48 protein-coding genes (1 of these 48 running past the window's edge) are annotated in these 57671 nt (G+C 46.7%); 24 read left to right on the top strand and 24 right to left on the bottom strand.

The genetic code is table 11. The annotated features are described in order from the left end of the window. Positions 1-2259: Ig-like domain-containing protein (locus QUA47_RS13920; RefSeq protein ID WP_333431170.1), on the top strand; the 2259-nt coding region annotated here is incomplete at its 5' end. A gap of 125 nt (positions 2260-2384) precedes the next feature. On the opposite strand, the gene QUA47_RS13925 is transcribed toward QUA47_RS13920, so the two are convergent. Then, positions 2385-3344 carry a GNAT family N-acetyltransferase gene (locus QUA47_RS13925; protein ID WP_333431171.1) on the bottom strand — a complete coding sequence of 320 codons (960 nt, stop codon included), beginning with the start codon at positions 3342-3344 and terminating at the stop codon, positions 2385-2387. Positions 3345-4049: 705 nt separating this feature from the next. Between QUA47_RS13925 and pap the strand changes: the two genes are divergently transcribed. Together pap and QUA47_RS13935 are read left to right on the top strand one after the other, a co-directional pair. After that, positions 4050-5537 (top strand): polyphosphate:AMP phosphotransferase, encoded by a 1488-nt coding sequence (pap, locus tag QUA47_RS13930; protein WP_333431172.1) that lies wholly within the window; start codon positions 4050-4052, stop codon positions 5535-5537. A 247-nt stretch (positions 5538-5784) separates the two neighbouring features. Then, positions 5785-6885 carry a YdcF family protein gene (locus QUA47_RS13935; protein WP_333431173.1) on the top strand — a complete coding sequence of 367 codons (1101 nt, stop codon included), beginning with the start codon at positions 5785-5787 and terminating at the stop codon, positions 6883-6885. Here QUA47_RS13935 and QUA47_RS13940 read toward each other — a convergent pair. Then, positions 6882-7223 (bottom strand): hypothetical protein, encoded by a 342-nt coding sequence (locus QUA47_RS13940; protein WP_333403798.1) that lies wholly within the window; start codon positions 7221-7223, stop codon positions 6882-6884. The two genes, QUA47_RS13935 and QUA47_RS13940, sit on opposite strands and share 4 nt — an antisense overlap. A 462-nt stretch (positions 7224-7685) precedes the next feature. On the opposite strand from QUA47_RS13940, the gene glsA reads away from it, so the two are divergent. Beyond that, on the top strand, positions 7686-8612 hold the full coding sequence (glsA, locus tag QUA47_RS13945; RefSeq protein ID WP_333431174.1) for a glutaminase A: 927 nt from the start codon (positions 7686-7688) through the stop codon (positions 8610-8612). 155 nt (positions 8613-8767) lie between these two features. Here the strand turns inward: glsA and QUA47_RS13950 are convergent, their stop codons facing one another. Together QUA47_RS13950 and QUA47_RS13955 are read right to left on the bottom strand one after the other, a co-directional pair. Then, on the bottom strand, positions 8768-10582 hold the full coding sequence (locus QUA47_RS13950; protein WP_333431175.1) for an adenylate/guanylate cyclase domain-containing protein: 1815 nt from the start codon (positions 10580-10582) through the stop codon (positions 8768-8770). Positions 10583-10817: 235 nt separating this feature from the next. Further along, complete coding sequence (locus QUA47_RS13955) at positions 10818-11924, bottom strand: FecR domain-containing protein (RefSeq protein ID WP_333431176.1); 1107 nt, start codon at positions 11922-11924, stop codon at positions 10818-10820. Between the two features lie 669 nt (positions 11925-12593). On the opposite strand from QUA47_RS13955, the gene petP reads away from it, so the two are divergent. The 9 genes from petP to QUA47_RS14000 all read left to right on the top strand — a co-directional run bounded on the left by petP (position 12594) and on the right by QUA47_RS14000 (position 21531). Next, positions 12594-12794, top strand: a complete 201-nt coding sequence (gene petP, locus QUA47_RS13960; RefSeq protein ID WP_190735912.1) for a cytochrome b6f subunit PetP — start codon at positions 12594-12596, stop codon at positions 12792-12794. A 185-nt stretch (positions 12795-12979) separates the two neighbouring features. After that, on the top strand, positions 12980-14074 hold the full coding sequence (locus QUA47_RS13965; RefSeq protein WP_333431177.1) for a Get3/ArsA fold putative tail anchor-mediating ATPase NosAFP: 1095 nt from the start codon (positions 12980-12982) through the stop codon (positions 14072-14074). Positions 14075-14411: 337 nt separating this feature from the next. After that, positions 14412-15128: a Uma2 family endonuclease gene (locus tag QUA47_RS13970; RefSeq protein ID WP_333431178.1), complete on the top strand. Its 717-nt coding sequence runs from the start codon at positions 14412-14414 to the stop codon at positions 15126-15128. A gap of 339 nt (positions 15129-15467) precedes the next feature. Next, complete coding sequence (locus tag QUA47_RS13975) at positions 15468-15899, top strand: hypothetical protein (protein ID WP_333431179.1); 432 nt, start codon at positions 15468-15470, stop codon at positions 15897-15899. Between the two features lie 11 nt (positions 15900-15910). After that, positions 15911-18241 (top strand): CHAT domain-containing tetratricopeptide repeat protein, encoded by a 2331-nt coding sequence (locus QUA47_RS13980; RefSeq protein WP_333431180.1) that lies wholly within the window; start codon positions 15911-15913, stop codon positions 18239-18241. A gap of 6 nt (positions 18242-18247) precedes the next feature. Beyond that, complete coding sequence (locus QUA47_RS13985; RefSeq protein ID WP_333431181.1) at positions 18248-18673, top strand: hypothetical protein; 426 nt, start codon at positions 18248-18250, stop codon at positions 18671-18673. 160 nt (positions 18674-18833) lie between these two features. Next, positions 18834-20162, top strand: coding sequence for a hypothetical protein (locus QUA47_RS13990; protein ID WP_333431182.1), 1329 nt, complete (start codon positions 18834-18836; stop codon positions 20160-20162). Positions 20163-20459: 297 nt separating this feature from the next. Then, the gene (locus QUA47_RS13995; RefSeq protein ID WP_333431183.1) at positions 20460-21125 is read left to right on the top strand and encodes a hypothetical protein; all 666 of its coding nucleotides are present in this window, start codon (positions 20460-20462) and stop codon (positions 21123-21125) included. 1 nt (position 21126) lies between these two features. After that, positions 21127-21531: a HEPN domain-containing protein gene (locus tag QUA47_RS14000; RefSeq protein WP_190658808.1), complete on the top strand. Its 405-nt coding sequence runs from the start codon at positions 21127-21129 to the stop codon at positions 21529-21531. A gap of 93 nt (positions 21532-21624) precedes the next feature. On the opposite strand, the gene QUA47_RS14005 is transcribed toward QUA47_RS14000, so the two are convergent. Both QUA47_RS14005 and QUA47_RS14010 read right to left on the bottom strand, forming a co-directional pair. Further along, positions 21625-23685 (bottom strand): elongation factor G, encoded by a 2061-nt coding sequence (locus QUA47_RS14005; protein WP_333431184.1) that lies wholly within the window; start codon positions 23683-23685, stop codon positions 21625-21627. 490 nt (positions 23686-24175) lie between these two features. Continuing rightward, positions 24176-26095: a heavy metal translocating P-type ATPase gene (locus tag QUA47_RS14010; RefSeq protein WP_333431185.1), complete on the bottom strand. Its 1920-nt coding sequence runs from the start codon at positions 26093-26095 to the stop codon at positions 24176-24178. A gap of 399 nt (positions 26096-26494) precedes the next feature. Between QUA47_RS14010 and QUA47_RS14015 the strand changes: the two genes are divergently transcribed. Continuing rightward, positions 26495-27640 (top strand): precorrin-8X methylmutase, encoded by a 1146-nt coding sequence (locus QUA47_RS14015; protein WP_333431186.1) that lies wholly within the window; start codon positions 26495-26497, stop codon positions 27638-27640. 330 nt (positions 27641-27970) lie between these two features. On the opposite strand, the gene QUA47_RS14020 is transcribed toward QUA47_RS14015, so the two are convergent. The 7 genes from QUA47_RS14020 to QUA47_RS14050 all read right to left on the bottom strand — a co-directional run bounded on the left by QUA47_RS14020 (position 27971) and on the right by QUA47_RS14050 (position 36916). Continuing rightward, positions 27971-28510 (bottom strand): MgtC/SapB family protein, encoded by a 540-nt coding sequence (locus QUA47_RS14020; protein WP_333431187.1) that lies wholly within the window; start codon positions 28508-28510, stop codon positions 27971-27973. Between the two features lie 269 nt (positions 28511-28779). Next, positions 28780-30897 carry a DNA-binding protein gene (locus QUA47_RS14025; RefSeq protein ID WP_333431188.1) on the bottom strand — a complete coding sequence of 706 codons (2118 nt, stop codon included), beginning with the start codon at positions 30895-30897 and terminating at the stop codon, positions 28780-28782. 732 nt (positions 30898-31629) lie between these two features. Continuing rightward, complete coding sequence (locus tag QUA47_RS14030) at positions 31630-33396, bottom strand: NACHT C-terminal helical domain 2-containing protein (RefSeq protein ID WP_333431189.1); 1767 nt, start codon at positions 33394-33396, stop codon at positions 31630-31632. Positions 33397-33749: 353 nt separating this feature from the next. Next, the gene (locus QUA47_RS14035; protein ID WP_333431190.1) at positions 33750-34442 is read right to left on the bottom strand and encodes a hypothetical protein; all 693 of its coding nucleotides are present in this window, start codon (positions 34440-34442) and stop codon (positions 33750-33752) included. 151 nt (positions 34443-34593) lie between these two features. After that, on the bottom strand, positions 34594-35265 hold the full coding sequence (locus tag QUA47_RS14040) for a hypothetical protein (protein WP_333431191.1): 672 nt from the start codon (positions 35263-35265) through the stop codon (positions 34594-34596). Between the two features lie 38 nt (positions 35266-35303). Then, a complete protein-coding gene (locus tag QUA47_RS14045) occupies positions 35304-36077 on the bottom strand; it encodes a PP2C family serine/threonine-protein phosphatase (protein ID WP_333403773.1) in 774 nt (257 codons plus the stop codon). A 176-nt stretch (positions 36078-36253) separates the two neighbouring features. Continuing rightward, the gene (locus QUA47_RS14050; RefSeq protein ID WP_190737639.1) at positions 36254-36916 is read right to left on the bottom strand and encodes a VWA domain-containing protein; all 663 of its coding nucleotides are present in this window, start codon (positions 36914-36916) and stop codon (positions 36254-36256) included. A gap of 244 nt (positions 36917-37160) precedes the next feature. Between QUA47_RS14050 and QUA47_RS14055 the strand changes: the two genes are divergently transcribed. Next, on the top strand, positions 37161-37763 hold the full coding sequence (locus QUA47_RS14055) for a Uma2 family endonuclease (protein ID WP_333431192.1): 603 nt from the start codon (positions 37161-37163) through the stop codon (positions 37761-37763). 52 nt (positions 37764-37815) lie between these two features. Beyond that, on the top strand, positions 37816-38070 hold the full coding sequence (locus QUA47_RS14060; protein ID WP_333403769.1) for a DUF6737 family protein: 255 nt from the start codon (positions 37816-37818) through the stop codon (positions 38068-38070). A 286-nt stretch (positions 38071-38356) separates the two neighbouring features. On the opposite strand, the gene carB is transcribed toward QUA47_RS14060, so the two are convergent. The 3 genes from carB to QUA47_RS14075 form a co-directional block, all read right to left on the bottom strand. Beyond that, positions 38357-41668: a carbamoyl-phosphate synthase large subunit gene (gene carB / locus QUA47_RS14065; protein WP_333431211.1), complete on the bottom strand. Its 3312-nt coding sequence runs from the start codon at positions 41666-41668 to the stop codon at positions 38357-38359. A gap of 513 nt (positions 41669-42181) precedes the next feature. Further along, complete coding sequence (locus QUA47_RS14070; RefSeq protein ID WP_333431193.1) at positions 42182-42421, bottom strand: hypothetical protein; 240 nt, start codon at positions 42419-42421, stop codon at positions 42182-42184. A gap of 120 nt (positions 42422-42541) precedes the next feature. Beyond that, positions 42542-42748 (bottom strand): hypothetical protein, encoded by a 207-nt coding sequence (locus tag QUA47_RS14075; RefSeq protein WP_333282472.1) that lies wholly within the window; start codon positions 42746-42748, stop codon positions 42542-42544. Between the two features lie 241 nt (positions 42749-42989). Between QUA47_RS14075 and QUA47_RS14080 the strand changes: the two genes are divergently transcribed. The 4 genes from QUA47_RS14080 to QUA47_RS14095 all read left to right on the top strand — a co-directional run bounded on the left by QUA47_RS14080 (position 42990) and on the right by QUA47_RS14095 (position 46420). Continuing rightward, positions 42990-43244 (top strand): hypothetical protein, encoded by a 255-nt coding sequence (locus QUA47_RS14080; RefSeq protein ID WP_006635668.1) that lies wholly within the window; start codon positions 42990-42992, stop codon positions 43242-43244. A 13-nt stretch (positions 43245-43257) separates the two neighbouring features. After that, positions 43258-44460: a murein transglycosylase A gene (gene mltA, locus QUA47_RS14085; protein WP_445302513.1), complete on the top strand. Its 1203-nt coding sequence runs from the start codon at positions 43258-43260 to the stop codon at positions 44458-44460. Positions 44461-44600: 140 nt separating this feature from the next. Continuing rightward, the gene (locus QUA47_RS14090; RefSeq protein ID WP_333431195.1) at positions 44601-45308 is read left to right on the top strand and encodes a tetratricopeptide repeat protein; all 708 of its coding nucleotides are present in this window, start codon (positions 44601-44603) and stop codon (positions 45306-45308) included. Between the two features lie 224 nt (positions 45309-45532). Next, entirely contained in the window at positions 45533-46420 is an 888-nt protein-coding gene (locus QUA47_RS14095; protein ID WP_333431196.1) for an ROK family protein, read from the top strand. A gap of 170 nt (positions 46421-46590) precedes the next feature. Here the strand turns inward: QUA47_RS14095 and QUA47_RS14100 are convergent, their stop codons facing one another. The 5 genes from QUA47_RS14100 to QUA47_RS14120 form a co-directional block, all read right to left on the bottom strand. Then, positions 46591-47013, bottom strand: a complete 423-nt coding sequence (locus QUA47_RS14100) for a hypothetical protein (protein WP_190658841.1) — start codon at positions 47011-47013, stop codon at positions 46591-46593. A 479-nt stretch (positions 47014-47492) separates the two neighbouring features. After that, positions 47493-49151, bottom strand: a complete 1659-nt coding sequence (locus QUA47_RS14105) for a CTP synthase (RefSeq protein WP_333218613.1) — start codon at positions 49149-49151, stop codon at positions 47493-47495. Positions 49152-49213: 62 nt separating this feature from the next. Further along, a complete protein-coding gene (locus tag QUA47_RS14110) occupies positions 49214-49402 on the bottom strand; it encodes a hypothetical protein (protein ID WP_333431197.1) in 189 nt (62 codons plus the stop codon). Positions 49403-49428: 26 nt separating this feature from the next. Then, positions 49429-50364, bottom strand: a complete 936-nt coding sequence (locus tag QUA47_RS14115) for an Rpn family recombination-promoting nuclease/putative transposase (protein WP_333431198.1) — start codon at positions 50362-50364, stop codon at positions 49429-49431. Positions 50365-50414: 50 nt separating this feature from the next. After that, positions 50415-50570: a hypothetical protein gene (locus QUA47_RS14120; RefSeq protein WP_333431199.1), complete on the bottom strand. Its 156-nt coding sequence runs from the start codon at positions 50568-50570 to the stop codon at positions 50415-50417. 143 nt (positions 50571-50713) lie between these two features. Here QUA47_RS14120 and QUA47_RS14125 point away from each other — a divergent pair, with 143 nt between their 5' ends. The 3 genes from QUA47_RS14125 (at position 50714) to cutA (ending at position 54962) form a co-directional block, all read left to right on the top strand. Continuing rightward, positions 50714-53215, top strand: a complete 2502-nt coding sequence (locus QUA47_RS14125; RefSeq protein WP_333431200.1) for a VIT domain-containing protein — start codon at positions 50714-50716, stop codon at positions 53213-53215. Positions 53216-53468: 253 nt separating this feature from the next. After that, a complete protein-coding gene (locus tag QUA47_RS14130) occupies positions 53469-54368 on the top strand; it encodes a pentapeptide repeat-containing protein (protein ID WP_333431201.1) in 900 nt (299 codons plus the stop codon). Between the two features lie 273 nt (positions 54369-54641). After that, positions 54642-54962, top strand: coding sequence for a divalent-cation tolerance protein CutA (gene cutA / locus QUA47_RS14135; protein ID WP_333431202.1), 321 nt, complete (start codon positions 54642-54644; stop codon positions 54960-54962). A gap of 67 nt (positions 54963-55029) precedes the next feature. Here cutA and QUA47_RS14140 read toward each other — a convergent pair whose 3' ends face one another. Further along, entirely contained in the window at positions 55030-55569 is a 540-nt protein-coding gene (locus QUA47_RS14140) for a DUF2231 domain-containing protein (RefSeq protein WP_333282501.1), read from the bottom strand. A gap of 50 nt (positions 55570-55619) precedes the next feature. Further along, positions 55620-55898: a hypothetical protein gene (locus QUA47_RS14145; protein WP_006635678.1), complete on the bottom strand. Its 279-nt coding sequence runs from the start codon at positions 55896-55898 to the stop codon at positions 55620-55622. A 211-nt stretch (positions 55899-56109) separates the two neighbouring features. Here QUA47_RS14145 and QUA47_RS14150 point away from each other — a divergent pair, with 211 nt between their 5' ends. Next, positions 56110-57342: an FAD-binding oxidoreductase gene (locus QUA47_RS14150; protein ID WP_333431203.1), complete on the top strand. Its 1233-nt coding sequence runs from the start codon at positions 56110-56112 to the stop codon at positions 57340-57342. Between the two features lie 24 nt (positions 57343-57366). On the opposite strand, the gene QUA47_RS14155 is transcribed toward QUA47_RS14150, so the two are convergent. Next, positions 57367-57671: the 3' end of an ATP-binding protein gene (locus QUA47_RS14155; protein WP_333431204.1), read on the bottom strand. 814 nt of this gene lie beyond the right edge of the window; only the last 305 of its 1119 coding nucleotides appear in the window; the start codon falls outside the window, past its right edge; the stop codon is at positions 57367-57369.

Below are 57671 nucleotides of genomic sequence, written 5' to 3' on the forward strand. Positions count from 1 at the left end.
TTTAGCGTCACCGCTACCTTTAATGAAGATGTCACCAGCTTTGATAATACTGATATCACCGTAGCCAATGCGACTGTTAATAACTTTGTTAAAGTTGATGACAAAACTTACACCTTTGATGTCACTCCCGCTGCGAGTGGTAATGTCACAGTTGATGTACTTGCTGCCAAAGCAACGGATACAGCGGGTAATAACAATACCGCAGCAACTCAACTCGTTCGCACTGCTGATATCACCACCCCTGACATCACCGCACCAAATGTTACCTTAACATCAACTTCAACACCAACAGTAACTGGTTTATTTAGCGTCACCGCTACCTTTAATGAAGATGTCACCAGCTTTGATAATACTGATATCACCGTAGCCAATGCGACTGTCAATAACTTTGTTAAAGTTGATGCCAAAACTTACACCTTTGATGTCACTCCCGCTGCTAGTGGTAATGTCACAGTTGATGTACTTGCTGCCAAAGCAACTGATACAGCGGGTAATAACAATACCGCAGCAACTCAACTCGTTCGCACTGCTAATGTCACCACACCTGACATCACCCCACCAAATGTTACCTTAACATCAACTTCAACATCAACAGTAACTGGTTTATTTAGCGTCACTGCTAGCTTTAATGAAGATGTCAACGGCTTTGATAATACTGATATCACAGTAGCCAATGCGACTGTCGATAACTTTGTTAAAGTTGATGCCAAAACTTACACCTTTGATGTCACTCCTGCTGCTAGTGGTAATGTCACAGTTGATGTACTTGTTGCCAAAGCAACTGATACAGCGGGTAATAACAATACCGCAGCAACTCAACTGACTCGTACTGCTAATGTCACCACACCTACTGTTGATATCACCCCACCTACTGCTAACTTGAGTGCAATTTCTAACATTACTACAGCGAGTGGTACCAGTCAGATATTGACAGTTACTTTCAGCGATAGTAGTGGAGTTGATGTTAGCAGTTTAGATAATTCTGACGTTGTTGTAAATTGGTCAGGTGGTGCTATTCCTGCTACCTTTATTAGTGCCACACCCACTGGAAATGGCACGCCCCGCACAGCAACATATTCGTTGACGCCGCCTGGGGGAACTTGGGATAGTGTTGATAATGGTACTTACACAGTTAATTTGCAAGCATCGCAGGTGAAGGATGTTGTGGGCAATTTGTCTGCTGCTAGCAATTTAGGTACTTTTAGCGTGAATGTTGCCGCCTCAGCGCCCCCGCCCATACTAATACCAATACCCACACCCACACCAACAATAGCGGAAACAGCGACACCGACGCCCGCATCAACACCGACGCCAACGCCATCGGTAACGCCAATACCAACAACTAACAACATCCCCAATGACGACTGCATCTGCGATGACATTGACTATCCCAACTTAAACCAACCGAATTCAGTTGAAAACACCATACTCTGTGTATCGACAATTCAAATAGGCACTGCCAAAAACGATGAATTACTGGGTAGCAACTTTGGCAATATATTCGATGCCAAATCCGGGGATGACAACTTATATGGTGGTGACAGCGGCGACATCCTCAACGGCAACACAGGCAATGACTTTATCAGTGGTGGTAGTGGCGCGGACATCCTATTTGGAGATGAAAATAATGACATTATTCTTGGCGACTTGGGCAATGATTTAATCTTTGGAGGCAAAGGCAATGACTCCATAAATAGTCGCGAAGGTAATGACATCGTTTATGCTAATAGAAATGATGACTTCATCGATGGTGGCAAGGATAATGACACCTTATTTGGAGGCAAAGGGAATGACATAGTGTTTGGTAGTCAAGGTGATGACTACCTGTTTGGAAACGAGGGCTCGGATACCATCTGTGGCGGTGAAAGTAATGATTTCATCAGCGGTGACAAAGGAGCAGATATCCTGGGAGGGTGTGAAGGAAATGATACTCTTTACGGAGGCGAAGACAACGATACTCTCACTGGTTGTCAAGGTGATGATATTCTTTACGGAGACTTGGGTAATGATAGTTTAATTGGCGGTAGTGGTAACGATATCTTTGCCTTAAAAGCTGGTCAAGGATTTGATATTATTGCTGATTTTACAATCGGTCAAGACTTGATTGGATTAACCGGAGGTTTGAGTTTTGGTCAGTTAGCAATCACTCAAAATACTCAGGGAACTCTCATCAAAAATGTCTTGACAGGAGAGGAGTTAGGTGTGATGATTGGAGTGAGTGCCAATGCAATAACATCGGCTAATTTCCGGTTGATTTAGGAAATCAAAAAAAGTGCGAGATCCCATTCGATCCAAAAGGGATCTCGCACTTGACCCAAAATCGCACTTGAGAACCCCGGCTTCTTTAAGCAGTCGGGATTCTCGCCTTCAGTACCAACCTTTTTCTACACAGTCTTAGCCCACTCGATCCAAGTTTCCATCGGGCGGAAACCCACTGATTTATAAAGCTTTGTCGCCCCCGTCAAACTATCAGCATCGACGCTGAGTTTAGCTGTGTTTGCACCCGCTGCTTTCAACTTATGCAAACCAGCTAATAGCATCGCTTTTCCTAAACCCATTTTCCGAAAATCGCGCCGCGTACCCAACAATTCAATCCAGCCGTCTTTTGTGCCGCTGCGGGCGTTTTTTTGGGGTTTGATTTGACAGTCGCAGAAAGCAGCAAATTTACGATCGCCCGAAACAGCAATTAAATCTAATTCCGGCTGATAATTGGCGTCTTGCATCCAGTAGCGCACGGTTTCCGCAGTTAAATCGTGGTGATTCCAGTGATCGATAAATGACTGGTTGAACATCTCTACCCAGGGTTGGATGTCTTGTTCTCCCGATACGTGTGTCAGTGCAAAATCTGCGGGGAATTCCGGCGCGGGAATCGGTTCGGCGAGGGATCGGGCCATTGTCCAAAAATAGCGATCGACCTCAAAGCCCTGTTTTTCTAACAGCCCCATCTCATTGGTTTGGTCCTCGCGGCTGTAGGTACGCAATTTTGCCGGCAAATTGCGTTCTTTTCCTACTTCGCGCAGCCGCTTTTCGCCCCACTTAATTATGTCTTTTTCCAAACCTGCGCCGCGCACGTTTGGATGCACGTAAAACCAGAGACAAGCGTCTATTTCCTCTGGCGAATCGGGCATATCTAGGAGTGCTAAACCGATTAGTTTGTAATTACCATCTTCCCACAACTGTACGTCGCGGGCTTGGTCGAGTTTGGGGGCATCAAGTATTAGCTTAAGTTCAGTTGCTGAGACTTCTTCGCCGAGTCTATCTACGGCTTCGCAAGCATCGATCAAATTTGCGATCGCGCACCAGTCAGTTTCGCCCTTGTAGGAGCGTGTTGTTAAGATATTCATAGAAAACTTGCAATCCGTAACTTCGGACTGTTCCTCTTAAGTAGTATTGGCAAACAAGTACAGTGAATTTCTTGCAAAACTCCGAGTTTTTGATGATTAACCGCAGATGAACGCGGATAAACGCGGATGTAATGCAGATTTATTGTGGTGTCGATAAAACTCAGAAACCTGTTTATATCACCCAGGCTTTCAGGTTTTATCTAATTAGGCAATCATAAAAATTGTTTGGCCCTTTGGGGCTAATTTTGTAGGTGAGTTTATCGCTAGATGTCGATGAGTCGCGCTCTCTTTCGTTACCAAGCTTGGTGCTTAAGTAACTATTGTTTGAATAAAGTTTCTACAGCTAAGTAAAGAAGTTGTCACCCCCAGTGGGTAGTTGATTTTTACTTTTGCTCTCTTTTACAATAAATCCTTTTTCAGGGATTTCTTGCTCCTCCTGTTAACTCGCCCGATCGGGGGAGGGGAGAAGTTGAACTTATTTAAAAGTTCCCTATCTCAAATATAACCTGAGCTGTTTTTTTTTGCAAGTTTGAGGTGAGGAGAGTTTTGTTAGTATGGACGGGAGCAGGTTTTTGAGGGCAGAAGCATCGCAGTTTTAACCGACCGTAACAGTAGTTTTCATCACTTTTTTACCTGATTTTAGGTGGGATTTATCCAAACGTTAAACTAACATTAAACTAGATTTCGGATTGGTAGAAGGTAAATATGCTTGACAACCTGGATTTAAACATTTCCCTAGATAAAGAAACCTACGATGCCAAGATAGAAGTTTTAATGCAGCAGTTGCGATCGCTCCAACTGGCCTGCAGGGAAAAAAAATTGCCCGCAATTATCGTCCTCGAAGGTTGGGCCGCTGCCGGCAAAGGTGCTTTAGTCAAAAAAATGGTGGGGTATATGGACCCGCGGGGGTTTGCCGTCCACCCGATTTGGCCGCCGTCAGATGCAGAAATGGGCTATCCTTTCCTATGGCGGTTTTGGCAGAAACTCCCCGCCCGCGGCAAAATTGGCTTTTTCTACCACAGTTGGTACACTCATGTTTTAGAAGACCGATTGTTCGATCGAGTCTCCGAGACAGAAGTACCGACAGCCATCCGGCAAATCAACGCCTTCGAGCGGCAGATGGTAGATGACGGCGCAGCAATTGCCAAATTTTGGATTCACCTCAGCAAAAAAGAGCTCAAGCACCGGCTCAAAAAACTAGAAGACGACACCTTACAAGCTTGGCGAGTGCGGCCCGAAGATTGGAAACAAGCCAAAAAATACGAAGAATACACAACTTTTGCCGAAGAAATGGTAGCCCAAACCGGCACGGGCCCGGTACCTTGGACGCTAGTAGAAGGCGATTGTCAGCGGTGGGCCAGAGTCAAAGTTTTAACGCAAATGGCAGCGACAATTACAGAAGCCTTAGACAGACTGCCGATGCAATCTGCACCCGTAAAATTGCCACCTCAAGAAAGCTTGCAACCCAGCGAACCCGACTTGCTGGCCCAAGTAGATTTAACTCAATCGCTGTCGCCCGACGAATACAAACAGCAACTTCGCGAACAACAAACCCGTTTTGGCAAACTGCAACAAAGCATCTACGAAGAGGAAATCCCCGTATTAGTGCTGTTTGAAGGTTGGGACGCCGCCGGTAAAGGAGGAGCAATCAAACGCTTGACGGACGTATTAGACCCCCGCAGTTACACCGTTAATGCCTTTGCGGCTCCGACAGACGAAGAAAAAGCACATCACTACCTCTGGCGGTTCTGGCGACGGCTGCCAACGGCTGGTAAAATCAGCATTTGCGATCGCAGTTGGTATGGTAGAGTGCTGGTCGAGCGAGTCGAAGGATTTGCCACCGAACCCGAATGGCGCCGAGCTTATCAGGAAATCAACGAATTTGAGGAGCAACTCACCAGTTTCGGTTGTGTCTTAGTTAAATTCTGGCTGCACATCAGTCCTGACGAGCAACTAAAGCGGTTTACAGAGCGGCAAAACAATCCCTTTAAACAATACAAACTCACCGAGGAAGATTGGCGAAATCGGGAAAAGTGGAATTATTATGAAGTGGCGGTGAATCAAATGATTCACCGCACCAGCACGCCGCTTGCTCCCTGGACGCTAATTGCGGCCGATAACAAGTATTATGCTCGTGTTAAAGTAATTCAAACGGTAACGCAGGCAATTCGGAATCAACTGAAGCGCCGATAAATTGGGATTGGTGAATGGGTAACAGGTAATGGGGACAAAAAGCAGGCAGCAGAAAGCAGAGTTGAATTGCCAATTTCACCTGCGGCGTGCTCGATTCATTACCAATTATCAATCAACCATTACCAGTTATCAATTACCAATTAACTGTCAGCAATCTGTGACTGGAAGTAGCGGGCTTCACCCTGCAGCCAATAGTTGATAGCTGACCGGAAGCGAGCATTAGGATAAATGCGATCGGGCTGCGTTATTGGCGAAAGTTAAAAACTCACCGATTCTCGTATTTCCTCCCGCAGCTAAATTCGCGATCGTTTCCAAAACTTCTGTACTAATTTATGAAGACACAGAATATTGCAAGATGCCAGAACTGTTAGCTCGCATTCTATTTCTATTCCTCCTGTTCTCACTGCTCAAATCGTGGTGGGATCAATCAGGAGGCAAAGACAATCCATTATTAGATCGGCTGCGCGTTTTGCTGCTGATCAGCCTTTTGATCCTAGCTTTTTTTGCGCCAGACACCCCGGTCGGAGCAGCGATTTTCGGCTTAATAGCCTTCTTCTTTAAGCCGCTGGGTTTTTCAATCACGCTGCTGGTGATTGCATCCGCGCTGATCACGAACGGGGGCATCCGCAACCCGGCGCCGAGAATGATCTTGGCAGCCCTGCTAGTTTTGATCCTTTCGAGTATGCCAGTTGTCGCTTACTGGTTCGCCGAGCAAGCAGAACGGGACGCCGCCGCAGCCGTCCGCACAGTTTGCTGCGACGAAACCGCAGCGGCGATCGTCCTGCTGGGCAAAGGAACCACTCAGCCTCACATCCCCAACCGAGTAGCGATTCAACTGACAGATACAGGCAATCGCCTGCCCTATGCTGCCGTTTTGTACAGAAAACAACTCGCACCTATGGTCATCGTTACCGCTGGCCCGAGACGCGAGTTGGAGGGTTATGTTGGCGAAGCTAAGGATATCGAGACTTTGCTGGCAAACAACATGGGCGTGCCGCGCAGCAGTATTGTTCTAGACGATAACGGCAGCAACATACGCACCAGCGCTGAAGAAGTGAGAAAGATACTCGACAGCCGTGGCGCCCCGCGCAAAGTCATCCTGGTAACATCTGCGATTCAGATGCGGCGTGCTAGCCTCGCTTTTGCAAATATGGGAATCCAGGTGGTTCCTAGAGCTACCGACTTCTACACTTTTCAACCCACCTCAGGAGGGAGTTCGAGACTGCGCTTAGACGCGGGAGATTTTTTGCCTAGTGCAGAAGCTTTGGTAACTACGACGCGAGTATTCGATGAATATTTCGGGTCTTTTTATTACTATTTGCGCGGCTGGCAGGCTCCCAGGGCCTAAAGTGGCAAGTTGCTGGTGTTTTTCTTAGGCAACAGCGACTGCTCCCCAGATTGGTTTAACATCTGATGAGAATGAGACCTTTGTGGGGAGCTGTTTTTTCTCATTTCGGCGGGGTTGCCGACGACCATGCTTGCCATTAATAAAAACAGCGCCCAAAAGAAAGCTGTCTCCGACGCAGGGGGTGCTTTTTTCGTTGGTTCTGGACTTTTGACAGATTCGACGTTAACTTTGATGTCTAGTTTCCCTTCAATTTCTTTGCCTTTGAGAACTCCGTCGCTGCATACACCCTTAAAAGTCATTGGAGCGGGCTTTGGTGCTTCTGCTTTAGCTTCTGCCATTTTTTTATCCTGGTTTTTGTAGATTCGGTTGGATAGTACATTCTCAGAGGTTCGGGGGTTTTCCGGACAGGATTTGGCGAACTCTGAAAGAATTAAGTTAAATATGCACGCCGCCCCTTGCTGGGGCTTAAACATCAGAATCTGAAGGCATTTCAAGCTAGTGCTTGTTTGTTTTAGATAGCAGCGTTGCCTTGAAGCTGCTACTTATCTATCTGGGTGAAGGGGAGAGTTTTATGCAAAGTACAGGTTTTTTTATGAAAAATTTGTCAATAACTTTATTGGCTCCCGGCGGGCCGAAACGTCAACAGCCTGAAGATCGAGCTTGGTTGAGATCCCCGAAGAAACCCAGTTTCTTGCCGCAGCGTTCCCAAGTGACGCAATTCTGTTAATAAACTGGGTTTATGGCACAATATCGCGCCAGGAATGCCAATCTAAAATTTAAAATAATCGAAATAATCGAGAGTGCAAATATCCACCAGCAAACTATCGTCCTTGCAACCCGAACAACTGGAAGCTTGGGCAAAAGAGGCAATTAATCGCAGTAAATCCGGTCAAATCGCCGCGTACATACCCCTCCTGGCGCGAGCCGACCGACAAGGGTTTGCCGTGCAAATTCGGGCAATTGACGGTCAATTTTTGAGCTGGGGTAGCATTGCTCAAACATTCTCGCTGATGAGCGCAGTCAAGCCCTTTGTGCTGCTTTATTTGCTGTGCGAATTGGGCGAAAAAACGGTATTTGACTGCGTTGGCTGCGAGCCTTCGGAACTGCCTTTCAATTCCTTAACTCAACTCGAAATAGACCAAGGGAAGCCGAGAAACCCCATGATTAATAGCGGGGCGATCGCCCTAGCGTCTTTGATTCCCGGTCAAAATGCTGTGGCGCGCTGTCAAAACTTGCTCGATTGGCTGAATCAACAGGCAAACAGTCAGTTATTTGTTGACGAGTTAATGCTCTCTTCAGTGAATTCAATGCCGAATGAAAATAATTGGAATCTCGCCTTGAAAATGGTAGAATCGGGTTATATTCAAAACTCGAAAATTGCTTTAGAAACTTACAATCGCCTCTGCTGTTTGTCGGGAACTGTGGAGGATTTAGCTAAGCTGGGGATGGTTTTGGTAAATAGTGGCGATCGACAAATCGGGGAAAACTGCCGCACTGTCAAAGCACTAATGGCAACTTGCGGTTTGTATGAAGCATCCGCCCGCTTTGCGCTGCGGGTGGGACTGCCTGCTAAGTCGGGAGTTAGCGGGGCAATGCTTTCGGTAATTCCGGGTCAAGGTGCGATCGGCTTTTACAGTCCGCCCTTGGATAAAGAGGGAAACTCTGTCGGTGGCTTATTTCTGTTAGAACAAATAGCTAAAACTCTGCGGCTGAGCGTGTTTGATTAGATTAGGAATTACGCACGGGTGGTCAGGGTTTCGACTTCGCTCAACCACCGGGGTTTTTTGCGAGAATATTTCGTGAATGCTGGCATAAACTGCCAAAAACCCGGTTTCTTTGGTTTTGATACGTAAGTCCTGAACCAATGCCCAATGCCCAATAACTAATGCTTTTCACCCAAAATAGCATAAACCACAGTCTCTTCTTTTTTGCCGCGCAATTGAATCGAGCCTACTTTTTGGCCTTCGTAGCGATCGCGCACGTAAGCAAAAGTCCTCCCCGTCACCAACAAATTAAAAGGACTGTCAGAAACAATTTCCTTATTCATCGCCTCCAATCTAGCAGCAACGTTGACAGCATCGCCGATCACAGAATAATTCAAACGCCGGGAACCGCCCACGCTACCAGCAACTAACTGTCCGGTATGCAAACCGATGCCAAATTTAATTAAAGGTTTGCGTTCAATTCTAAGCTGCTGATTAAGTTGGTGCAGCCGTTCGTGCATCGCAATGCAAGCCGCAACTGCATTCAAAGCATCTTGTTGGATTTGTCGATATTCGGTATGGCAAAAAGGCACCCCAAAAACTGCCATAATTGCATCACCGATGTATTTATCTACAACCCCGCCGTGATCCATAATACAGTTGGTCATCGCTTCCAAATAATTGTTCAGCCAGGTGAGCAAATCCCGCGGCGGCATTTTTTCTGAAATCGAAGTAAAACTACGAATATCCATAAACAGCACCGTTGCTGTAAGTTCTTGAGGTTCGAGTTCTCCTTGTTCAAATATCTCAGCTTTGCGTTCCCAAATAAGCTGAGCTGTCTCCGGAGCGACGTGCTTTTCAAATAACCTCATCAACTGCTGCTTTTCGTACTGTTCCCGCAGTTGCAAAGCAGTGCTAGATAAAATGAGGGTGCCGATAGGTGCAGCAATCGGCACCCACCAAAAAAAGAAGCCAAATAACAAAGCAGCAGCCGCAATCCAAATTATAGGCAAACCGAGAGCGATCGCAATTCTCTCCTTAACACCTCGGTGGCCCAGAACCAAAGCGGTAAGCGAACCAATCCCCAACAATAACAAAATTTCTACGAGTACCGGCAGCCGCTGCAGCAAGCGTTGATTGAGCAAATTGTCAACCAACGCTGCATATAAATAAACCCCACCCGTAGTCTTGTTGAGAGGTGAAGATATCGGGTCGAAACCGGTAGCAACTATGCCCACTAAAACTAACTTATTGGTCAGAGCATCTGCGGGAATTCTACCTTCTACGACATCAACAAAAGCATAGGTAGATAGATTTTCTGTTTTCCCCGGCCAGTTAACCCAGACTTTTTTTTCCTGCTTATTTTTTGACTTTGGGAGCAATACTGGATCTTGGGGATTAGCAGCATTGTACCTGTGAGTCAATGCTAAACCGAAATTAGGAATCCCGTTGAGAAAGATTTTTGACTCGCGGGTAATACCGTCGCTATCGGCTTCTTGGCTGATGTGGCCGACACCTGCCGCGACTGCTTTTAAAGATGCTACGGGTTCTTCTTTGGGGGTTCTAGGGAGTACAACTTTGCCGTTGGCGGCAATTGCCGCGGCTAAAATATCATCTTTCGGACTTGGATCGAGGAAAAGAATGTCAAAACCAACTGCTGTAGGGGGAGATTTTTTCAGTGATTCTAGCAGTTCGGCATAGCGGTTGCGGGGCCAAGGAAATTGACCGTATTCTTGCAAGGAATGCGGTTCGATCGCAATTACTGCAATTCTCTTATCCCATCCGGGATTTGGTAATATACCCGATTCTCGAATTTGAAATAGCGTTTTGTATCCCAAATATTCAAGGGGTTTCCACATTCCCACTTGCAGCATGGCTACAGACATTAGCCCTGCTAGGGTGCCTGTCATCCAGGGAGGATTTGAAATTATATATTGCCGCAGGCCGATCAGTTGATTGTGTTTGAGATGATCCATCCATTGTTTGAACTTCATGCAATTAATTTGACGAAATAATTGACATTCGAGTCCGACTTTCGACAGGAGTGCGAGTCATGAAGTTTTACAATACCGTAAGGGCGAAGGGTTGACGCAAAATTTATTTATTTTGACTACCGAGATTCACCGCGAAATGCTTCGCACCTACACAAAATAATCCACCCAGATACGACTTAGGCTCTAACTCACGTCTTCAGAGACTGCCCGCGCACTTTACTCTTAGATAGGTTGTTTAGGGAACGACGAGGCTGTAATGCCGTTCTGTGACTGACGGCCCTCGCACTACGATTTGGAGGCGGCGGCTTGGAGGTAAAATTCCTTGGATTTTGAAGTTGCCATTTCGATCGCTCTTAATCTCTTCGTTGTTGACATAAAGTGTGTCGATCGGGTTAATTTGACCGCTGAGGCGATAGATATTGCCGCTGAATCTCAACAACCTGCGGACTTTGAGTTGAGCTAGGCGAGGGCTCGCTGAGGGCGCCACGGGCGAGGTTTGAGGGAAAATTGTCGTGGCGTTGCCGCCGTTGACAACTACTTCTGAGTCGGCGCTGCCGGATACTACGACTGCACCTTCAATAGTTTCGACTGCGGTTTTGCCCCCACCGACGCTGACGCCAAAGGAGGTGCCGCGGACTCCGGCAACCCCTTCTGGGGTTTCAACCCTGACTGGGGCAGTTTTGGCAGACTTTTTTTGTTGGGCAATTTGACTGGATTTGCCAACTCCGCTGAGGCTATTGAGGGCGGCTATTTGGTTCGGCGGGATAATTGTTGAGGTGTTGGCTGCGGGAGTTGTCGCAGCAGTTTTGCCGATCGACAACCTGACTCGCCCCCTGCTGACAAAAATGGCTGTGTCTTTTTCCCCGCCTGCACTGCTTGACAAATTGGATATTCTGACTGCGGTTTTTTCGGAAACTTCCACGATGCCGGCGTTGTTGTCGATGGCTAAACGGGCTGTGGAATCGGGGCCGGTGATGATTTCGTCTCCGGGGGCCAGAAGCCGATCGCCCACGACTGCTGGTCGCCCTTTAAAGCTTACTTTACCGCGAATTTCTTGTATTTCGAGCGATCGTCCGACCGCGGTTCCCTGAGCGTTTATCGTCTCTGCTGGGGATGAATTCGCCGCCACTGTTGCCGGATTTTTGGGAGATTTTGAGTCGGTTGGCAATGCTGGCGGTTGATCGACCGAGACAATTTTAGTAGGGTTCGACGGCTGCTTGGGGGATGGAGAGAGCGGACTGGCGATCGTCCCACGACCAAGCTGCAGACAGGCGAACACAGCTAACGACAAACTTAGGAGCGGAATTTTGGTCGATCGCCAGCACGTAAAAATTTTATTCATTATTTCAATTTTGTGATGTTGAAGTTCCTTGACTTCATTTCCTCTATTAGACTCCCTAAATCCGGCAATCATTCCACTTTTTATGCCGTAAGACCGCACCCAAAATCAACTTTTTCAGCATTTAATTTTAGCATTAAATCTTCTTTTTATTGTCATATTTTAGTAAACTGTTACAACAGGGCAATTTACTAAAATATGACCTTCGGAAAATTTTGCCAACCAGACTCAAACTGCTTTGCAGCAGTAATTTCGCCGATCTCAACCTTAGAGAGCGCCGAGTTATATATAGCAAACATAAAATTAATTACAACTTCTGAATGCCTTTTGGCTTCTGCCGGAAGGATGACTAACTGGGGAGAAATCCTGTAGTTGTGGCAATTAATAAAAAGATTCTTTTTGCGAAGCGATAAAAAATAATTATCTAAGTGGTGCGCCCAGATCAGGGAGTGGAACTTGCCCATGTGGAACCTGATGAAGCAAACCCAAGCGAATCAGGGTACACGATCGACCAACTCTGACTAGAATAGCGTTTTTTAGGGAAAGTTGGTCGAAATTTCGATGGAAAATCATAGGGTGCGATCGCCTGCTGGTGTTGCTGTTCCGAAGTAGACGCCAAACTGTAAAATAAACGGTTGTATATAGGTTATATAGAGCAGGAGAACAATTTCCGTGGCAATAGAAGTAGGTCAGAGAGTTAAGGTGCGCCGTCTCAGAGATCGGATACCTCCGAATATGGTGGGCAGGATAAAAGAGAATCCAGTAGGCACTGTTGACGGATTCAGAATGGTTGACGGTAGCGGAGTAGGCGTGGTTGTCAAGTTTGACGGTTTTTCGACTTGGTTCTTTGAAGATGAGCTAGAACCCGTTTAACAGATGTAGAAGGAAGAAGGAAGAAGGAAGAAGGAAGAAGGAAGAGGAAAAATTTTCCCCATTCTTCCCCTCTCCCACTCTCCCACTCGCCGACTCTCCTCTTCCTCCACTCTCCCCCCTCCCCCACTCTGGCTGAAGGTTGCGCTTAAATGTTAAAGAGTAAGCTTTGGCAGTGAGAACAGAAAATGGCTTTGATTTTGACATTTTTGGGCAAAGGCGGCACTGGCCGCAGTACGATCGCGATCGCAACAGCTAAAAAATATGCCGCTCAAGGCAAGCGAGTTCTGCTGCTCGGCCAAGATCCGGGCCCTGCATTGGGTATTCTGCTAGGGGCTCCCCTGACTCTCAGCCCCCAAGAAATCGCCCCCAACCTCAAAGCAGTTCAGGTGCAAAGCGCGCCGCTGCTAGAACGCAGGTGGGACGAAGTTAAACAACTAGAAGCTCAATATGTCCGTACTCCGTTTTTCAAGGAGATTTACGGTCAAGAATTAGGGGTGTTGCCGGGAATGGACAGCGCGCTGGGGTTGAACGAACTTCGGGAATACGAGGACAGCAAACAATACGATGTAATTGTTTATGACGGCAATGGCGGCATGGATACGCTGCGGATGCTGGGAATGCCGGAAATTCTGAGTTGGTACATCCGCAGGTTCCGTCAAGTTTTGGTAGATTCGGATTTGGTGAAAGCGGTTTCACCTTTTATTCAACCGGTTGTCAGTACCGTGTTGACTGTGGATTTGTCGGGAGACAATGCTTTTCAATCGACTAAGCAAGTCGATAATCTTTTGGATAAGGGTAAGGCAGCGCTGGCTGATCCGAACCGCACGGCGGCTTTTTTGGTGACGACTGGGGATGCAAGTGCGATCGCAACTGCTCGCTATCTTTGGGGAAGTTCTCAACAAGTTGGCTTGACTGTGGGCGGTGTCATTGTTAATCAAGGATCGGTTACAGAAGCTATTAGTGCCGAGTTTGATCCTTTGACGGCTGTTTCGGTTCCGCCGCACAGTGACAATAACTGGCAGCCGCTAATTGATGCTTTGCCAGATTTTTCTGAGGGGGCAAAAGCTCCTAAACCCATTAACATAAACATTGCACAGCGTCAAGTTAGTTTGTTTTTGCCTGGGTTTGACAAGAAAGAAATTAAATTGATTCAATCCGGGCCGGAAGTGACGATCGAAGCGGGCGATCAGCGGCGCAATATTTTGCTGCCTCCGGCGCTAACTGGGAAGTCTGTTACTGGTGCTAAGTTCCAAAACGGTTACTTGATTATTTCTTTTTAGGGTAAGGAAGAAGGCACTCTAAGAGATTTTGACACGGATACACTGATGAATTATCGAGTTCTCTAATATCATGTCTCGTTGATTCGCGATCGTATAATTTGTGCGATCGTAAGGGCGGGTTTCACAAACCATAATCGCCTGAAACAAACAATCTCGAAAACCCGCCCCCACCCAACGAACAATCGAAATGTACATTCAGATTGGCCGTGGGGCGGGGGCGGGTTTATTTATCGTTGGAATAATTGCCAATATTTCGGGTGAACGCGGCCCCTACGAAGGACGGAATTGATATCATTTACAATACAATATTACTAGCAGCCAATTTGGGGAAACAGCAATGGTTACACAACTGCAATCTCCCGACAAATCAAATATTATCTATCCCGATGACAATGGAGAACCAATGTCAGACAATACTGAGCAATTCCGATTAATCGTTTGGATTAAGGAAAATTCCGAACTATTATTTGCGAATGACCCGAATGTTTTCGTGGCAGGCGACTTGCTTTGGTATCCCGTGGAAGGAAATAATAAACTTGGCCAAGCACCAGATGTGATGGTAGTTTTTGGTAGACCAAAAGGTTATCGTGGTTCCTATCAACAGTGGAATGAAGATAATATTGGGCCACAAGTTGTGTTTGAAATTTGGTCGCCGGGAAATCGGCCAGCTCCAATGATTCAAAAGTTCAAATTTTACGAACGTTACGGTGTGGAAGAATACTATTTGTACGACCCCCAAACATTAGAATTGACAGGATGGCAGCGGGTTGAGGAAGAGTTAGAGGCGATCGAACAAATAGACGGTTGGATTAGTCCCAGACTGGGCGTGCGCTTTGGATTGTCTGAAACCGGACTCGAAATGTTCGGGCCGTCGGGAGAACCGTTTGTGAGTTTTGTGGAACTCGCTCAACTGCGACAGCAGGCGGAAGCACGGGCACAGGAAGCAGAGGAACGTGCCACTGAGGCACAAACTTTGCTGGAACAAGAACGATCGCGATCGCAAGCTTTAGAATTAAGACTCCGAGAAATGGGAATCGACCCCAATCAATTGTAATAGGAGAAGGAAGCACTCTCAGAGATTTTGACACGGATACACCAATTAATTATTGAGTTGCCTAATATCATGTCTCGTGGATTCGCTATCGTATAATTTGCGATATCGTAGGGGCGGGTTTCACCAACCATAATCGCCCCAAATAAACAATCTCGAAAACCCGCCCTCTCCCCACGGTAAATCGAAATGTACATTCAGATTTACCGTGGGGTGGGGGCGGGTTTATATAGATTGTTGGTCATCGTTATATATTGTTGGTGAACCCGCCCCTACGAACCAAATGTACATTCAACCGCCAACTCTGCTACAATCTCCAACAACACATCACTAACCCAGCCAATGCTCGGACAAATTTGGCAAAGAATCCTCAACCTGTGGCGGCTTCTTCAGCGACATTTCCGCAAACGAGCACCCCCACCGCCAAAGCCAACTCCGATTCGCACTTTTGGGGAATACGAACAGAAATTTTTGCAACTGTTAGAAGGAGTTGAACAAGGCTGGAGTGGAGGCGATATTAAAGGCTTTTTAATCGCCTGCAACATCAAAGATGCTGAGTGGGAAAACTGGCTGCAAGAATTTGGAGAAAGGTTGCTGGTATCCCCGGAAACTAATTTAGAATTGGGTGGGCAAATGGTGCGGCTGGGTGAGATGAATTGCGGGATAATTAGTGAACTTGCTTGGAATATTGGTAGGCAATTGTTGGGTGGGAAGATTTTGAATCCGAATTTCGTGGATGATTCATTGGTTGCAAATATTGTTACTCATTTTTAGGAGGCTAAAATTTGAGTTATTCAGCAGACAATCAAAAAAGAGAAAAATATTGGTACAATCGAGGATTGGAACTAGCAAAATTAGAGCAGTATGAAGAGGCGATAGCAGCCTACGATAAAGCCTTAGAAATTGACCCAAAATTCCACTGCGCCTGGAACCGGAAGGGCATTACCCTAAATTATTGGGGGCGATACAGTGAGGCGCTCGCAGCCTTCAATAAATGCTTAGAAATTAAACCAAAATTCCACTGGGCTTGGAACGGGAAGGGCATTGCCCTAAATTATTTGGAGCGCTACAGTGAGGCGCTCGCAGCCTTCAATAAATGCTTAGAAATTAAACCAAAATTCCACTGGGCTTGGAACGGGAAGGGCATTGCCCTAAATTATTTGGAGCGCTACAGTGAGGCGCTGGCAGCCTTCAAGAACTGCTTAGAAATTGAACCAAAATTCCACGGGGCTTGGGTCGGGAAGGGCATGGCCCTAAATCATTTGAGGCGCTACAGTGAGGCGATCGCAGCCTACAAGAAAGCCTTAGAAATTACAGGCGATCAATTCTGGCAAGCTTGGGGCAATCGAGGTTTGGCATTTTTCTACTCAGGGCGCTACATTGAAGCCATTCAAAACTGGGATGAAGGCTTGCAGAAATATCTCCCCAGCAATCGCGACTATCGCCTCGCTTGTGGCACATTGCACCAGAGAAAAGGTCAGGTACACTACCAACACGGCAAACAAACAGCGACTTATTTTGAATCTTTCCACAAAGCCAAAGCCAGCTACGAACAAGCCCGCGAATTCTTGAAATCTCCCCTGATCCCAGAAACTTATTTACAAGTAATGCAAGGCTTAATTACCGTCTGCCGCAGCTTGGGAGATCCCAAAACCAGCGAGTACCTTACTGAAGCTACTAGCGTCTTAGAAAATTTACTTTTAGACAATGAAACTCACCCCGAAATAAAACAGCGACTCCAGCGCAAGTTTGCCGGACTTTACCAGTTAGAAGTCGATACCCTCGTCGAGTCTGGCGACAAAGTAAATGCCCTGGAAAAAGCCGAAGTCAGGAAAAACTTTTGCCTGCAATGGATGCGCGCAGGTTGGCAAAACCGCACCGCCAGCCCGACTTATCCCCAAATCCGAGACTTACTGGCAAACAACACCGAAACGGCGATTATTTACTGGCATCTCAGCCCAGTTTCCCTGACTGCTTTTATCATTAGTCTAGAAAAGTTTGAAGTTATTTCCACACCTCTGTGCGACTTATTCCCAAAGAACAACAGTCAGAGTTTAGAAAAATGGCTGAAAAACTGGAAAACCAGCTATCAAAATTACGGCAAAACTACCAGCAAACAGCAAAGCAAAGAATCCCATCCCTGGCGCGAGTCAATGACAGCGCAATTGCAACAACTCGCTGACATCCTCAAAATTTCCGAAATTTGTACGCACCTCACCAATATCCAACACTTAATCTTAATTCCCCACCGCGACTTGCACCTCCTCCCCCTAGATTCTCTGTTTTTTCCTCCCTTTTTCGCAGAGTCTTTTACAGATACTCGGCAAATCAAAAGCCGCAGGATTACCCGCCTCCCCAGCGCACAAATTGCCATCCAACAGCAACACCAAAACCCCACCGCAACTGCGCCAAATTCACTGCTGATGGTAGAGCACTCACAAGGCAAAAGCGCCTTAAAATTCACCCAAATAGAAGCAGCGGCAATCTGTCAAATTAACCAGACTGAGCGCGCCTCCAATGCAACCACTAAAAGCGCAATTATTGAAGCACTAAAAGCCAATAGCGGCATCTTTCATTATACAGGTCACGCCTACCACAACACCGAAAAATCCGAGGCTTCGGCGTTAATGTTAGCCAAAGACGAAGAATTGACATTGACCGACATTTTACAGTTAAAACTTGTCAATTATTACCTAGTCTGCCTCAGCGCTTGCGAAACCGGCATTACCAAGAAAGGCGAGTTAATCGATGAATTCGTGGGCATAGCCAGCGGCTTTTTGCCGGAGACTAATTATATTATCAGCACACTGTGGCGAGTGGACGAACGTTCTAGCGCTTTGTTAATGATTTATTTCTACCAGTTATGGAAGCAGGGAATCCAGCCGCCGTTCGCCCTGCAACAAGCAAAAGATTGGCTCAGAGAACTCACGAATGGTAAGCTAGGCGAGTGGTACGCCGGAGAGTTGCTGCCTTTGCTGAGAGAGGCTAATTTTAAAAGCATATTCTTCTTTGAAATGGAAGCTTCGCGCCTGCAAGAAAATTTAGCTAAAATAGAAGAGAAACCTTATAACCATCCCTACCACTGGGCTGCTTTCACCATCACCGGCAACGGCTAAACTAACATGACTTATCAAGAATCTACTTTATCAGGATTTGATCTGTTTGCGCCCAAAGCTTTTTTAATCTCCCTTGCCAGATTTGAAGAACCTCTTTCACCTGAGTTGATAGCAGAAGTGAATGAAGTTGGCGAGGCTTTGGCTAGTGGCGAGTTAGAAAAAGCGTCTGCACTTATTAGTATAGCTCAAAAAAATGCTGTTTTTTATGAAGATTTTAAGAAGGCTTACAAGGAATTGCAGGAACTTGATGAATCGGAGGAAAAGAATAAGTTTCTTCCTGAGTTAGATGAAAATACTCCTTCGCGGCAGACTGATGATTATAATAATTTTTTGGCTCCTCCTTTGACTAATTCTAATCCGCAGAGTATGGCGAAGAGGTTGTTGGGAAAGGCTAGTGATTTGGTTGAACGGGTTTATCGATTGAGGTTTTAGTCCTCTCGATCCCCCCTAACCCCCCTTAAGAAGGGGGGGACAAGAGTGTTCCAAGTCATGATTTGTAAGAGGGATATAAAAGTGTTCTCAAAGTCCCCATTCTTAAGGGGGATTTAGGGGGATCGAGACTCGACAACAAGCGACATTTATCACATATTTTATGCTCAAATTAGTTGACCCTACCCTGAATTTATTTAGCTACACTCTCAAACAAGGGTTGGGTGTCGGCGAATCGGAAACTCGGAAAGTTTACCGCAGATTTTTAGCGAGTTTGTCTGCACAATTGCACAAAAAGCTGAATGTTTCCTTTACCCCTGAACAAAAACAAAAGTTTCTGGCGCTACATGAGGAAGCAGTAGCCGATTTACCTTTTACAGGGAACCTGAATAACCATCAAGTCAAGGGCCGCTACCGCCGCTGGAATGTTAGCGATAATTATCAACTTTTATTTGACGGCTACGTTGATGATAAGTATCAACCTGACCAAGTTATTAAACTGATTGAAAGTTTGCAATATTTAATTCCCCAACCACCGAAGTTGGAAAATATCGGCAAAACTTGGATGCTTTCGGGTTGGCTGGAATCGGGGACTGACTTGGAAGCGGCAGAACTTGCAAAACAGGTTTACAAGTGTTTGTTTGAAAAAGATGGTGTTTCTCAAGGAAGCGGTCGGTTTTTAGGTGGGAAAGTAGCTGAGTTTTGGGGCGATAAGATTGAGGATAATTGTCAACTGCTGGTAATTTTGTATCCCGATGAAGCGGCTTGTCAGGAATGGGCTAGGGATTTTTATGTTAGTTGGCTGGATTTGCTGTGCTTCCGCCATAAAATTATCTGGGCTTATGAAAACAGTCTACTGCTAAAAGAACGGTTGATGCGTAATTACAACCAAATTGTGGGGATGAGAAATACTTCTCGACTCAATCTCAAGAAACTGCTGGAGGCGATGGGAAAATTATCTGAGTTTGCGATCGACCTTAATTATTTGGAGTTGCAATACAGTACGATTGAAGTTAATATTGAGAAGTATGAGGCTAAGCTGGCAGAAATTAAAGCCAAGGCTAGACCTACTGACGATTTGAAGTTTTTGCAGGATTTTTGCGATCGCGCCAAACAACACTATCCCAAGCAGATTAAAAAAGATATTGACAATTTTCGTCCTTGTTTGGAAATTTTGCAGAGTCTGACTGATACAATTAGAGGTACGGTTGAAATTAGAAAGGCTGAGAGCGATCGCACTTTTCAAGAAGTAGTCGGCATTGTCGGAGTCGGGCTGTCAACTGCCGGGACTGTAGCTTCTGCAGCCGCCGGTTTTAAAACGGAAATAGAAGCAAACCCTAATATCAATTATGCCATAAATACGCTCATGCCCATTTTTGATCCGGGTTCGGGACTGAGGGTGATTATGGGATTTAGCATTCTATCAGGGATAGCTGCTAGCCTCCTGACATGGGCAATTATAGGTGTGTGCTCGCGCATTTTTCGGCGTTAGACATCGGCGATTAAAAATTGACATAATGCCCGTAAGGGCGGGTTTCACCAACCATAATCGCCTCAAACAAACAATCTCGAAAACCCGCCCTCTCCCCACGGTAAATCGAAATGTACATTCAGATTTACCGTGGGGTGGGGGCGGGTTTATATAGATTGTTGGTCATCGTTATAGATTGTTGGTGAACCCGCCACTACGAACCCAATGTGCATTCAACCGCCAAATCTGCTACAATGTCCAGACAGGTTTCACGATTACTGGTAAAGTTAATCCCTAACTTCCAAACCATCGACCATTATGAAAGCAAGAGATATTATTAGTCTGCAAGCCCTTGGTGCTGCTTTAGCTAAACTAGATTCATCTGTCCAGCTTGGCGAGTTGGAAGAGAATATAAGTCGTGAGATATTGGCTTTAGAAAAATTAGCAGAACAAAACAACACTCTGAACGAAATTTACAGAAAAGAACGCCTCGACTTACAATATCAGTACGAAGTAAAATCAAAAGACAAACGCTACAACGAGACAAGTGACATCATTTACAGCACCGACGCTATAAATTTAAGACCTTCCTTTCCTCAGCCGCCTGAAGAAATGGAAAATCCCCCAGAAATAGCTAAAGCCTTTGAAAATTTAATTGCATCTTTTAATAAAATCCAAAGCCTGTACGCGGTTGAAAATCCTATAGAAAGTTTTCAAATCATCATGGAGCAAGAAGCGATCGCACCTTTGATTTTGGAAGCTTGCGATCGCATTCTAGCGATATTTCCTACGGCAAGATTAGGCTTGGAAGTGAAAACAGATCCAGAAATTGCCAACTGGCGATCGGTGTGGATTACCATTTACACCAAACTCGAAGTCGAGGAAGCTTTTGCAAAGTTAAACATCCTTGATGATAGTTGGTGGCTCGAAGCTAAAAGAGCTGCCCCCAAAAATGATTTACATATTAGGCTTGAATGGGAATAAAATGAGATTTGATTGGTCTGAATATTTGAATTTAGCTCAAGAATTAGCTGCCACAAATAGTGACTGTTCAGGTAACAGGGAAGCCAAGTTGCGATCGGCGATAAGTAGAGCATACTATTCGACATTTTGCCTAGCGCGAAATTACTTACGCGACATTGAAAAAGACCCAAGACTTTTTCGTAAGAATCGCGATATCAACGAACATCAATATGTAGCAAAAGAATTTATATACCACCCAACTCAACTGAAAAATATGGTCAAAATAGGTGAAAATTTAAGCAGATTGAGAGAACTTAGGAATAAAGCTGATTATGAAGATACTATGTTTAACTTACAAAGAGAAGCGAGAACTGCGTTAATGCTAGCTGAGAATATTATTTCAGCTTTAAGTAAGTTAACTCAATAATCCCAGAAATGGGAAGTGGGCCCAATAAACTTTAATAGCAACTCGTGCAAAAACCCGGTTTCTTCAAGAAACCGGGTTTTTTAAGACAATTATCTAACTTTTACCGTTACCATTTCCATTGCCGCCAGTTGTTAGCAAAACCCGCTTAGCTAAAGGTTCCGGCACTTCTTGCAATCGATCGAACTCCCAATTAAAAAATCCTACTCCCATTGTCTGCGATCGCAATTCTACGATCAAATTCTGCATTTCTGCGATCGGCAAATAAGCAGAAACTGCATCCCATCCCTTCCAGCCTTTTTTACCTTCGTAGCCCAGAATTTGGCCGCGGTGTCCGCTGACCAACTGCAACACCTTTGATGTACACTCGTTCGGAGCGCAGATTTCAACTTTGGCGATCGGCTCCAGCAATGCCGGTTCGCACTTCGCCATTCCCTCCTGCATCGCCAAACGCGCCGCTTGCTTGAAAGCTTGTTCGGAACTGTCCACAGAATGGTAGGAACCGTTCGTCAGCGTCACCGCTACGTCTACCACCGGGAAACCCAGCGGGCCGCGGTCCAAATACTCGCGCACTCCCACTTCCACGCCGGGAATGTACTGTTTGGGGACGACGCCACCGACTATTTTGTCGCTAAAGGTGAAACCTTCTCCGCGAGGCTGCGGTTGAAGGTCGAGGTACACGTCGCCAAACTGTCCGTGTCCGCCGCTTTGGTGTTTGTAGCGCCCGTGGATGGAAGATGCAGGTTTGCGGATGGTTTCTTTGTACGGCACTTGCGGTAAGTGAGTTACCATCGGCAAGTTATACTTGCGGCGCAACCTGTCTAAGGCTACTTTCAGGTGGATTTCGCCTTGACCCCAAAGTATAATTTCGTGAGTGTCGCCGTGCTGTTCCCAGACTAAAGATGGGTCTTCTTCTAGCAATTTAGCTAAAGCGGAGCTCAGCTTAACTTCATCGTTGCGCTTTTCTGGGACGATCGCCAGTGCGTAGACAGGCGGGATGATTTCGGCTTTTGGCAATTCTTCCTCCGAACCCAGCGTATCGCCTGTTTTCAAGCCTTCTAGCCTTCCCACAGCCACAATTTCCCCGGCGCTGGCGGCATTCAAACTTTGCGTTTGCTGGCCGGTCAAGCGGTACAAACCGTTAACTCGAACGCCGTTCAAATTTGCTCCGTCTGCCAGCGTCCCCCGCCACATTCTCACTAACGATAGTTTGCCTCCCTGCGGCGTGTAATAGGTTTTGAGGATTTGAGCCAGAACTTTGTTTTCACTTTGTATAATACCGCGGCGATCGGCTGTAGTTTCCGGTGTCGGCGCTTCCCTCAGCAAAGCTTCCAGCAGAGGTCGCACGCCGAAATCTTGTTCGGCGATGCCGATGAATACTGGCACAATTAAATCTGCGCCTAATTCCATCTTTAAATCGCGGGTAATTTCTTCGGCGTCGGGATTGATTTCTTCGAGCAATTCTTCGAGTAAATGGTCGTCAAAATTCGCCAATTCTTCGAGCATTTGCTGCCGCGCTGCGCTTTCTTGTGCTTTGAGGTGTTCTGGAAGCGGGACGGGATCTGCGGCGGCGCCCGGATGGTAGTGGTAAGCTTGTTCGGTTACTAAGTCGATAAAACCGATGATTTGTTCGTTTTTGCCGATCGGATATTGGTGAGGTACGATCGGTCTGCTGGAAACGGATTTGAGCGCGTCGATCACCTGGGTGAAGTTGGTGCCGCAAGTAGTTTCGTCTGTGTAAGCTCGATCGATCTTGTTGATGAAAACTAAGTGGGGAATTTCCCAATCGTCGAGGAATTTAAACAGGGGTGCGAGGGTTAAAGTGCGATCGGCAACTGGTTCGCAAACAATTATCGCCGCATCCACACCAATCAGCGCATTGTAAGTTTCTTGGGCAAATTCTACTGAGCCCGGACAGTCGAGAAATGTGAAGCGGACGCCTTCATATTCAGCGGTGGCAGCGTTTACTTCTACGCTCATTTGGCGATCGCGCGCTTCCGGCGAACTATCACCTATTGTGTTGCTATCTTTGACATTTCCTTTGCGGGTAATTGTCCCTGTCACCGACAGCAAACTTTCCAGCAGTGCGGTTTTACCGCTTAAATAAGGGCCAACAATTGCAACGTTCCGCGTGGCCCCAATGACATTTTCGTTCATATTGCCTCCAACAGAAAACTTGTTTTCCATTGCTCTTGGTGCAATCAGTTCAATACCATTTTCTAGACTTGTTCTAGGTTAATTTTTATTGCAGTGTCGAGCAATTTCTGATTTGGGTATGATTCTATACTTTTGACCCTAGCGTGTTTTGAGTGACAAAAACCCAATTGTATTTTTTCTTAATATTTTGAATTTTTAACCGCAGATGAACGCGGATCGGATTCTCGTTCCCAGGCTCTGCCAATTGGTAACAGCTTAAGACTGGAACTCATAATAAATGTCGCTTGTTGTTGAGTCTCGATCCCCCTAAATCCCCCTTAAGAAGGGGGACTTTGAGAAGAATCTTGTCCCCCCCTTGTTAAGGGGGGTTAGGGGGGATCTAGGCTTCGATATAAACAAGAGAGACGGTTAGTTTAACGTTAAAGTGTCACCAATGGACTCTGCCTGAGAACGCATTTTACTCTTGCTCAGCCTCGACTTTAGCGGTTTTTCATGTATAATTCCTCAGCAGTCGCAAACCGCTTAAGGTTACTATTACTGTAGAGCCTTCGTGACCGATGACGCCTAAAGGCAGGGTGATATTTCCGAAAAAATTAGCCGCCAACAACAGCACAATGCAACTGAGTGCAAAAACAATGTTTTGTTTGACAACATTTTGAGCGCGGCGGCCCAAACTAATTGCTTTAGCTAGTTGCTCTAATTTATCTGCCATTAATACGATATCAGCAGTTTCTAAAGCAACATCACTCCCGGAAATACCCATCGCAATTCCCACGGAAGCTTGAGCGAGGGCGGGGGCGTCGTTGATGCCGTCTCCTACCATTGCTACAGTTTGATACTGGGTTTGCAGTTGTTTAATTGCCTGCACTTTGTCTTCTGGCAAAAGTTCGGCGTACACTTCATTGATGCCTAGTTGACGGGCGATGTGTTGAGCTGTTTGCTCGTTGTCGCCGGTTAGCATAATTATATGTTCTACGCCTAATTTTTGCAAGCGTTTTACCGTTGCTGCTGCTTCGGGCCGGAGGGTATCTGCTACTGCAATGATTCCTAAAAGTTGAGCGCCCTTTGCCACCCAAACAACGGTTTTCCCTTCGGCTTGCAACTGGTGGCTGATGTGACCTAATTCGGAAGTTGCTTCGACAAACTCGGCTTTACCAATGGCAATGATTTGATTGTTGACTTTGCCGACAATTCCTTGACCGATTTTTGCTTGTACATCCGTAGCGGTTGACAATTGTAACTGTTGCTGCTGGGCGGCGCAGACAATTGAAGAGGCGATCGCGTGTTCGGAATGAGCTTCTAGGGCTGCTGCCAATTGCAGAACTTCTGTTTCAGTATATCCGGCTGCTGGTACAATTTGGATAACTTCAGGTTTTCCCGTGGTGAGTGTTCCGGTTTTGTCAAAGGCGATCGCCCTGACTTTACCAATCATCTCTAATTGCGCGCCACTTTTAAACAAAATCCCCTGTCTCGCCCCATTAGCAATTCCCGAAAGCAGCGCCGGCATAATCGAAGCCATCAGCGCGCAGGGGGATGCGACTACTAGGAAAATCAGCGCCCGATAGATTGTCTCTTCCCAATTCCAGCCCAACACAAAGGGCGGCAAAGTTGCCAGCAGCACGCCTAAACCGACAATTAATTTGGCATAACCGCGCTCGAATTTTTCTACAAACATTTGAGAAGGCGGCGCTGCTGTTTGCGCTTCTTGAACCAGCCGAATCACTCGCTGAATCAAGCTGCTTTCTGGAGTTTTATGAACTTCTAGTTTCAGCGCGCCGACACCGTTAATTGTACCTGCATAGACTTCATCGCCCCTGGTTTTTTCCACGGGCATCGATTCGCCGGTAATCGAGGCTTGATCGATCGCACTGTAGCCTTCAATAATTATCGCATCTGTGGGGATGATTTCTCCGGGCTTGACTAAAATGTAATCGCCAATTTCCAATTTGTCGATCGCAACGAACCGTTCCCCGCCGTACATTTCCACCCTAGCAGTATCCGCAGTCAAACTCATCAAACTGCGGATGCTGCGTTCAGTCCGCTGCATAGCATAACCTTCAAGCGCGCCGCTAATTGCAAAGATTAAAATCAACACCGCACCGTCAACAATTAAATGATATTCTTGCCGCCACAGCCCCAAACCCGCCGCGCCCAAAGCAGCAACAATCATTAACAAATCTACATCTAATTCGCGTTCTTGAAAAAGCGTAGTTAAGCCTTCGCGGGTACTGGAATAGCCGCCGATAACATAAGCTGCGGGTAAGATTAACACGGCTACACCCAGCCAGCCGAATTGCAGGGCTAGCGAACCCAAGATTACTAGAATTCCGCACAGGGCGGCAGTCACAGCATCTGGATGTTCTTCGGCGACGCGCCAGAGGCGAGAGATTGGGAGGGAATTGGGAGTCATTGGGAAAATTTGATTTGGTAGAATGACTCCTTTACCCTAAACCTTGACATTAATGTCAATGTCAAGAGTGAAACCCAAATAAATCCAGCATCAACTCGCCCCTCGTTGAGTCCCAGAGTCCGACAGTCCGACAGGGAATGAATTCCCTGTCTCATAGCGCAAGTCCTCTGAAAGAGGACTGAAGATAGCTGAGAATTGAATTTAATCTTTCAGTCGGTTTTAACTGAGATGTTGCACGATTCTCAAGAACAGGCAAGATGCCTGTTCCACAATAAAATTGATCTCTTGTGGGACAGGCATCTTGCCTGTTCCTAAACAAGTAATTGATATTGGTACAAAATGTGAGTTTTAACCGACTTCTGCTATGAGACGGGGAGTTGATTCCCCGGCGGACTCTGGGTGAATTCGAGAACCAAATATACAATTCCAAAATCCAAAAATTTAATGCAAGAATACCTGACAATCAAACAACTTACAGAAGCGGTAAAAGGCACAATTACCCCTCGGATGGTGCGACATTATCACGCTTTGGGGCTGCTATCTCCGGCGGTACGATCGACCTCTAACTATAGATTGTATACCCGCAGCGATGTGCAAAGACTGCAAAGAATAGTCGCACTCAAGCAGCAAGGCTTTCAACTGTCTCACATCCGCAAACTATTAGAAACAGACGCGGATGCTTCGCCTGACGCGCTGATGGCGACTCTGCAACGGCAATATCTGTCGGTTATTCAGCAAATTGTTCGCCTCAGAGAAACGGCTTCGGCGCTGGAAGGATTGCTGGGGCGGGATATTTCCTGTCAAGCGGTGCAAGCCGACGCCCTGGCGCAATTAAGGCTGTTGCAGGCGGAAACTGAGGGGGGGTTGGATGAGTTGGAACAACTTTGGGAGGGTTGGGATGCGGGGGCGCACACTCACCCGGAGGATTTTGGGGAGTCGTTGCAGCATTTATTGCCGGATTTGGCCGATCGCTCGGAAATTGAGGTAGACTTGCTTTCTAAACTGGTGTTAGCCTGCGGTGATTGTTCGCTGCTGCCGTTTGTGAAGTTGAGCAAAACGGCGATTAAATCGGCGCGGGAAGCTTTGAAAAATCAGTGTCAAATTGTGGCTGATGTGCCGCCTGTTTTTGCGGCTTTGGATCGGACAAGATTGGCGCATTTGGGAACAAGTATTGCAACTTTAATTGATGACCCGCACATCAATGCTGCGGCGGAAGCGGAACAGGAATTCTGGCAGCAGCGTGAGTGGTTTGAAAAGTTGTTGAAACTCGAAAAGGGATGTATATTGGTGATAGGATATGCGCCGTCTGTGCTGATGGCCGTTTGCGAGGCGATCGAGAGCGGGCAACTGCAACCGGCTTTGGTAGTTGGTATGCCGATCGGTTTTAGTCATTCTCCGGTGGCAAAACGGCGGTTAGTGCGATCGGGCGTTGCTTATGTTACGACTGTCGGGACTTTTGGCGGCGGGTTGTTGGCGGCGGTTGCTTTGAATGCGTTGGTTGAGTCTTTGATTGAAAAGCCGAATTGTCACTGTCATCTCAAGTAAAAATTGGCTTGAGAAAAGCTTACAACTCACATTTTCCTGTATCGGGATTTGTTTGATAGCGCAATTCTGGCTTGAAACCTAGTTCAAAGAGTATGGCAAAAAGAATTGTTTATATTCTAAGTATTGCTCCGATTTTTCGGGGTTTAAGACAGCAATATCGGACTTACTTACTCAGGCTCCTCTCACCCATAAACAAGATTTGAATTCTATTTTAACCTAAAAATTTCGGAGCTTCAAGCCAGAGCAATTAACCGCAAAAGGTACTCAGCTACTCACCATTGTCTTTGACCGTGGTGAGTATATCTTGTACTTTTTAAAAGGAAAGCTCAGTTATTCTGGCTGCCGATCTTGCACTGAGGCGGCATCTTTGACTCGTGTTTTGGCTTGGCTGTTAGCATAAGCACGAATCAAGGCAGACTTCTTAAGCCGTTTGACGCCACTCAAAACCAAGAGTGCAAACAGCGTTCCTATCAAACTCATCACCCACAAACCGCAGCCTGCCGCTGCACCTAATCCGGCAGCCAACCAAATAGTTGCGGCGGAAGTTAATCCTTTTACTTCAGCTTTACCCACTGGGTATTGAGTTTGTTGCAGAATGATTCCGCCCCCCAGAAAGCCTACCCCTGTGGCAACTCCTTGGATAGTTCGGCTCAAAGCATTGGAAGAGGAAAAGGTGCTGTCGCCATCCATCTGCAAAGGAATCATTACAAATATAGCTGCGCCTAGACTCACAATCATAAAGGTTCTTAAACCTGCTGGTCTACCTGGCTGCTGGCGGTTCATGCCGATCGCGAAGCCTACCAGTAGTGCAGCCGTCAGCCTAAAGGTGACTGTTTGCCAATCGTTGGGGCTGAAAAAGATAGAACTCATTGCCTGTACTCCTACTAGAACTAGCTCTTCACGCGCACGCATTCCCAGGCGTGGCAGGCTGACTCAATCTAACTCCGGTTAGTCGCTAGACTTACTAGGGAATTCAGGTTAAGTTTAAGTTAAGACTAAGTTAAATTCAAGTAGAGGTTCTGTTCGATGTGCGGGCCCGAAACGTCAAGCGCTGGAAATCGCACGCTTTGTTGAGGCGCTTGGGTAATAGCTTGCAGAGAAATATCTGCGATTGCAAATTTACATCGTTGCTTCTTTCTTCACCACTTGCCCAAAGCCCCCCAAACAGTACCCGAAACCACCCCCCAAATCGCCCCCAAACCAGCCCCCACGATCGCCCCCGCCACAGGCCCCAACTCCACCGGCACTCCAGCGCTAACAGCCGGAAACATCGCAGACACCACCGCCCCCAACACAGCGCCCGCCAAAGTCCCCAAAAAACTTCCCCAAATCGCCCCCAAAGACCCACCCTTCAAGCCCGAAGGCTGAAACGAAATCGGCAACTTCGGCGAAAACCCGCAAAAACCCAACAAACCCCCAGAAACCACACCTCCAACAGAACCCACACCAGCCGCCACGATCGCCACACCCAGCAACAAACCCGCAAACTCATTCACCGGCCGCATCTGGACACCGTATTGCTGCCAAACCACCAACCCAGCGCCCAACAAAACACCAGCCAGAGTCCCCACAAACGAGCCCCAGACGGCCCCCAAATACCCTCCGCGCCGGCCCCACACCCTCCCTGCCGGCAGCGCCAGAGGAGGCCGAAAACTCGCCCAAACACAGCCCCAGACGGCACCAACCCCCGCCCCAGCCAAAATCCTCTCCCCGATTCCCGGAGTGCTATTAATCGCGCCAAACACCGCACCGCCGATCGCCGCCAACAAAAAAGCCCCCCAAGCCGCCCCCACCACAACTCCGCCCCACTTCCGCCAAATCTGATTCGGCGCCAAAGTAAAAACGCCCCACATCATCCCAAAAAAACAGCCCCAAATCGTACCAACAAAAATCGCCCCCAAAATAGCGCCGCCGCCCTCAGCTATTACCGAATAAATCCCCCCGATCGCCGCCAAACACAAACTGCCCCAAACACCTCCCCAAGCAGCATCCTGAACAATGCGCTCAAACTTGCCCACGGGAAGCTGAGGCGCAGGAGTCCGACTCCGAGGAGACATCGGCATCGGCAGCAAGGGCACTGCGTACTGGCCGATAGGGCGCGACAGCCCCGTGGAGGGCTGTTGCCGGCGCACTGCCGGCTGCATCACGACGGGCGGCGGTTGGGGCTTTTTACGCTTGGTTTTCGCGGGCTGCAAGTGCAATCCGTTGTTGACTGCTTGCCGCGAAGGAAACGGATCGCGCCCTTTGAGGAGTTTTGCCCGATCGCACCAAGGACACCGACTGAGATGATTTCCGTATTTATGCTGAGTGTTTTTGCTGCAAGTAACCAAAGCATCTTCCGCTTCCCGAATCGCATTCACCCAAGTTTTCGCATCCGGGCGCGCCGAAGGATTGCCGTGCCCTTCCTCAAAACAGCGGATAAACATCTGCCGCAGCCGCGGATGCAGCATCTCAAAAGGAGGCGCAGCCGGCATCGGGCGGTAGGGAATCCGCTTCGTACCTGTAGGGAAATGGCCGGATCGAATTCTCGCTTCCAAAGGCGGTGGTTCATCGCTACCGAGATAAACTCCCGAAAACGGGTGCGTACCTTCCATCAGCAATTGAAAAATTAATACTGCTAAACCGAACAAATCGTGCTCTGGAGCTCGATCGATATCGCGGAAAGTCTGCCCCTGCAACTCCGGCGGCGTAAACTCCGGTTTCCCCACGGGACACCGATAAACGTAACCCGTATAAGGATCGCGGACTTGAAACGAATCCGTGTCTACCAGCGTTACCAACGCCGTATCCGTCACCAGAATGTTCGACTCGTTTACGTCGCCGATGACGTAACCCCTGACGTGGAGGGCATTTACAGCCGAGGCGAGATTTCTGGCGGTACGGTGGAGGTAAAGATAGCTAAATAGAGGTTTTTGTTCGCGCCTCGTTTTGGGAGTGTAAAAAGTGTGTACCGGCATCACTTTGTTGACGCGCGGCATCACAAAACCGACAATTTTTTCTCGCCCGCCCACAGTATGCAGCAAATCGATCGGCCAAGCAATGGAAGCGTGCCCGGGTTCCGCGATCGGCGCATCCGGCGGCATACTGAACATGACTGTGAGTTTGTCGCCGTCTTCGTCTGTCGGTTTGTGGTAGATTTTTGCTACAAGGGACGAGTCTTGGGCGATCGGGTAGATGCGACCTTCACCGCCACTGGCGATCGCGGTTTTGGTGTCGATCGCAATCAGTTGTCCGCTAAATTGGCGCTGCAACTGCATATAATTCCGTTAGGGGATACAGGATTTGGAAGCCATCACTCAATAAATTTGACTTGCCCATTAAATCTTACCAAAATAATTGGGTCTAAAGCCCCGTCCTTATAGGAAGGCTTTAATTGATTGCCGATTTTTGTTTGAATCGTTTAGTTGCGTTAGTATCTATTTTTCAAATTTCCTTGCCTTCTATTTAAGGTAGAGTACAATGACACTTATACCACAGGTAGAATAACCGCCGATACACATGAGACACCAAGCTCAAACGACTGGTCGGAAAACAATAATGGTTAGTGGGTGGCGAAAACCACGAAAAACATAGCTAGGCTGACTAACGTAAGCCAAAACCAGAAAAGTAAATTTTTGGAAGTTAAAACGTACCGTAGGGCATCCGGTAACATGAGAAGTAATTCTCGAACGCTTGGGGAGATAAAACCCTCTGGGACTAACTAAATTAGGCTCGATATTTGGTTCCTTTGAACGGATATTTGGTTTAAGTATTGCCGCAAGGATAGATAGTTTTAAGGTATGTCGCCAGAACCAAGAATCCCCCCGCCTTTAGGCCCGGGAGTGTCAACTTTGTTATGACTTAGGCATCGGTGACGAGAGACCGAGTTTTTCACCAAAAGAGGCGTTGCAGCCCGCAGATTCGGTAAAAAACCCGGTTTCTTGGGTGGAAGTGGGTAAGCCCTGTTGCTGTTGGTGGGATGGGCGTCCCGCCCGTCCGCGCTATCAAAATTAAATATAAACCAGCTTCAAATCCACCGACAATAACAACATTTTATCCTCAATTTTTTGTCTGACGGCAGGTGTCACCTGACAATTATCGCTGTTGAGGCATTCCACCAGCAAGTTGTGGGCATAGTAATACTGTTTCAGCAAAGTTTTCTGTTGGGGGCGAAAGTCTCGATTGTAGCCGATCGCAGTTTTGAATTTTGCCAGCCAACAGCTACCGAACTCTTTGCGCCAGTTTTTCCAGTTTTGCAAATCAGGCATCTCAGTCTGAAATTGTGCCAGCAGTTGTTTAATTTCTGGTTCAATATCCAGCGCCCAAATGCCAACCAAAATACCCGCCACATCATTATTATCAAAAGCCAATTTCAGAGACTCGTTAACATCTGCAAATTCTACATTTTTTCCAGCCTTTGCCAAACAATTCCGAAACTTGCGAACTTTCGATCTATCAAACTTCTGACTCGGATCTAGGACGCGAGTCAAAGCAAAATCGAGGACGCAAACTAAGGCTACATAAAAAGCGCGATTTTCGACTGGTTTAAAATTCCTTTGCACTAACTGAGACTTGTGATTTGCCCAGATTAGCAACTGCTGCAAAGTTTCATCTTTAGCCGCCATACTGTCTAATTTTTGTTGCATCAGCAGCAAAAGTTCGTCAGCCGGTTGCAAAATGCTGACAACTCTCACAAATTCATTTTTCCACTTTTTGTCTGTAATCCGGTTGACCAATTCTGGCAGCGATTCGGGGTTCGCACTGTCAATCAGATATTCTGGTTGAGTGTCGCTTTCCTCTAGCAGTTCGTCAACTGCACTTTTGATAAAGTTATCCACCAACCAGTCGCGGGTACGCGAGAAATTGCTCTCCAACTCTAGGTAATGACTGCCTAATTTTGCCTTAAAGTCTTTGGGAAAAATCTTTTTAGCCACTAACATATTTTTCCAGCGAGTTAGCTGGCTGGCGCTGCGTTCGGGAAAGCGGTTGTACAAATAGTCGATCGCGATCGCCTCTAGAATATCCGCACCCAGAATTTCCCGCCGTTTCAGCTCGTTTTCGGGCCCTATTTGTCGCCGCTGAGTTAAATCCCCCTGCTGGCTAACAATTGGTTCAATCAAGTGCTGAATCAGCCAGTTTCCCCCACGGAAAAACTCCCGTTCAAACTCCAAGTAAATCGCGCCAAACAAAGCCTCAAAAGTCTCCGAAAGCAATCTATTGTACTCGCTTTCGTCTGTTTGTTTCCGATTCCATACCCGCCAACCGAGTTGGTTTAACTTCAAATTTTGTGCAAATTCCGCCAGTTTTTTCGGGTCTGCTAAACGAGCTTTTAAAGTTGAGATCGCATCTGGAGCGAGTTCTGGATATTCGCGGTACAGGTAATCGGTAACAACAGCACCGAAAATCGCTCCGCCTAAGAGTGACAGCCGTTTGTACTTAACGTCTTGCCAAGCGGGAGACTCCTCGGGCCGATCCGAGTAATCGCTGGTATAGTAACGGCAATTCAAGGCGATTTCCAGCAGTTTTGTCTGCTGAAAGCTGGGAATGTCGATCGCTGCTTTGACTGCTTCAATATCTACATTATGTTTAATTCGCTCTAATTCTTCTTCACATTTACCCCACTTTTCCAACCAATCACCGCCCGCATCTTCCACATACAAATCTACAAAATCTACCCCGTAATTCATCCATTCATCCTGCATTATTCTGGCGGCTTCCAATTCTTCCCAGACTTTCTGCAAGTTATTTTCAACTGCGTTCGTACCTTGTACAGTCATAGTATTTGATTTTGATGTAATTTGATTTGATTTCCAACAATTCACGGCGATTAAATCAAATCTCAATTCAATTTAGGCCGAGTTGCTAGTTATTTCACTCTTATTGATTGCTGCGGTAAATCTTCCCGTTGCTTAGCCTTCGTATCCAGCACCTGTTGTCGCCGTCTGGCAGACCCCTCCCGGAACCAGAAAAGGGGAGGAAGAATCTTGCTCCGCCTTCCCTTTTGCGGGAAGCTTTCTGGGGACTAGGCTGTTGGCATTATCGAGAATTGTGCAATATGTGAGTTAGTCAAAATTTCTTTTTCACCGAGTTGGGAGCAGTCGAACTATTCTCAGCAGCATATCTGCGTGATTTACGGGAACTTGAGGTAACGACCTGCGGGCAAATTATCACTATTATATAATGCAATGTTAACTAACTGGTTCAAGAAATTTGCATCATTTTTATCATAACTTAAAAATAATCCTCTGTCAATCCCCCAATCTTGAAGAGTTTGTTGCCAATTCTGATATTTTTGTTCAGAGAATTCATCCGAAAGAGTAGTCACTTGAATGCAGAGGGGCTGCTGTTGGCGGCTGCTAACGATGGAATCGGTTGCCATAGAAAGATCGGCAACATATCGATACAAAACAGTGCCTTGGCGATCGACAATTCGGGCTGCGATCGCACGAATGACGAGATCGTCACCCGGATCGAATTTACCGGCTTTTAGTTTTTGTTTCCAGATGTAAAATTTGCGATCGGTTTCGCTCAGCCATTTAGGAAATAGATAGCTGTACCAATACCTTTCCCCAGGAGTCATTAACTCAAAAGCGGCTTTTTTGTCTATTTCTGAAGGTAGAGATTGAACGGCCAGCCAAACCTGAGAATCTCGGATAAGCTGCAGCAAAAAAGCCATCACAAATTTTTTAGCAGTTAGCGAACCGGGTTTAACATCTTTCACCCAGCGATTGATTTCATCCAATCTTCTCGCCAAACTGGGATCTATTGGATCTGCTGCGCTAATTAGGGAGTTGAGCTTATCCTTAATCTCTTGTGCTTGCAAACGACGACCTACTGTACAAACTAAAGCAGAATTGTTGACACCTCGATTTTATTATAGAACCGCGCCAAATTTTCACCGCTCATTAGACATTTCCAACAATTGTTCTGGGGTAGGTATCCTGACAGCCCTTGACTTGATTTTTAGGAGATGTCTATTGAATAGTTGCTGCCGATGCCCGCAGGCGCAGGTACAATAAAACCAAATAAACATTCATCAACAGTCCGGCTAAAAATCCGAGTACATTAGCCACAAGCTTAGATGCTAGCAAATTTCCCGTCGAACTGATTAATAGGACAATCAACAATATTGGCACGAAAACAACAAAAAGTATCAGAAAATACGATCGAAACACCAGCCACCAGCGCCCTTTAGTTAATTCCCAACTGCTGCTAAGACTGTCGATCACCGAAGAGTTATCAATGACGGTAGCGTACAATGAAAATATTAAGCGATATGATACATAAAGCCCGGGAATTATTAGTGCAATGCAGCCAGCGAACACCAGCAGGAAACACATAATATAAACCCCAATGAGTGGCAGCAATCTTCTGTTTGCTTGATTGAAAGCCTGACCCACAGTTACGTTATTTTTTGTCAAAATTCGGTAAGTGTAGAAAATCATGGCTCCCGACAACAAAGGAAGTGCCACGAACCAGTAGATAATATTGAAGGCAACACCTGCTGAACCTAGCTTGCCCAAACTATTGAGCGCGGCAAATATCAAACTGGGAGAGTTGATTATCAACAGGGGAGCGTATAGAGGCCCCGTAGTAGCAAAGGTTTCTCGCAACAAGCTTCTGGCACTAATTCGTGGAGCTGTCATAACTTTTTATCCGGCTTTTGTAAGTTGATTTGAACAAATCAGACATTACTCGAAAAAGTTGCTAACAATAAAGTTAAGTCATCATCGGTGCGTTCGGAAACGCGGGGCGATCGCAAAAATGACTCTAACTGCTGTTTCGCATCTTCCTCTTCTTTCCACTCGCCAGAAAACCGAAACAAAGGCGCAAAAAACGGCCCGTGCGGCGTGCCTTCCGGGATTTTGAGAGCTAGCATTTGCAAGCCGTCGGAAAAAACTGCCAAGTGCCGCAGTTTTTCCCGCAGTACCTGAAATTGCGCTGTTTCGATCGCATTCGGCGAAATCAAAAAGATAGTTTCGTTGATGTATTCGCCGCAGGGAGGTACAGTCAAGCCGATCGCATTTCCTACACTGTCACCTGCTACCGCCGCACCGTCGCCGATTTGAGCAACTGCGATTAATTCCGGCGTAGCAACAACCGCAATTAAAGTGCAGGCTAAATCTCTCGCAGCCACTTCCCGCACAGCCGCTTCTGCTTCCACCTGCGCCCGCGCGACTTGCAGTGATGCTGTCAAGAATACTTGCCATTCGTCGTCATGTTGAGGCAGCCTTTCCTGTTGCTGGCAAATCGTTTCAACAACCGCTTCCACAGCAATTTTCGCCCCAACTTCTGCGAGTGCTGCAGAGCCCGCGCCGTCGGCAACTGCGGCTACCAAAACACCGTTCGGCAAGAGACGCCAGCAGTGGGCATCTTGACAGGGCTGCGATCTTTTTTCGTGGCTCGTACCTATCACCGATGCCGCTACAACTTGCCAATTGAAGGATGAATTCTGCATTAATAACTCTTTAACTCAAAACTTCGTAAATTCACAACTATGCAAACTCTGGACGGGTTTATTTATCCCTAATTAGGTGGCGATGCACACCACACCTTACTTATTATGTAGGGCTCCATGCACACCGCACCTTAGCGCTTGTCACTTACTAATGACCAATGACTTCCAACTAATAACTAAACAGTTCCCCATCCGGGTGGTGGCAGTGCTACTTGTTCATCAATTTTTGAGTGAGAAACTCTCTGCATACTAGCCGACAGCCAGATGAACATCTCTCTAAAGTCTAATCCTCTCAATTTTACAGGCGTGCGCTCGACAATTTGCGCGAGACGGGGAATATTAGCACCTTCCACTCCGACTGCAAAGAATGCCACGCGCTTGTTAGTTTCTTCCTCTTTAATCCGCTGTGCTGCTATTTCCACCACATCGTCGGATTCGCCTTGAGGTTCGCCGTCGGTAATCATAAATACCCACGGGCGGTAGTAGGTAATGCCGTTGTTGCGGTATTCGGATTTGCGGGCAGCAATGGTGTCTAGCGCTTGCTGAATGCCTGCGCCCATGTGGGTTTGTCCTTGAGCTGTCAGCAGTGGCGTCTCGAACTGGTCGGCGGTCACGAAGTCTTGCACGACTTTGATATGATTGTCAAATGAAATAATCGCGACTTCGACTCGCTTTTTAGCTAGTTCGTCTTTAATTAGGTCATTCCTAAAGATTTCCAGCCCCTCATTCAAGGCATCTATGGGTGCGCCTTGCATGGAGCCGGAGGTGTCCAGCAGGAGGACGCAGGGACAGCGCGGCTCTGGGTTTTCGGCAAATTCTACGGCTTCGTCTAGTCTCATGGTTCGGGGTTGACCTGGGAGTGGCTCGATTTCTAGGTTTGTTACTTTACTGTATCAAGTCAGTAACAAAATTAAGTGCAAATTGCTAGGGCGATCGCATTTTACCATTTACGTGAATCGATTTTAGATTTTTGATTGTATATTTTAGATTTGAGAATTGGATGTCTGCCGTCAAAAAAACAAATTTCTTCCGGTATGTGGTAATATAGACTAATAGTATTACTGCAAAATAAGGATAAATCTTATGATTGCAACAGTCACACAGAAATTAACGTTTGACCAATTCCTTGTAGAATGTCCAGAAGATGGACTCTATGAACTGGTAAATGGAGAAATTGTAGAGATAAATTCTACAAGAAATCATGATGATGTTGCTGATTTTACCTCTGACTCATTTAAAGATCAAATTAAACGGCTAAGTTTAAATTATGTAGTCAAAAATACCGCCGTTATCAGAACTGTAAGTAAAGTCGGCATCGAACAAGGGCGGAGACCGGATGTCAGCGTAATCGAGCCTGATTTGTGGCGATCGAACCGTTCTGCTTATTCTGCCTTACGAGAACCAATTCAACTGGCTGTGGAAGTAACATCAACAAATTGGGAGGACGATTATATAGACAAATTGGACGAATATCGGCGCCTCGGAATTCCTGAGTATTGGATTGTCGATTATTTAGCAATTGGTAGCAGGGAATTTCTGGGAAATCCCAAAATTCCAACTGTATTTGTCCACCTTTTAGATGCAGAGGGCAACTATCAAAGAAGCGCGTTCAAGGGCAGTGAACGAATTGTGTCGCGGACTTTTCCCGAATTAACCCTGACAGCAGAAGAGGTGATGAATGTTTAACTTCGGTTAATCCAGCTAGCCAGACTATTCTCCATAAAAAATAACTGAAAATATGAAATCTCTTTCTGATAAAAAACTTTCCGATCAAAAAGCTATTAGCCCTTGGAGTTACAAACCTTGGTGGTGTCAGCCTTGGTCGATTCTTTTAACTGGTACTAGCCTGATTAGCGGTAGTTGGTTTTTATTAAAAACTGTTTGGATAACTGTTTTAGTCGCGCTTCCTTTATTAGCTTGGATGGGTTTTTTCTTGTTAGTTTGGCCGAGGTTGATGCTGTCTAGCGGAGTTTTGGATTCCGATGCAGATTAGGTTTTGGTGACGCGCACCTTATGTTTAGGATAAGGTGCGCGGTCCTTGGTGTAAACTTAACGTTAAACCCTCTGTCCGGCAGGGGTTTCAACAAGAACCTCCAAGCGAAAGTCCTCGCTATGAGGACTAATGAGTTCTTCAGTCCTCTTTGAGAGGACTTTCGCTATAAGACAGGGAATTCATTCCCTGGCGGAGTGCCGGGTGAGCGAGAGGACTGGCGGACTAAAAGCTTAAGTTGACACTAATAGTGCGCCCTGCACACCCTAAACATAGGGTGTTTCGCAGTCTAGATTTGCGGGTAATAGTCTTGAATTGCTTTTACTTCCATCGGGTGGGATTTGAGCGATCGAATTCCCGCTGCTGTCGCTTTGGCACCGGCTATTGTCGTAATAATCGGAATTTTGTAAGTCAAAGCTGTGCGGCGGATAAAGATTCCGTCGGCTCGGGATTCTTCGCCGGAAGGTGTGGTGATAATTAGTTGAATTTTCTCATTCTTGATCGAATCCAACAAATTCGGCCGCCCTTCGTGCAGTTTTAATTCCAAATCTACCTCTAAACCTTGCTCTCGCAAAACTTTGCGTGTCCCGTGAGTTGCGACTACTCTGAAACCCAATTCTAAGAATTCCTTGACAACGGGTACAACTGCTAGTTTGTCCCGATCGCGCATCGAAACCAGCAGGGTTCCAAACAGCGGCATCATTTGTCCCGCGCCGAGTTGAGCTTTGGCAAAGGCTTTGCCAAAATCGGTGTCAATTCCCATTACTTCGCCGGTCGATCGCATTTCTGGCCCTAACAAGGTATCAGCGCCCGGGAACTTAGCAAAGGGCAATACAGCTTCTTTTACCGAAACATGAGTGGGTATAATCTCTTCAGTAAAACCCAAAGCTTCTAGAGTTTTGCCAGACATGACTCGCGAGGCCATTTTTGCTAAGGGAACTCCGATCGCCTTGGACACAAAAGGTACTGTCCGAGAAGCGCGCGGGTTAGCTTCCAAGATGAAAACTTCTTCCCCTTGAACAGCAAATTGAATATTCATCAACCCGATTACTTTCAGGGATTTTGCTAATTCTACAGTCCAGCGGCGGATTGTTGCCAAAGCTGCATCAGAAAGCGTTTGGTAAGGGATAGAACAAGCAGAGTCGCCGGAGTGGATTCCCGCTTCCTCGATGTGCTCCATAATACCGCCGATCGTCACATTACCCGTAACATCGGCGATCGCATCTACATCAACCTCGATCGCGTTCTCCAAGAACTTATCAATTAAAATCGGATGATCGGGTTCTACTAGCACGGCATAGGTCATGTAACGTTCCAATTCCGTATCGGAATAAACAATTTCCATGGCTCGCCCGCCTAATACGTAACTCGGTCGCACCACTACCGGATAACCGATCCGTTGAGCTACTATTAAAGCATCCTCAAAACTGCGGGCTAAACCGTTAGCAGCTTGCTGAATATCCAATTCCCGCAGAATCTTTTCAAATCGCTCCCTGTCTTCTGCAGTATCAATGGAATCCGGCGAAGTTCCCCAGATTTTTGTTTGTACATCGGGGTGATTTTCCAGAGATTTTTGTAAAGGAACCGCTAATTTCAGCGGCGTTTGGCCGCCAAACTGAATAATTACTCCCTCTGGATTTTCGGCTTCGATGATGTTGAGAACATCTTCTTTTGTTAGCGGTTCAAAATACAGGCGATCGCTCGTATCATAATCCGTCGAAACCGTCTCCGGGTTTGAGTTGACCATAATTGTCTCAAAGCCGTCTTCTCCTAGGGAATAGGAAGCGTGACAGCAGCAGTAATCAAACTCAATTCCCTGACCGATCCGGTTCGGCCCGCCACCTAAAATCATCACTTTTCGTTTGGTGGAAGGCAAAACTTCCGACTCCGGCGCGAGACTGTGGCCTACAGGCGAAACTTTCTTTTCTTCATCGCCCAATTCCCAAATTGCCGCTCCCGCTTCGTAGGTGGAATAATAATACGGTGTAAACGCTTCAAATTCAGCGGCACAGGTATCGACTGTTTTGTAAATCGGAATTACGCCTAACTGTTTGCGGTAAGCGCGGACTTGATCTTCCGATGTTTTGGTGGCGTAAGCAATTTGGCGATCGCTAAATCCCAACTGCTTTACTTCAAACATTGTCTCTTTTGTCAACTGGTCCAACCGCGTTCGTTTCAAGAACTTCTCAGTTTCCAGCAATTCCTGCATTTTATCCAAAAACCAAGGATCGATTCCTGTAAACTCGAAGATATCTTCCACCGACATTCCCATCATCATCGCGTGGCGAACTGTAAAAATGCGATCGGGATTTGGCGTCCGCAATCCGGCGCGAATTTGTTCCAAACTCGGCAACTTTTCCGGTTGGTCGCACCCGAAACCTGCGCGACCTGTTTCCAATCCCCGCAGGGCTTTTTGGAAGGATTCGTTGAAGCTGCGCCCGATCGCCATTACCTCCCCAACAGACTTCATTTGCGTTGTCAGAGTCGGTTCGGAACCAGGGAACTTTTCAAAGGCAAATCGGGGAATCTTCGTCACCACGTAGTCAATTGTCGGCTCAAAAGACGCCGGAGTTTTCTTGGTGATATCGTTGGAAATTTCGTCTAGGCTGTAACCTACCGCTAATTTTGCCGCCATTTTTGCAATAGGGAAACCCGTTGCTTTCGAGGCCAAGGCGGAGGAACGGGAAACCCGAGGATTCATTTCAATAACGATGAAATCTCCGTTGACAGGATTGACGGCAAATTGAATATTGGAACCGCCGGTTTCGACTCCGATTTCGCGGATAATTTTCACCGAAGCATCCCGCAGGCGCTGATATTCTTTGTCTGTAAGAGTTTGCGCCGGGGCGACGGTGATAGAATCGCCGGTGTGGACGCCCATCGGGTCGAGATTCTCGATCGAACAAATAATCACTACATTATCTGCCAAATCCCGCATTACTTCCAGTTCGTACTCTTTCCAACCAATCAAAGATTGTTCGATCAAAATTTGCGATACTGGACTGGCATCAATCCCGCCTTGGGCCATTTCTTCAAACTCTTCTTGGTTGTAAGAAATGCCGCCTCCCGTACCTCCCATGGTAAAAGCAGGACGAATAATTAACGGATAACTGCCGATTTGGTGACCAATTGCTTTGGCTTCGTCGAGAGTGTTGGCAATTCCAGAAGGGCAAACGGCGACCCCAATTCGCGCCATCGCTTCCTTAAATAATAGCCGATCTTCTGCCATTTCAATTGCTGGCAACTTAGCACCAATCAACTCGACGTTGTATTTTTCTAAAACGCCATTTTTAGCGACGGCTACTGCTAAATTTAGCGCCGTTTGACCGCCCATTGTCGGTAAAATTGCTTGAGGTCTTTCTTTAGCAATGATTTGTTCGAGGATGGCCGGCGTTAGAGGTTCGATGTAAATGCGATCTGCAGTTTCCGGATCGGTCATAATCGTTGCAGGGTTGGAATTGACCAACACTACTTCAAAACCTTCTTCTCGCAAAGCTTTGCAAGCTTGTGTTCCTGAATAGTCAAATTCGCACGCTTGACCGATAACAATTGGGCCGGAACCAATGAGAAGAATCTTTTTTAAGTCTTGACGACGGGGCATAGGTTCGTAATTAGTAATTGGACAAGGTGGAGGATTAATTTGATATTTTGCCTCAGTCTTAGAAACAGGCTTTCTGAGCTGTTCCCCCCAAAGCTTACTCAAAATAGTGCAAGTTTTGTTGTTAATTTGAAATTGTGCACCATTCTCAGCATTTTGGAAGCAGAACCTCGCAACTCCGGCTGACAGACACCCCCAGCTAACCAGAAATATTGATGAGAAAAGGGTGCGGTCGATCGGTAAATCAAGACTATTTTAAGTGTTGCGGTCAAATCGTGTTCTAAAATACACAATCCCGGTATTCCGCCTGATTAATCATTGTAGAGACTTCAGCCAAAGCGTGTCCTGACTGTGGGGAACGGGTAGAATTAACCGGGTTGGATGATGAAATTTCCCGTAGCTTGCGGGGCGGGACGCCATCACCCTCCGAGGATGTGACAATCAGAGATCCAGCTATGTAGCCGCGGCGATTGAAGACACGGCATTGCCGTGTCCCTAGCGTATTTCAGCCTATTTTTAAGCTTTGCGCGATCGGCGAATGAGTACGCTAATCACTTGTCCCGGCTTTGCACCTCGCTGCGGCGGGCTCCAATCGCCGACTGGGGCAAATCCCAGTCGGTACAAGGTGTGGATGGTTTCTAACACGCCTGCGCGGGAACCGACAACCGTTATCCGCACGACTTCCTGTTCGGATACTGCTGAGTCGTCATTTGGACGCGCGGACAAGTTATCCTCAGGTACGAATTCCTGTGACATAATATGGTCTCCTGGTTTTTGGTTTTCTAGGAAAACCCAAAAACCCAGCCGCCCCGCACGTTAACACAGAGCAGGGCGGCTACAGAGAGTGTTAAAATTCTCCATTAGCCTCCATACTGCTTACTCAGTTTGGCGGTTAGCTGTCCATTGCTGTTGGTAGCAGCTTTGGGCAGTGCAACTAGATTTTTGAGCGACGCGGGCTGCCTCCTCTGCAAGCAAAGCAACCTTAATTTCACAGCGTAGCCGCATAGGGGGGCCGCCGTCAATCGATTTAAGATTTTGGATTTTAGATTTTAGATTGAGATTTTTCTCCAACAACTCTCGCACTCTCCCCTTCTCCCACTCTCCCCCTCTCCCTCCACCCAACGTACTAGATGAGGGAATGCGCCGAGGAAGGGGTAAAATATGGAATCGTTCCAAAAGCTTAAAATCAAAAATCTAAAATACAGATATGCCTAGAACACAAGTGCGAATATTCCGTGTACCTGCTGCTTGAGGGCAACCACATCAATTTTAGATTTTAGATTTTAGATTTTAGATTGTCCTCCAACAACTCTCCCTATCTCCTATGCCTAGAACTCCCAGCGAATATTCCGTGCACCTGCTGCTTGAAGGCGGCCACCGCGAAGAAATCCGTTTTTCAACGCTGCAAGATTTTCAACAGTGGTATAAAACTCTGGTTCCCAAACAAGATTCGTCAGAATTTGTTAATGTCCCGATCAAAAATATTCAAGGCGAATACATGGTAGTTCGGCCTACCAGCGTTCTCGCAATTCGCGTAGAACCGGTATTTACTTCTAGCGTCGAACGATACGATGAATAAGGAAAAGTATCAATTGAGTAGGAAAGATTGGAAATTGAGCAAGATTTTTCGCTATCAGCTATTAGCCATCGCCTGTTGCGTTTTGGCGATCGCTTTTTCGGTGCCCGCCGTTGCAGTTCCGTCGCTGCAACCAATTAGTATAAATCAATTGCAAGCTGGCGAGTCGGATGATCTCGCCTTTGACGCTCAAATCTGGGGCGAAAATGGCAAACCGGGCGATCGGGAATTGCTGTTAAAGTCGATCGACAACAGCCTCCGCTATCTCGATACATCGGCCGCCGCCACTGCTTACAGCCGCTATCCAGTCGCAGGAGTTACGCGCGATCGAGTTCGGCGTTCTCTCGATCGATTCCGCCAATTAGTTGTCAGTTCCACAACCCCTGCACAACTCCAGGAATCGGTCAAGCGCGAATTTGTATTTTACAAATCCACGGGCAAAGATGGCAAGGGAACAGTCGCATTTACAGGTTATTTCGAGCCGACTTACGCAGCATCTCGCACGCCTAATTCCGAATACCGTTATCCCCTGTACCGGATGCCGCCAAACATGGCATCTTGGCCGAAACCTCACCCGACAAGATTGCAATTAGAAGGCGAAGATGCTTTGCAGGCAAGTAAAGGATTGCTGCGGGGATTAGAATTAGTTTGGTTGCGCGATCGCTTCCAGGCATTTCTCGTGCACGTCCAAGGTTCTGCGAGATTGCAGCTAACAGATGGTAGCGTGATGACCGTCGGTTTTGCAGGCAAAACGAGTCACAGTTATACAGGAGTCGGGCGAGAATTAGTTAAAGACGGAAAGTTTACTTTAGAAGAGTTAAATTTGCCGAAACTAAGGGAATATTTCACCAACTTTCCCGGAGATATGAACAAATATTTGCCGAAAAATGAAAGCTTTGTATTCTTCCGGGATACTAATGGAGTTCCAGCCACAGGAAGCATTGGAGTGCCAGTAACTGCCGAAAGGTCGATCGCCACCGATAAAGCTTTAATGCCCCCTGGCGCACTAGCATTAATTAGTACAAAACTCCCTTACCCGAATGCGGCGGGACAACTCGAACAAAATGCGGTAAATCGCTACGTTTTGGATCAGGATACCGGCGGTGCAATCAAAGGCGCGGGGAGAGTTGACGTATTTATGGGAACGGGGGATTTAGCGGGCGATCGGGCCGGTTTTATCAACTCGACAGGAGAACTGTATTATCCGCTTTTAAAGTAGATTAATTCTACTTGATGTGATTGTTTGCTGTGCGTTGCAATCCCGGACACGGCACTGCCGTGTCCCTATAGATATTATCGCCGACAATCTCTATGTAAATTGCTATAAAATAGAAAATACCCACCCTCCCAACCGCACAAATGCTAAACAAAATTTGGCAATTCTTCAAACGACTAATTCAGCGAATATTGGGAACCAAAACCCCGCCCACCCCGCCTTCAGAAAATACCACCATCCGCCCAACCTTAACTGACGCTGAATACGAGTCGAAATTCATGGAAATTCTCGAAGGAGTGAATGTCGGTTGGAGTCGCGGGGATGTAGCGGGATTCTTAATCGCAAAACGCCTTAAAGATGGTGAATTAGCGGCTTGGTTGCGACGGTTTGGGAAAAGATTGTTAGAGGGCGAAAATGATGACACCGCTGCTACGGATGCGGTGGCATCGCTTCAGGAATTGGCGCAGCGGCTGGTATTGTTAGGTAGAATTGGCAGCGGGGAGTTGTCAGAGGTTGCGAGGCAAATTGGGCGGGAGATATTGACACGATTTCCGCTGCCGGAGGTTGAGGAGGAGGATACAAAGGGAAGGGTGATTGAGGCGGTGTTTGTTGGGGATGGTTTGGGTTTTTCTGGGGAAGTGAACCGCAGAGGCGCTGAGGGTGCGGAGGCAGAATCGGAAGTTAATGTAGATGCTGAGGCGTGGTGCGTTCGAGGGAATGAGCAGTATAATTTAGGAAGATTTGAAGAGGCGATCGCATCTTATAATCAGGCAATTGCTCTCAAACCAGACTACCAGGATGCTTTGCACAACCGAGAGGTAGCGCAACGTAAGTTAGGCGAAATTAAATAGGCGGACTCGCTTGTATCCATAATTTTTGCTAGGTATGGCGAGCGACATGATACTATTAATAATTAATGCCTGTTTTCCTGGCTAATTATCATACATTTAAAAGAGAAGTTTGAGGACTTCAGTCCTCAGTACCAACTTAATTTGTAAGGTGTGTTAGGCGCACCTACAATAGGTTTATACTATTAAAATTAGTCCCAAATTATTGCATCCAAAACCCACATCGAATGACACAAGTAATCGGCATTGACTTAGGCGGAACCGCAATTAAACTCGGCAGATTCGGCGAAGACGGCACTTGTCATCAATCCTTAACTGTTCCAACTCCTCAACCGGCAACGCCAGAAGCCGTTTTAGCTACAATGACCGATGCTATTTTACAACTGAATCCGGTCGAAAATGCTGTAAGTGCGATCGGCATCGGCACTCCAGGCCCCGCAGACGCCGCCGGCCGTATAGCCAGAGTAGCAATTAACCTCAAAAACTGGCATAACGTCCCCCTCGCTGACTGGGTGGAAGCTAAAACCGGACTGCCGACCATGTTAGCAAATGATGCCAACTGTGCCGGATTGGGAGAAGCTTGGTTGGGCGCAGGAAGGCACTTTAATGACCTAATTTTAATAACTTTAGGTACAGGAGTCGGCGGTGCAGTTATCCTAGACGGCAAACTATTTGTAGGTCCTCAAGGCGCGGCCGGAGAACTAGGATTGATTACTATAAATCCCGACGGCCCGGAATGCAACAGCGGCAATCGCGGTTCTCTAGAACAGTACGTTTCGGTGCAAGCAATTCGCCGGGAAACGGGTTTGGAACCTATAGAATTAGCAAATTTAGCTAAGTCTGGAGATGCCAAAGCTTTAGAATTTTGGCAAAATTACGGGCGATATCTGGGTATCGGTTTGGCAAGTCTCATTTATATTTTGACGCCGGAAGCTATTATTATCGGCGGTGGAATTAGTGCAGGTGCTGAATTTTTCTTGCCGCAGGTTCGAGAAGAAATTGAGCGGCGGGTTCTGCCGACTTCTCGCGAAGATTTGCAGTTATTGGTTGCTGAATTGGGCAATCAAGCAGGCATGGTAGGGGCAGCCAAATTAGCTTGGCAGCTTGTTCAATAGTTAAAATTTAAAAAAGCAGCGCATTTTACTGCGCTTTTTTCATATCTAAAATTCCGGTGCAACCTAAGCACTTTAGCTCAAAAAAAATAAAATGAATGTGAGGAGTTACTCAACATAATCTCCCTTGATTGTTCATGCTTCTAACTCATGACTAATGACTAATGACTGCTTCATGGCAGAGATTGTCCAGTCGTATTTTTAATGTATTCCTGAATTTCTTGATAAGTTTCCGGGTTGCTTTGGCGGAGGATAACAATATTAGTTGCGCTGTCAGGCAGGCAAAAGCTTAGCCGACCGTTTTGTTCGCAAGCAAAAGAGCTAATTCGACTCATATCTATCGCAAATTCTTTGCGGTCATAATGAATTTTAATCCACGATCCTTTAGAATTGCGATCGATGGTTTTTTTGAGGTAATCGAGAACTTGCTTGTAAGCCTCATAATTGCCTTGGGGATTGAGGATAATCGGCTGACTGCTATTAGGCAGCCAAAAGGTGAGACGCTTGTTATCCAGTTCGCTAGAAAAAGCACTAATAGTGTCAAGGTCAATTATGTATGTACTTTTCTCATAAGTAATTTTGCTCCAATAAGCCACAAAGCCTCCTCAAACCTGTGTTTCCTGGTATTTTAGGATAGTTTGACAACTCATACCATTTTAGATTTTAGATTTTAGATTTTAGATTGGGCATGACTGATGACTATCAGGGTTTGGAACCTGCCTAAAGTGGCATTTTTTTTTAACTGGTATCACCTTTGAAATCAAAGCTAAAAAGTTAAGTAAAAATATCAGCATTTTTACCATCTGCCTTCTGCCTTCTACCTTCTGCCTTTTGCCTTCTCCCTTCGGGTACTATCCCCCAACCCCTATGCTAGGGCTCAGGGGTGAGATTTTTCACGGGTTGAGAATGCTGCCCGATATCATGTCCGGTAAGTGCGACCCGAATCAAATCCGATTGTTGGGTTGGGCGGGTGAGAGTACGATCCATTGTCTGCCTGATTTGAATATGGTGTACTCTCACCCGCCCCTACAGACATCTAATATATCAGAACTAATCGATCGAACATGATATGAGATCAGTTTCCTGCAAGTTTCCCTGCCACCAAGTCGCGCCCCTGAGCATCTAAAAAATCCTGATTTCCCTGCACGCTCGCCGCCTCGATAAACCCCTGAAACAAGGGGTGGGGGGCGCTAGGTCGAGATTGGAATTCGGGGTGAAATTGACAGGCTATGAAAAAGGGATGGTTGGGCAATTCGATCATTTCTACCAATCGGCCGTCGGGAGATGTCCCGGAGACTGCATAACCTGATTCTAAGAAAAGATTGCGGTAGGCGTTGTTAAATTCGTACCGGTGGCGGTGCCGCTCGTAAATCACTTCTTTTTGATAAAGTTTGAAAGCGAGGGTGTCTGGGTTGACACGGCACGGATATAATCCCAGCCGCATTGTACCGCCCAAATCAACTACATCTAGCTGTTCTGGCAATAAATTAATTACCGGATTTGCGGTATCTGGGTTAAATTCAGCGCTGTTGGCATCCTCTAGTTGGGCGATGTTGCGCGCCCATTCAATCACAGCACACTGCATCCCCAAACACAATCCCAAAAAGGGTATTTTATGGTGTTTGGCATATTCGATCGCCGCTATTTTGCCGTCTACTCCCCGAACCCCAAAACCTCCGGGCACAAGAATGCCCTTGATATCTTTGAGATAACTTTCGATGTTGCCCGATTCTAAATCTTCTGAGTTAATCCAGTGCAAATTCAGGTCGCAGCCGATCGAGATTGCTGCGTGCCGCAAAGCTTCGACCACCGAAAGATAAGCATCGTTCAACCGCACGTATTTGCCCACCAAAGCAATATCAATCTTGTGGTTAGGATTGTAAAGCCGCTTGACTAAGGTTTGCCACTGAGTCAAATCGGGGCGGCGCGGTTCGAGTTGCAGCAAATTGATGCTTTGTTCCGCTAAACCTTCCTGTTCCATCATCAGCGGCACTTCGTAGATACTTTTGGCATCTTGAGCGGTGATGACACATTCTTCGGGCACGTTGCAGAATTCCGACAATTTCTGTTTCATGCCCAAAGACAGCGGGCGATCGCACCGACAGACTAAAATATCTGGTTGAATGCCGATCGACCGCAATTCCTTCACCGAATGCTGAGTCGGTTTAGTTTTCATCTCCCCAGCCGAAGGAATCCAAGGTATCAGCGTGACGTGCATATACACAACATTTTGGCGGCCGACATCCTTGCGAAACTGCCGAATTGCCTCCAAAAACGGCAAAGATTCAATATCTCCCACCGTTCCGCCGATTTCCGTAATCACGACATCGGGATTAGTATTTTTTGCTACTCGGTGAATTCGCTCTTTAATCTCGTTAGTGATGTGCGGAATCACCTGCACCGTACTCCCCTGATACTCGCCGCGGCGTTCTTTGTTGATCACCGCTTGATAAATGGAACCCGTGGTGACGCTGTTGAGGCGTGACATGGAAGTATCGGTAAAACGCTCGTAGTGCCCCAAATCCAGGTCAGTTTCCGCACCGTCTTCCGTCACGAAGACTTCTCCGTGCTGAAACGGGCTGAGAGTGCCGGGGTCAACGTTAATATAGGGGTCTAGTTTCAAAATCGAGACCGAATAGTCCCGCGACTTCAATAGGCGGCCCAAGGAAGCAGCGACAATTCCCTTGCCGATGCTGGAAACCACGCCGCCGGTCACAAACACAAATTTGCTCATAGGATTTTCGACTTTAGATCTTTCTCATTTAAGAAGGTAACACTCAACTCTAAGAGCTAAAATCAAAAATTGTCCAGCAGTGTTTGACCATTTCTCAAATACGGCTGGGGATACGACGAGTAGCCCATTTGCTCGATCGGGCGGTTTGCGGGGGTTTTGAGTTCGTAGGCCAATTTCAAAACTGTTGATTGTTCATCAGTTCGCTTTGGGCGGATACCAGTCAAGGGCGATCGATCTTTTGAGAAAACCACCTTCACCAAGACTTCTTTTCCCTTCCTCAAAAATATCTCTGTAACCGATCTGTCAAATCTGACACACTGGCCAACTCTAAGACGGCCTCTCCTAAATTCTCTAATTGCTCAGCGGATAACTGACTGATGCGAGTTTGAATCTCCGACGACAACGCCCCGACACGGCGCTCCAACAGCCGCACAACTAACTCGAACTTTCCTTGTTTGATGCCTTGTTCGATACCTTGTTCGATGCCTTGTTCTCTCCCGATTCTGGTAGCTTTGGTAATTGCACCGCGCTGGTCTTGAATAAAAATTTCTCGCCTTTCTAAATCTTCCAATTCATCAGGATCGAGATTCGCTTCATTCGCAATTGCAAAAGCCTGCCGCAGTTCCGGCACATTTCCCAACTCTTCGGGAACCGACCGTAAAATTTGAGCAGTTTTCATGAAATATATCCACTTATCTGTCAGGGTTTCTAACTCCTGTAATGTCTTGTCAAATTTGGGCAACTCAACAAACACAAGTTCAAATTCATCAGCTAGATAGTCGGTTAAAAAAGTTTTTTCTTTGAAAACAAAGCGCGAAATCACTGTTTCCAAATGCTCAAACATTTGAAAATCGGTAATCGTCCGAGCAATCACAGGGTTTAACAAGCTGTAACGGCTTCCTGTGGTTAGTTGCATTGAATAAGCTTTAGTGGCATTGTATAAAATCCGCTTCTCGAAGGACTCTACATTCAATACTTGCATTTCAATAATGACCGTTTTGTTACCATCAATCTTAGCTTTGACATCCAAGTAAGTATCTTTGACTCCTTTGATTTTGGGAGCTAAATAGGGATCGATAATTTCTAAATCTTCGATGACTGGCTGTGCTTCGTAGAGCATGGCATTCAAAAAACTAATCAAAATGTCTTTGCTCTCAGCAGATCCGAATATTTTTTTAAAGGCAAAGTCGGTTTTGGGGTTAATAAAATTCATGGCAATTTCAATTTATTAGAGCTTGAGAGGTTGAGGTTAGAGTTATTTAATTATTTAACTATCATACAATCTTCTAGGTTGGGTTCGCCGACGATCGCCCCAACCGACCTCACCCAAATACGGATCGAGCGGCCGACAGCAGTCGCCCTGAGCAATCCTGGCTTCGACAAAAGTTCCAGCGCCCAGTCCGCCCCTAGGCGAGTCAATCTAAAATCTAAAATAAAATCTAAAATCTAAAATCAGCCCTACGCGCTCAGTCATTTTTCCCAGAAAGCTAACTCAGGAACGTTTCGCGAAGCGTAAAGTCATGGTAAACAAAGCACCTCAAGTCTGCTAAAAAAAAACAGCTATGAAGTTTGTCTGCGTTCTCTCCCCTCAACGGTTGCTTTCTGCTGGTATCGCATTGCTCGCAGCCATCGAGTGTGGCGCGTGGCTCGCTCCAAATACGGCGCGGGCAAAAGCTCCTGGGGAAAATTATTCGTCTGTGTCGCCGAAAATCCTCGCTAGTAACGATGTTAATTGCAATGGGTCGCGAGCTGCACAAAATCGGTGTCCAGTCGGCGGTTTGTTCGTCAAAACTCCAAATACGACCTCAGAACAAGTCTTTCCTCTCAAGCAGACTGAAGTTAAAGCCAAAATAGCTGGCAATATCTCCCGCGTCGAAGTTGTTCAGAAGTTTGAAAATCCTTTTCCTGAATCTATAGAAGCTGTTTATATATTTCCTTTGCCCGACGAAGCGGCGGTGGACGATATGGAAATTAAAATAGGCTCACGCACTATTAAAGCTGATATCAAACTGCGCGAGGAAGCTTTGGAAATTTACGAACAAGCCAGAAAGCAAGGCCGGAGTGCGGGTTTGTTGGAACAAGAACGATCCAATATTTTTACTCAGTCTCTCGCTAATATCAAACCGGGAGAAAAAATTGAAGTTACGATTCGCTACACGGAAAGTCTCAAGTTTGCCGGCGGCGATTATGAATTTGTGTTTCCAATGGTGGTAGGGCCGCGCTATATTTCGGGAAATACGATCCCCCCCTTAGCAAGGAGGGGCGATAGTTCTGGTGCCGATCGCATTAACCCGCCTGTTTTGCCTCCGGGAACACGATCGGGTCACAATATCGCTGTTTCGGTAGAAATAGATGCCGGAGTTGCGATCGGCGATGTCCGCTCTACTTCGCATCAAATTACAACTGACCGCAGCGGCAATATTGTACAAGTCCAATTAGCCAATTCTGACACAATTCCCAATAAAGATTTAATTCTGCGCTATCGGGTGGCGGGCGAAAATACTCGGGCAACTATTTTGACTCAATCCGACAAGCGGGGCGGTCATTTTGCTACTTATTTGATTCCGGCATTAAACTACAAAACTAATGAAATTGTACCCAAAGATGTCGTGTTTCTGATGGATACTTCCGGTTCTCAGCAGGGCGAACCGCTGGCAAAATCAAAGGAGTTGATGCGCCGCTTCATTCAAGGGCTGAATCCCAACGATACTTTTACTATTATTGATTTTGCCAATACTGCGACAGCGCTTTCAACAACTCCTTTAGCAAATACTCCAGAAAATCGGCAAAAAGCAATTAATTATATCGAAAAGTTGCAGGCTAACGGTGGCAGTGAATTGCTTAACGGCATTCAAGCAGTGATGAATTTTCCGGCTCCGGCAACGGGAAGGCTGCGGAGTATTGTATTAATTACTGACGGTTACATTGGTAATGAAAATGAAGTGCTAGGGCGGGTTCAACAGAGTCTGAAACCGGGAAATCGACTTTATAGTTTTGGGGTCGGCGGTTCGGTGAATCGGTTTTTGATTAACCGTTTGGCGGAAGTGGGAAGAGGCACTTCTCAGGTAATTCGTCAAGATGAACCGTCGGCAGAAGCGGCAGAAAAGTTTTTTCGTGAAATTAATAGTCCGGTATTGACTAATATTCAAATTAGTTGGGAAGGAATGGGGGAAAAACCGCAGATTTATCCGATCGCACCCCCAGACTTGTTTGCCAGTGGGCCGCTGGTTTTGTTTGGCAAAAAGACAGATCGAACTAACGGCCAACTTCGCATTCGCGGCACTCTTGCAGGTGGCAAAGCTTACGAGCAAGTTTTACCTGTTAATTTTGCTCCATCCGGCGGGCGGCAGCGGGAGTCAACTTCAGTCGCAGCAGGCGCTACGGATTTTGGCAATCCGGCGGTAGCTCAACTTTGGGGGCGATCGCGCATTAAAGATTTAATGAATCAAATGTTTGGTGGTGAGACTAAATCTCTGGTGGAAGCTGTGACTAATACTGCTCTGACTTATCGGTTGCTGTCGGAATACACAGCTTTTGTGGCTGTGAGCGAAGAAGTGCGAGTCGAAGCAGATGGAACTCGTCGTCGAGTGCAAGTGCCTGTGGAATTGCCGCAGGGTGTCAGCTATGAAGGTATTTTCCAGTGGGAGGGGGCAGAGCCAACTAGGGGCGGCACTCGCAGCGTTACCTCGAATCGCAACTCGGCACCCGTGAGTCCAGCTCCTGCTATGCCGCGGCAGCCCGGTTACGGTCAGTTGCAACCCTCGCAGCCAAAGGTTTCTCGCCTCCAAGTAGTTAGCGCCGAAGGGTTAGATGCCGGGGCACTCGCCGCTTTGACTCAATACCTGCAATCTGTTAATCTCCCGGCGGGGGTTAGGGGTGAAACGGTGTGGGAGTTATCGGTACAAGAAGGCCGCGTTGCCCGAGTGGCGATCGACCCTCAAACCTCGACGATGCAAGCAACAGACGCCGTAGAGAGTCTCAAGAGTGTCTTGAGTTCCTGGCAACCTCCCGCAGGATTCAAGGGCACGCTGCGCCTGAAGTTGCGAATAACGGTCGATCGTTAAGCAAGGACTATCTATGTCACAAAACATTAACTTTTAATTCAAAAATACCGAAAGGGCGATCGCTACCGCGTGGAACATATAAAATCTTTATTAAGAGATTGCCTTTAAACAGGAAGTCATGTTAATGAAATTTATACCGTTTGAGGCAAACGCTAAAACAGTTTCCTTTCTGAAACAGTTTCCTTTCTGAAACAACCTTAACAGTAAAGATTTCTGGATCGAAACCCCCCAATCATAGAAGGTATGATGCCCTATGGAAGTTAGTGAACTGCTAAACAATTACGAAAAAGGAGAAAGAGACTTTACTGGAGCCGACCTCAGCGGGAAAAACCTCAGCGGAGCAATCTTAATCGGAGTCAACCTTTCGCGAGCTAATCTTTCCGGGGCGAACCTCAGCAGGGCGTTTCTCACCAAAGCAGCACTCAAAGGTGCACTGCTGCACAGAACAAATCTGAGTTTTGCCAAAATGGGTGAAACCCAGCTCTCAGGTGCAGATTTGACAAAAGCTAATTTGAGTGGAGCTTTTTTGGTAAAAGCAAAATTGCCGAGAGCAAAGTTAAGTGGCGCAACTTTAACTGGTGCCAACCTGCGCGGTGCTGTGTTGTGGAATGCCAATTTGTGCAGCGCCGACTTGCAATTAGTTAACTTGCTGGGCGCGAATCTGATGGCAGCTAATTTTAAGTGGGCCAACCTTTACGGTGCAAAGCTCAATAGTGCAAAACTTTTTGGAGCTCAATTAACCGGAGTCAGTTTGCGGCGAGCGCACTTGACAGGGGTGAATCTGTGCGGTGCAGATTTGAGCGGTGTCAACGTGAGTGAAGCTAAACTAATGGGAGCTAATTTGGAAGGCTCGAATTTGGCGGGGGCGAATTTCAGCGCGGCTCAGTTGCCTGGGGTGAAGTTGGCGGGTGCAAACTTAACCGGGGCTAAGTTGAGGGGAAGTTGTTTGAGAGGAGCAAATCTGAATTGGGCAAAGCTGTGTCAAGCAGATTTGATGTCAGCAGATTTGAGCGAGGCGACGTTAATAGGAGCTAATTTAGATAATGCTTTGTTGGCGGGAGCTATTTTGCCGGAATCTACTAGGCGCTATTTTTCTTTAGCTGGGGCTGGCAGAGTCAATTCTTGGGAAGTTAGGGAAATTAAAAATGGGTAATGGGAAAGGGGGAATTTGGAAGTGCGGAATTGGTAATTGCGTATCTGAATTGGATTTTTGGGCGGGCATCCCGCCCAACCCCTACTCCCCACAATAATTTCTTCCAACTTGACTGTAAAATTTAGATGCGACACGCTCGATTAAATCCGGTAACTAGAATTATTAAAAGTGGTAGATATCCGCGCCTGACAAGGCATTGCCCTGTAGCTACAAAGAATTACGCTCAAGGTTTTCTGTTGAAATCAATTCTTTAATCTCAAATCTAAAATCGCTATGACTGTTAATTTTGGGGTGGTGCTGGTAACTGCGGCATCGGAGGCGGAGGCGGAGAATCTCGCTAAATCTTTAGTTGAACACAAGCTGGCTGCTTGTGTGAGTTTATCGCCAATTCGCTCTATTTATACTTGGCAAGGCGAGATTCATGCCGAGTCAGAGTGGCAGTTGGTGATTAAAACTGATATGGCTAAATTTGAGGCTTTAAAAACAAAAGTTCAGGAACTCCATTCCTATGAAGTTCCCGAAATTATTGCTCTTCCTATTATCGCTGGCAGCGATGCTTATCTCAATTGGCTGGGAAAATCTTTAAGTTTGTAGTCAAGACTTTAGTCCTAAAGTGTCAAATGAAGAGGGACGGAAGTCCCTACTACAAATGGTCAGAAACCTAGGAATTATGACTGGTAGGGCCGATGACGCCGATTTTATGGCGAAAACTTAGTTCGCCGCCGAACCAGCCTGTAATGCCCAGCAAAGCTGCAACGACGATCGATATTGCTAAACCTGTATATACGATCGGCTCAGCCGGATTTCCTTGTCGCAACACCAGGTTAATCAGGGTAAGTACCATAACCGCCACATTGCCGCCCATGTGCAACCAACCGGCACTGCGCTCGCGCACTCTTTTAACTTTGAAAAAATCTAAAAAGCCCGTGATTGCGGCCAAAATCCCCGCAGCAAAACCGACACCCATCAGCCAAACCGAAGCTCTCGCCCAAAACGGATCGCTTGTCAGCCAATAACCTATGTCGGTGCCGGCGGCTCCTACTAAAAAGGCTACCGGAAAGATGACGATGATGGGGTGGATGGGATGGCCTGCAACTGAAAGCGTACTCGTAATGCCGGCGTCGCGATACTCTGTATCGAGACTTTCGAGAATCGGCGGAAGATTGGGATAGGGCGTACTATTTCTGGGATTTGTTTCCATGATTTCTACGATAACTTTTGTACAACAAAGCCGTTTTTATTCGATTGAACTTAATCCCAAATCCGCTCGCCATTTTCGTCAACGCGGGCCTGGCGAATTACGTCGGAAATTTCATCGGCGTCTTTGACGTGGTGCAGGGCTTTCTTTTCCCCATCGGCTTCTTCTACCATCACATAAGTTGGAACTGTAACAACATCGCCCGTGATGTCGGGCACGTGGTCTACCGCCAGTTGCTGGGCTTTTTCTTCGAGGGTTTGCGGTTCGTCGGAAATGCGATCGCCCGGATTGACCGTGCGCTCCATATCTTTGCCTGGTTTGTCGATACTCATAAAAACCTCTCTGGTATTTCTAATTTTTTGCTGACTCTAATTCCTACTATTGAACGAAAAATCTCCCTGCACAAACATCTCCCGAGGGGTGGAACTTTTAGTTATGGCGATCGCAGGCAGCCTCTTCCTGTAGGTAGAGGTTTTTCGATTGGTTCCGAAAAAACCTAAGCTAAAATCTAAGCATGATATTTTCCTTCCCTTTGAGTTTCCCATGAAAAGTTACGATTGGATTGTTGTCGGCGGTGGCATTACGGGTGCATCACTGAGTTACGAACTGGCCAAAAAAGGTTTTGCTGTGCTGCTTTTGGAACGAGATGCTACCCTGCAAAATGCTACTCGTTTTAGTTACGGCGGCTTGGCTTATTGGTCGGGAACGACTGATTTAACTCGGCAATTGTGTCGGGAAGGTATCGAACGCCACCGCCATTTATCGGCGGAATTAGATGCTGATACTGAGTTTCGCGAGTTGGATTTGTTGCTGACAATTGATGCGGGCAATGATGCCGAAAAAGTGGCGTCTAATTACGCGCATTTTGCGATTGTTCCGCAGCTTTTGAGCGTTGCAGAAGCTGGCGAGTTGGAACCTTTGCTAAATAAAAGTGCGATCGCCGGATCTCTGACTGTGCGTCACGGTCACATTTCGCCGACAGCCACAAATAAAGCTTATTGTCAAGGGTTTCTGCGGTTGGGAGGAACGATAGAATTTGCTGAAGTAATTGGGTTTATAGAAGAGGGAAATCGGATTTCGGGAGTCAAGACGGCGCAGGGAATTTATCGTTGTGAAAATACTGTGGTTTGTGCTGGAGGTTGGAGTCGGAGTTTGCTGAAAGCCGCTGGTGTTTCTGTGGGAGTTTATTTTACTCGCACGGAGATTTTGGAAACTGCACCTGTGGATTTGAAACTCAGGACTTTGGTGATGCCTGCGGTATTAAAACGTTTTGAATTGGAAGCTGAATCGAGTAGAATTGAGGTGGATTTTCTTTGGGATGAACCGGGTAAAGAGTTACAGTCGCCGATTTTAGATTCGGGTGCAATTGGGTTTAAGGATGGGAGTTTGCGGATCGGGCAATTGTCGCGCACTTTGAGCGATTTGAATGCTAAAGTCGATCGCGAAACCAGCGAAACGGCAATTCGTGCAGGAATTGGCAAGGTTTTGCCCGATTTGGCAGGTTTACCCGCAACTTGGCACGAGTGTATTGTGGCATTTAGCGCTGATAATTTGCCTGTAGTGGGCCCGATTGCCGATCGCCCTGGATTGCACGTTTTTTCTGGTCTCAGCAATCCTTTGGTGATTGTACCTGCTTTGGCTGAGCGATTTGCGAATGCGGCGGGGGGAGAAGAAGAGAGGGCGATCGAGCTTTTATCTCCCCATCGATTTATCGCAGAAGGAAGTTCGGCAACGGATTCTGTAACGGATGTAACGGATGTCAGGAAGAAGGAATAAGGAAGAAGGAAGAAGGATAGATGACTACTGACTACTAACTAAAAAAGGCAGCGCGACAATAAATGTAGTACCTTTGCCGATCGCACTTTCCACACTTATTGTACCGCCGTGCAGGTCAACTATGTGTTTGACAATGCAGAGTCCCAAACCCGATCCTTTAATCTTGCCTACATTAGCACCCCGTTCAAACTGCTGAAATAGTTTTCCTTGATATTCTGGTGTCATTCCAATTCCCTCATCTCGAACGCACAAAATTATTTGTTGGTTTTCGCAGCTTAAGTCTAAACTGACCTTGCCGCCGTTTGGAGAATATTTAATGGCGTTTGAAA

Origin of the sequence: Microcoleus sp. MON2_D5 (assembly GCF_036701905.1) — a bacterium.
Lineage (GTDB): Bacteria > Cyanobacteriota > Cyanobacteriia > Cyanobacteriales > Microcoleaceae > Microcoleus.

Excerpts from the sequence above, each read along its gene's own strand:
- QUA47_RS13925 (WP_333431171.1), bottom strand. The coding sequence starts at position 3,344 with ATGAATATCTTAACAACACGCTCCTACAAGGGCGAAACTGACTGGTGC.
- pap (WP_333431172.1), top strand. The coding sequence starts at position 4,050 with ATGCTTGACAACCTGGATTTAAACATTTCCCTAGATAAAGAAACCTAC.
- QUA47_RS13940 (WP_333403798.1), bottom strand. The coding sequence starts at position 7,223 with ATGGCAGAAGCTAAAGCAGAAGCACCAAAGCCCGCTCCAATGACTTTT.
- QUA47_RS13950 (WP_333431175.1), bottom strand. The coding sequence starts at position 10,582 with ATGAAGTTCAAACAATGGATGGATCATCTCAAACACAATCAACTGATC.
- QUA47_RS13955 (WP_333431176.1), bottom strand. The coding sequence starts at position 11,924 with ATGAATAAAATTTTTACGTGCTGGCGATCGACCAAAATTCCGCTCCTA.
- QUA47_RS13965 (WP_333431177.1), top strand. The coding sequence starts at position 12,980 with ATGGCTTTGATTTTGACATTTTTGGGCAAAGGCGGCACTGGCCGCAGT.
- QUA47_RS13970 (WP_333431178.1), top strand. The coding sequence starts at position 14,412 with ATGGTTACACAACTGCAATCTCCCGACAAATCAAATATTATCTATCCC.
- QUA47_RS13975 (WP_333431179.1), top strand. The coding sequence starts at position 15,468 with ATGCTCGGACAAATTTGGCAAAGAATCCTCAACCTGTGGCGGCTTCTT.
- QUA47_RS13985 (WP_333431181.1), top strand. The coding sequence starts at position 18,248 with ATGACTTATCAAGAATCTACTTTATCAGGATTTGATCTGTTTGCGCCC.
- QUA47_RS13990 (WP_333431182.1), top strand. The coding sequence starts at position 18,834 with ATGCTCAAATTAGTTGACCCTACCCTGAATTTATTTAGCTACACTCTC.
- QUA47_RS13995 (WP_333431183.1), top strand. The coding sequence starts at position 20,460 with ATGAAAGCAAGAGATATTATTAGTCTGCAAGCCCTTGGTGCTGCTTTA.
- QUA47_RS14000 (WP_190658808.1), top strand. The coding sequence starts at position 21,127 with ATGAGATTTGATTGGTCTGAATATTTGAATTTAGCTCAAGAATTAGCT.
- QUA47_RS14005 (WP_333431184.1), bottom strand. The coding sequence starts at position 23,685 with ATGAACGAAAATGTCATTGGGGCCACGCGGAACGTTGCAATTGTTGGC.
- QUA47_RS14010 (WP_333431185.1), bottom strand. The coding sequence starts at position 26,095 with ATGACTCCCAATTCCCTCCCAATCTCTCGCCTCTGGCGCGTCGCCGAA.
- QUA47_RS14020 (WP_333431187.1), bottom strand. The coding sequence starts at position 28,510 with ATGAGTTCTATCTTTTTCAGCCCCAACGATTGGCAAACAGTCACCTTT.
- QUA47_RS14025 (WP_333431188.1), bottom strand. The coding sequence starts at position 30,897 with ATGCAGTTGCAGCGCCAATTTAGCGGACAACTGATTGCGATCGACACC.
- QUA47_RS14030 (WP_333431189.1), bottom strand. The coding sequence starts at position 33,396 with ATGACTGTACAAGGTACGAACGCAGTTGAAAATAACTTGCAGAAAGTC.
- QUA47_RS14040 (WP_333431191.1), bottom strand. The coding sequence starts at position 35,265 with ATGACAGCTCCACGAATTAGTGCCAGAAGCTTGTTGCGAGAAACCTTT.
- QUA47_RS14045 (WP_333403773.1), bottom strand. The coding sequence starts at position 36,077 with ATGCAGAATTCATCCTTCAATTGGCAAGTTGTAGCGGCATCGGTGATA.
- QUA47_RS14050 (WP_190737639.1), bottom strand. The coding sequence starts at position 36,916 with ATGAGACTAGACGAAGCCGTAGAATTTGCCGAAAACCCAGAGCCGCGC.
- QUA47_RS14055 (WP_333431192.1), top strand. The coding sequence starts at position 37,161 with ATGATTGCAACAGTCACACAGAAATTAACGTTTGACCAATTCCTTGTA.
- QUA47_RS14060 (WP_333403769.1), top strand. The coding sequence starts at position 37,816 with ATGAAATCTCTTTCTGATAAAAAACTTTCCGATCAAAAAGCTATTAGC.
- carB (WP_333431211.1), bottom strand. The coding sequence starts at position 41,668 with ATGCCCCGTCGTCAAGACTTAAAAAAGATTCTTCTCATTGGTTCCGGC.
- QUA47_RS14070 (WP_333431193.1), bottom strand. The coding sequence starts at position 42,421 with ATGTCACAGGAATTCGTACCTGAGGATAACTTGTCCGCGCGTCCAAAT.
- QUA47_RS14080 (WP_006635668.1), top strand. The coding sequence starts at position 42,990 with ATGCCTAGAACTCCCAGCGAATATTCCGTGCACCTGCTGCTTGAAGGC.
- QUA47_RS14090 (WP_333431195.1), top strand. The coding sequence starts at position 44,601 with ATGCTAAACAAAATTTGGCAATTCTTCAAACGACTAATTCAGCGAATA.
- QUA47_RS14095 (WP_333431196.1), top strand. The coding sequence starts at position 45,533 with ATGACACAAGTAATCGGCATTGACTTAGGCGGAACCGCAATTAAACTC.
- QUA47_RS14105 (WP_333218613.1), bottom strand. The coding sequence starts at position 49,151 with ATGAGCAAATTTGTGTTTGTGACCGGCGGCGTGGTTTCCAGCATCGGC.
- QUA47_RS14115 (WP_333431198.1), bottom strand. The coding sequence starts at position 50,364 with ATGAATTTTATTAACCCCAAAACCGACTTTGCCTTTAAAAAAATATTC.
- QUA47_RS14125 (WP_333431200.1), top strand. The coding sequence starts at position 50,714 with ATGAAGTTTGTCTGCGTTCTCTCCCCTCAACGGTTGCTTTCTGCTGGT.
- QUA47_RS14130 (WP_333431201.1), top strand. The coding sequence starts at position 53,469 with ATGGAAGTTAGTGAACTGCTAAACAATTACGAAAAAGGAGAAAGAGAC.
- cutA (WP_333431202.1), top strand. The coding sequence starts at position 54,642 with ATGACTGTTAATTTTGGGGTGGTGCTGGTAACTGCGGCATCGGAGGCG.
- QUA47_RS14140 (WP_333282501.1), bottom strand. The coding sequence starts at position 55,569 with ATGGAAACAAATCCCAGAAATAGTACGCCCTATCCCAATCTTCCGCCG.
- QUA47_RS14145 (WP_006635678.1), bottom strand. The coding sequence starts at position 55,898 with ATGAGTATCGACAAACCAGGCAAAGATATGGAGCGCACGGTCAATCCG.
- QUA47_RS14150 (WP_333431203.1), top strand. The coding sequence starts at position 56,110 with ATGAAAAGTTACGATTGGATTGTTGTCGGCGGTGGCATTACGGGTGCA.